This window comes from Nostoc sp. PA-18-2419 (assembly GCF_005869855.1).
In the GTDB taxonomy this organism is placed as follows: domain Bacteria; phylum Cyanobacteriota; class Cyanobacteriia; order Cyanobacteriales; family Nostocaceae; genus Nostoc.
The window spans coordinates 1-57671 of record NZ_SZNH01000010.1 but is presented as its reverse complement, the minus strand read 5'-3'; the positions used below and the strand labels follow the sequence as shown (position 1 = coordinate 57671).

Sequence of the window (57671 nt, the reverse complement as noted above, 5' to 3'; positions counted from 1 at the left end):
AAACAACAAGTATCTGCTGTCGTTTAGTTAATTTTTTGTAGTAATAAATCGCCCACGCTTGTGACTCAGGTGTGGGCGATCGCTTTATCAAATTTAGGAAAACTTATGAAACTCTTTACAATTGGTGACAGTATTTCTCAAGGCTTTATGTCTTTGGCAGCAGCCCGGACAGACCTTTGTTTTTCAACTTTGATTGCCAAGTCAATGGGGCTACAAGTTGGTGGTGAATATTTCTATCCCGAATGGTTGATGGGTGGACTACCAACTAATCTGGAAAAGATTTTACGGCGTTTGGAGAAAAAATATGGCTCAGATATCAACGGTCTAGATTGGCTGACCATATTGCCAACTCTTGAGAAAATACTTGATGAAGCTGAAGATTACTATGAACGGCAAGGAGGTAGCGCCCAACAGCCTTATCCAGGAGGAGTTGAATTTTTCCACAATGTAGCTATTCAAGGCTTTGATGTTGCTGATTCTTGGATGATTACACCCAAAATTTGTAAATATCAAATTGAACTTAGTAATCAGAAAGGAGACGGTAAACCTAATTTTTTAGGTTTGCCTAATGCAGCCTTCTACCGGATAGCACTTAAAGTTCTCAACCCATCATTAAATCCTATCTTTGACAACTATAGCCAACTTGATTGGCTGCGACATCACGCAAGCAAAACTGAAGGAGTTGAAAATTTAATTCTCTGGTTAGGATCGAACAATGCGCTGGGAACTGTCATCGGTTTAGAAATTTATCAAACTCCTAATGACCTTAATGCGACTCTCAAAAACCCAAGTCAAAAGCCTGAATCATTCCATGAGGTAAGAGAACAATGGAACCTATGGCATCCCAAAGATTTTGAGGCTGAATATCAAGAATTGCTTGATCGCGTTGATACAATCATGCAGGGCAACAAAAATCCTAATTGGAATGTCTTCATTGGCACAGTACCGCTGGTAACTATTGTGCCATTAGCAAAAGGCGTAGGTTCAACTACTGAAATTGATGTGCCTGGAGATAATAAACCTTCAATTTACTACAAATACTATACTTATTTCCCCTTTGAAGAGGATACGGTTAAAAATACTGGCACCTTATACCTAACATTACAAGATGCCCTCTACATTGATGACTGTATTCGCACATACAATAAAGTAATTAGAGAACTGGTCAAGAGTAAGAACAGTCAACATCGGCAACCACGATATCACATTGTTGAACTTGCCGATGCCTTGCAAGAAATTGCCTTCAAGCGAAATGCTGGACAAGTGAAGTACGATTTTCCAGAATACTTCAACTTTGTCTATCCGCAAGTCAACACCAAATACTACCACGCAGACACTGCTGGGCGACTACGACAAGGTGGACTATTTAGTTTAGACGGTATTCATCCTTCTGCCATTGGTCAAGGGCTGATTGCTTATGAATTTCTCAAAAAAATGGCAGAGGTTGGAGTTGTAAATAGCGTCGAACTAGATTGGAAATCAATCTTTTCCAACGATGAACTTTATTCTCAACCTATTACCTTGATGCATGAATTTTATGATAATAAAGAATTTGTTGAAACCATCATCAAGCTGTTCGGTAGAAATCCACTTGCGAGAAATACAAGTATAACTAGAAGAATCGGGTAACAATAAAATTTTTGTAGGGTGTGTTAGGCGTTTACAACAGTGCGATCGCTGAAGCCTTGTTAGATGCAGATATTCTCGTTCCTGTCAAGCGGTTTGGTGTGCCAGATGTATTAGTAGACCATGCTGAACCGAATGAATCGAAAACAGAATTAGGTTTGACTAGTCATCAAATAGCAGAAAGAGTTTTGCAAGCTTTCTTTAAACAACAAGTATCTGCTGTCGTTTAGTTAATTTTTTTGTCGAAATGAATCGCCCACGCTTGTGACTCAAGTGTGGGCGATTGCTTATGAAAACAATAAGTTTAATATCTGTAATATTATGTTTAATTAAACTTTAGTTAATTACCGAAAATCATCAGGTATTAAATAATTGCTTAAATTAACTTTAATCACTTTATTCTCTACATATTTAATCTAATCAATTTTTAAGATTCTTATATTATCTATTCAAAACCAATATCAATTTAGCAACAGGCGATCGCTTTATATTTTCATGGGTTTTACTAGTGAAGTTAAACCTTATATTTTGTTGTAGCTTTTTTCAAAATTTTAATTCAAATATTGAGTTAATAAAAAATATATAAGAAATATTACATAATGTGTCAAACTATATCTGCACTATCTTAAACCCAAAAAAAAAGGACAATAAGACTATCCTGTTACTAATACTGCGGGACAGGCTTTAACCTACAAATTTAGCAAAAGCAGCTTCCAGCCAAGCTTCGCAATCAAAATTTTAAATTTGATAAAGTTTTGCTAAAATTAGAGCATGTTCAGAAATTCAAATCAAGCTGTAATTGTTCCAAAGAAAAACTGCTTTGATTTCAATCTGTGAAAGTTTATTATTCCAATAAAGTTAAAAAATATTACCTTTTTTTATGACAGGTTATACAAACCAGATTTATCCAGTCATTTGGCACAACGACTCAGTGTCACTAATTGACCAAACTCGCCTACCCAACGAATATACATTCGTGGAAATTCACCGCAGTGAAGAGATGGCGCGGGCGATTAAAACGATGATTGTTCGGGGTGCGCCTGCAATTGGTGTGGCTGCGGGATATGGAATGTATCTCGGCGCAAGGGAAATTCAAACGAGCGATCGCCAGGAATTTTTGCAACACTTAGATAAGATTGCCGAGATGTTGCGTTCTACTCGTCCCACAGCAGTAAATTTATTTTGGGCAATTAGCCGGATGCTGAAAACTGCCTACGAAACACTGGGAACAGTAGAAGAAATCAAGCAAATTCTCTTGCAAACTGCCCAAGCAATCAACACTGAAGATTTGCAAACCTGTCAAGCGATCGGCGACAATGGTTTAGCAGTATTGCCCAAAACTCCAAAAAAACTGACATTGCTTACTCACTGTAACGCTGGAGCATTAGCTACTGCTGGTTATGGTACAGCTTTAGGTGTTGTGCGTTCTGCGTGGAGAGAAGGACGTTTAGAGCGTTTGTTTGCCGACGAAACCCGTCCCCGCTTGCAAGGCGCAAAACTCACCACTTGGGAATGTGTGCAAGAAGGTATTCCGGTGACATTAATTACTGATAACATGGCAGCCCATTGCATGAAACAAGGTTTGATTCATGCAGTAGTTGTAGGTGCCGATCGCATTGCGGCTAACGGCGACACTGCGAATAAAATTGGTACATATAGCGTAGCGATCGCTGCCATTGCACATAATATACCTTTTTTTGTCGCTGCACCCCTTTCCACCATTGATTTTGAATTAGCCGATGGCAGCAAAATTCCGATTGAAGAACGCGAACCCACAGAAATCTATCAAGTCGGCGATACAATTCTCACGCCTAGGGGTGTAGATTTTTACAACCCAGCATTTGATGTCACCCCGGCTGAATTGATTACAGCTATCATTACAGAGAATGGGGCGATCGCACCAAGCGAATTAGTAAAATCACAGGTAAAGCAGGTAGTGTAAATTATATTTTCGCCAGAAACAACACTTATTGAAAGGATACATCTATGACTCAGGAGCAATGGACTGCGGTTGACCGTTACCTGACGGAGCTGTTTGTACCTCCTGACTCCGTATTGGATGCAGCACTCGAAGCCAGCGCTGCGGCTGGTCTGCCACCGCACAACGTTTCGCCCAATCAGGGTAAGCTACTGCTATTGTTAGCCCAACTCCAAAAGGCACGCACTATCCTAGAGATTGGTACTCTGGGTGGCTACAGCACAATTTGGTTGGCGCGGGCGCTACCCAAGGACGGTTACTTAATTACGCTGGAGGCTAATCCTAAATACGCCGAAGTTGCTTTGAGCAACATTGCACGCGCTGGTTTGAGCGATATAGTTGAGTTGCGACTTGGACAAGCACTCTCTACACTGGTGCAACTAGCAGCTGAAGGTCGCAGTGCATTTGACCTGATTTTCATCGACGCCGACAAGTCAAACAATCCTGATTACCTAGCTTGGGCGCTGAAACTTTCCCGTCGTGGCAGCCTGATTATTGCTGATAATGTCGTCCGCAACGGAGCAGTAATCGATACTGCCAGTAGTGATGCCAGCGTCCAAGGAGTGCGTCGTTTCAACGAACTACTGGCATCTGAGCCGCGTGTGAGTGCCACAGCCCTCCAGACAGTGGGTAGCAAAGGATACGACGGTTTGGCGATCGCCCTGGTTGTAGCTGACTAGTAAGGCAGAGGCTAGGGAGTGTGAGGAGATTATCAAAAAGCAACAACCCTGACTACCTCTGCCAGACTTGCTGTTTGTCCCATGCCCCCGTAGTTTTTATCGCTATTTTGCCAGAATGGCAACACAGAATAGCACAGCGATCGCTACATTAAAAGATATATATATAAATATATAAATAAAAATCATTGTTGATTTCTATTCATCCGCAGTTCACAGAAAAACATGAGTGCAAGTACCATTCTTTTTGACAACCCTTTACTCCAAGGCACTGGTCTACCTTCCTTTGCAGAAATTAAACCAGAACGAGTAGTACCAGCTTTTAACCAATTGCTGGCAGAACTTGACCAGCAGCTTGCTGCTTTGGAGGCTAATGTAGAGCCTACTTGGGAAGGTTTAGTAGAACCTTTAGAAAAGCTGACTGAACGGCTGATCTGGAGTTGGGGAGCTGTAAATCATTTGATGGGTGTTAAAAATAGCCCTGAACTGCGGGAAGCTCATGAAACTATCCAGCCACAGGTAGTACAGTTTATCAACAAGCTCGGTCAAAGCCAACCCATCTATAGTGCTTTTAAAGAACTGCGTGCTAGCGATGGTTGGGCAAGTTTAGAACCAGCCCAGCAGCGGATTGTAGAAGCTGCCATCCGAGATGCAGAACTTTCTGGTGTTGGCTTAGAAGGAGAAGCAAGAGAGCGTTTCAACCTCATTCAGATGGAATTAGCAGAACTTTCTACGAAATTCTCTAATCATGTACTGGATGCAACTAAAGCTTTTAGCTTAACCCTGACAACAAAAGCTGAAATTGACGGTTTACCCCCAAGCTTAGTCAGTTTAGCAGCACAAGTGGCTCGTGAGGCTGCTCATAGCGACGCCACACCAGAAAATGGTCCTTGGCGTATTACTCTGGACTTTCCCAGTTATGGCCCTTTCATGCAGCACAGCACTCGCCGAGATTTACGCCAAAAGCTTTACAAAGCTTATATTACGCGTGCTTCTATTGGTGATTTAGATAACAATCCCTTAATTACGCGGATTTTAGAGTTACGTCAAGAACTCGCAGATTTACTTGGCTTTGGAAGTTATGCTGAGTTGAGCCTTGCTAGTAAAATGGCTCCTAATGTTGAAGCAGCCGAAGCACTGTTAGAAGAACTACGCCAAGCCAGTTATGATGCTGCTGTCAAAGACTTAAAAGAACTCGAAGCTTTTGCCGCATCACATGGAGAAGAAAATCAGGATTTAAAACACTGGGATATCAGCTTTTGGGCAGAACGCCAACGCGAAGCAAAATTTGCTTTTACAGCTGAAGAATTACGTCCTTACTTTCCCCTTCCCCAAGTACTAGATGGCTTATTTGGACTTGTCAAGCGGTTGTTTGGCGTTACTGTCACCCCTGCCGATGGTCAAGCCCCAGTATGGCATGAGGATGTCCGTTATTTCCAAATTGCGGATGAAAGTGGTTCTCCTATAGCTTACTTCTACTTAGACCCCTATAGCCGTCCATCTGAAAAACGGGGTGGCGCTTGGATGGATGTGTGCATCAATCGTGCCAAAATAAAAGAAAATGGTGTGACTGCCATCCGCTTACCTGTAAGTTATTTGATATGTAACCAAACTCCCCCAGTCGATGGCAAACCTAGTTTAATGACTTTTTATGAAGTAGAGACTTTGTTTCACGAGTTTGGTCATGGATTGCACCACATGCTTACTAAGGTTGATTATGCTGGAGCCGCAGGCATCAACAATGTGGAGTGGGATGCAGTAGAACTACCTAGTCAGTTTATGGAAAACTGGTGCTATGAGCGACTGACTTTATTTGGCATGGCTAAGCATTATCAAACTGGGGAAGCTCTACCAGAGCATTATTATCAAAAACTGTTAGCGGCGCGTAATTATATGAGTGGTACTGCGATGTTACGGCAGCTTCACTTTAGCAGCGTTGATTTAGAATTACACTACCGCTATCGTCCTGATAGTAATGAAACTCCGGCAGATGTGCGTCAACGTATAGCTAAGACTACTACGGTTTTACCACCACTTCCAGAAGATTCAATGCTATGTGCTTTTGGACACATCTTTGAAGGAGGCTACGCAGCAGGATATTACAGTTATAAGTGGGCTGAAGTCCTGAGCGCTGATGCTTTTGCAGCTTTTGAAGAAGCTGGTTTTGAAAATGAAGAAGCTATAAAAGCTACAGGACAGCTTTATCGAAATACCGTACTGGCACTTGGTGGTGGTAAGCATCCAATGGAAGTGTTTAAGACTTTTCGAGGTCGCGAACCGAGTACGATCGCTTTACTCAGGCACAATGGTCTAGTCGGAGCTAAGTAAGGGGGTGGGGAGTGGAAAGATGAGGGAGATGGGGAACTCGGGGCCCCCACGTTAGCAAAGCGGGGCAAAGCCCAGTGGGGATCAGGGGCAATGGGGAGTATGGGGGAAAGAAAATTTATTACTTCTGGCTTTTGGCCTCTTCCCACGCCTCCTTTTGCTCCCACACTCCCTGTTTGCCTCATCCCCAATCCCCAGTCCCTAGCTTTAGAAGTCTAGGGGTTATCCAACACAAGCGGTTCTTTGGCAACATCAGCTAAGTTGATATTGGTTAGTAAATTTTGCCACTGGGCTTGAAGTGTGCTATCTTTGGGATTTTTCTCGCGCAGTTGAGCCAGTGTAGCTAGTGCCTCGTACCATATCCCATTTTGGGCATAGATTGCATAGCGCTTAAGAGGTTCTGCGGTTTCTAATTCTTTAGCTATTGATTGATTCAGGTTAACTCGTTGGATTACCCCTTCAACATAAGTCCAAGGAGCATTTTGTTCTTGGTCGCAATTAATACTGAAAAACCAACGGTATTCTTTGTTTAACGCCAAGGCGGGAGCATTGCTAGGTAGGGAAATGCGTATTACTCCTGGCTTATCTCGTATAACGATCGATTTTCCGTCGTAAATCTCCTTAGAGTCTTTGGAGTCTGAATTTTCTCGCACCACAAATTGCACCGCTTTAACCACATCCTTGGTATATGGTACATAGAAAAACCAACTTGGACGTTCTAACGTTGTTTGTGCCCAGACATTAGTCACCCCATCTTTCTCCGTAAACGGCACTAAAGCTGTAAGGTCAGGTGTAGCAGCTGTACATCCTTCTCCTCGGCTAGCCCCGCCCCGGACACGTCCTCCAGGAGTACCACCAGCTGGAACTGGGGGTTGCTCAAAGCGTGGGGTTTGAGCAACAATCATTTTAGAATTAGGGCGATCGCCAAGTCCACGACCAACAGTATAAGTCTGGCTAATTAATAAACTGGTGCAGCTTAAAGCTAGTAGTAAAAATAATTTTATTAATTGCAAATTAGATTTCATAAAAAGCTCACTTCATCAGATTTTAGATATTAAATTGGGCTTGGGGCAAACAAGGAGTGTGGTCAGGGTTGTTGCTTTTCTATAATTTCGCCACACTCTCCCCTCCCTTTACACTTACCGTTACCTAAGTATTTCAACTGAGAAATTAGTTTTTTTTAGAATTATAAATTGACATCAAGCCAATAGTGGCTAGTAAAGATAAAGCCGACGGCACAAAAGGTACCCAAGCACCCGAAATTAACAGACCTAAACAAACTAGATACAGAATGCTAGAACTAACACCGACTATTAATGTTAACCAGGGAAATGAAAGTTTTCGCCAAGCCAAGATTCCCCCCACTAAAGACCAGCCCCAAATCCAGACTATTTCGTACCATAGTGACCAAACCCGTAACAATGGCCGCCCATCTTCCACAGCACTGAGAATTTGGCTGACCATATGCGCTTGTACCAACACTCCTGGCATTTGCTCGTCCAAAGGAACTCCGTAAGGTGTCGGCCAGGTATCTGGAGAATCTCCTCTTGACACCACACCAATCAAAACAATTCGGTTATTGACAGCATTAGGATTAACAGGATCGGATAAAAATTGGTTTAGCTTCACCTGTTGGGCTATTTGTTTTGTGGAACGGTAGTTGAGTAAGATTTGACCGCCATTAGCATCAATATTTTGATATCCACCACTACGAGAATTGAGATTTGGAAAAACAGTCTTACCCAACTGCAAATTTCCTTGGGGGGTAAACTTGACATTAATTCCTGAACGTCGCAGATAGAGGGAAGCCAGTTGTAGACTGAATGAGTAGGAGGCAGAACACAATGATGTCGGCTCTTGGTTCATAAATAGAAGATGACGACGGATGACTCCATCACGGTCGTGCATAAAGTCACTGAATCCCAAATTTGTTGTTGGAATTTCAGGTGGCGGTTGAATACCTCCGATATTGGCTGTACCATCGCTCCCCTTACATACGCCAATTAAGTTAGGAGTTTTTTGGAGACGATTAATTAAATTTGAGTCTTTAGCTYGAAAATCACGGTAGATATCTAAGCCGATCGCTCTAGGTTGGTACTGATTGAGTTTTTGTAGAAGTTTGTTGAGAGATTTTTCGGAAATTGAAGCTCCGATCAAGGATTCACCATTTTTTCTTTGAGTTGCCAAATCATCATCGTCAATGGTGATCACCAGCAGTCGAGGATCGATTACCTCCTCTGGACGCGATCGCATCATTTGGTCAAAGGCTTGAATTTCTTGATTTTCCAGCATTCCCAGTAACCTCACCCCACAAACCAAGGTTGTGACTGCCACGCTTAATGACAAAGCGATGCTAAATCTGCGTCTGATAGAGACAGGTAAATTTGGTGTCTGTTCACTCTCTTTAGACCTTAATTCATCCCAAGTGGGGGGCATCTGGGCTGGATTTTGGCAAATCATTGGTAGCCAAGTTGCACAGGGAAATCGATCCTCAAGTCCTTCCAACCGTTCCCGTGCTTGCCGTACAGATTGATATAAAGACTCTCCCCTAGCAAAACCTTGGAGAAAATACTTTAAAAACTCTTGAGCAACCTGGTCTGGAACCGGTTCGCGCATGACAATTATCTGAGGAATTTGCAAATCAGCCAATTCTCGCGCTAATCCCAATCCATCGCAGGAATTAAATATAGCTAGTTGCAAACCATTTTCAATGGCTTTCCTCAGAGCATACTTTAACTCGCCAATGGTGAGACTATCAGTTTTATTCAGATAAATTCGTCCGCATTCTCTATTTCCTTGACTAGAACTATGTCCGGCAAAGAAGAGAATATCCCACTTTTTTCCCCACAGATGCTCAGTTAATTCCTGGCGCTGTGGTTCAACGAGAAAACTGACTTCGGCGTTGCTACATTGTTGTAATAAAGCTCGATCTGCTTGGGTATTAATTCCTTGACTATTACCAACAATTGCCAAGATATTGACTAAAGGATTGGGAGTGCGTGAGTTGTGAATGCGATCGTAAGTGGGTGAAGAAAGGGCGATTTCAGCCTTGGGGTAGCGTTCTAACAAGTCCCACGAATGCCAGGGTAATAACTGTAATTGGCTATTTTCTGTTTGTAAAATTACCCGCACTTCATCGGTGGACGACAATCTTTCTAACCATTTTTCTCTTATAGAGCGAAACTCCTCTGCTCGCAGCCAGGTATTAAAACGTGCCCGCAAAATACGGGAAGTGTTTTCGCAGTCTTGGAGCATCGATACATTTGTCACCTGTACTTGCTCAGCATAAAGACGATAGCGATTGCCTATGTGCAGATAACTAGACTGCCAATGGCTATAGTAGAGCGGCATTTCGGGAAATGGAGGTAACTTCCCCGTGACTTCTGTTGTGGCACGCTCCCGTTCTTCACCAATTTGCAGGGTGACAGCAAACCCTTGCTCAAAACTACCCTCTGCGAATTTTAGAAATACTAACTTACCCATGACCGTCGCTATCCCTCTCCCTGTGCAAAATCACAAACCTCTAATGTCTGATCACAAGTGTCACAAGCGTGTACATAATTTTTTTGAAAATCCCGAAAAGCCGATTTTAATTTTTAATTAATCAATTTACCACTTATAAATTACCGACAAAGAGGGAAGATAGCTAGATGTTTTAAATCCGGAAATGTTCAGTAATACTAATACCATTCAATGCTACCCTAACGCTAAAGTCTTCTCTGGGTTCTCCACGAAACTGTAACTGAATGTAATTGTCTGATTTTCTAGATTGAGCATCCAAAAAGACTGCTCCGGAACTATCTAGAACGGTGAGATGAACTCCTGGTGGTAAGTAAATTTGACTGCCAGTTGCGTGCAACTGGAGGAGGATACTAGTTTGGCTATCCTTTTGGGGGCTGATTTCCACAATCAACATCACAGGGTGATTAAGAATTTGGATGCCCAAATCAATCAGTTTTGCACGTTTAGTAAATGATTCTGGTCGGTTAAGAGTATTTGGTTCCACAGTTTCAATACTGCGAAAAGCATAAGCTGGTCTGAGTTCTGGCAAATTCCACAAAGATTCAACAGTTTGCCAACCCGTCTCAAATATACCAGCAAACCACTGACTCAAATTCACTAGTGAAGCGAGTGGAGATTCCCGCAACTGAGCCAGATAATCAATAAATGCTTCCAATGGTTGCAATTCTCTCAAAGATAGTGTTTCAGTTGCGGCACTAGCTACAAAACCTAATATTTTTGCTTCTTGGAGCGATTCATCAAACTCAACTACTAAATAACCCACCCGTTCTTCCCAGGTTTCTGGAGGAATGGAACATATCTGCTGGTGTTTTTGAATAGGGCGACACTCAAGACGACCAACTGAGGACACCTGTAGGTCAGCTATATCCCCACACAGACGCATGATGGGGTTCCAACTGTCACTAACTTCCTTGTCGGTTGGAATATCCATCATCTGTAAATAGTCATTCACCACCCATACAGCTAAAGTATTCAGCCGAACTTGCTCTGCTTTTTGAGAATTGGACTGCTCATTAGCAAATTGCTCGGCAGTTAGGCGAGCTGTTTGGGAAATTGGCAATGTTAAGGTGAAATCGTCTAGCTGATAGGTGGAGTTATTCATAGGTTAGTCCCTAGCGATGAATGCTGCTATGTACATATCGCCTGCATCCACTAAATTTATGCCATAAAATAAAGAATCATTTTTGAAAAATATTAAAGTTGGGCATGAAGTGTAGACAAAACAAAGAGTGCTGTTAGCTTTCTGAGGCGCGTTTAGGACGTGCTAAGTTAAAAGTTAATAGTTATGATTTTCCCCTGTCCATCTACTCGCCACTTCTAACTTTCCACTCACTGTAAACTCGCTATTTTTTAGTTGGAGCATTTTACTGTAGAATTCATCGTAACAAGTATCGGCGATCGCTGATCCTAAAATTGCAAATAATACATCTTTATCAAATTCCCGCAAGTTGTGTTCGCTTTTAGCGTTGGCGCAGTATCTAGTAGAGAACAGAAGCCATCGCTGGTTTGTGACGCTCATGACTTCTGGTTGTTAATTTATGGGAATTATCTTTTTACTTTTTTAGATAATTTGAGATTCAATACGCGCTAGCCGTAGGACGCACGATAATCTCATTCACATCCACATCGTCTGGTTGCTCAATGCAAAAGGCGATCGCTTTGGCAATGGCTTCGGCCGGAAGTGCAATCCTACGAAATTCCTCCATACCTTTGCCAGCTTCGGCATCAGTGATCCTATCGGCCAGTTCGGACTCGGTTACACCCGGCGAGATTACTGTCACACGAATGTCAGTATTTTCCTGCCGCAGCCCCTCACTAATCGCTAGTACAGCAAACTTGGTGGCTGAGTAAACGGCGCAGGTTGGCCATACAGTGTGTCCACCAATGGAGGACAGATTGACGAACTGACCGAACCCCTGGCGTTTCATCAGTGGTAGTCCGGCAGCAATACCGTTGAGTACGCCACGAATGTTCACGTCGATGGTCAAGTCCCATTCATCCACCTTCAGCGCCTCTAGTTTCGAGAGCGGCATCACACCAGCATTGTTGACGATGACATCAACGCGCCCGAATTTACTGATGGCAAATTCTACAAAGGCTTGGAAGTCAGCGCGATTAGTGACATCGAGGGTCTGGTATTCTGCTGAGCCTCCCTCAGAGCGAATCGCAGCTACAAGGCTTTCTAGCCGCTGTGTGCGCCGTGCACCCAGCACGACATGGATACCCTTACGAGCAAGTAAACGTGCTGTTGCCTCACCAATACCGCTGCTCGCGCMTGTAATCAGTACGACTTTCTGTTGGTTAGTAGTCATCAAAAAATATCTCCAAGTTGTTGTACGTTTATCAATCAGTCGAGGTTTTTAATAGTTCGATATTGCGTGGAACCTTTGATTGATGAGATGTCCAGCACACTCTTAATTTAAAAGAGTCAAAGCCTGCTGCGATCCTCTGAACCTGCGAAATTCTTGCCTAATCCTGCATTCTTTTTATTGCTTACGCTCAATAGATAGACTAAAAAAAGTGGCTGAATATATTGCAACTGCTGTAAGTGTTAGTCTCAGAAAAGATTTGAAAGGAGATTATGGAACAAACAGTTACAAAGCAGCACTGTGAGCTTGCCGCTTTAATTGCACAGAACAGTGGCACAGATGGAGTTCATGCAACGGCGTTCGAGCGATTGTTCCTAATTTACTCCTCACAACCAACCGCGCCTCTCCATGCCCTGCATCAGCCTGCTCTGTGCATCGTCGCTCAGGGCAAGAAGCAGGTAATGTTGGCGGACTATGTGTATGTTTATGGTCAAGATCAATGTTTAGTGGTGTCCATCGATCTACCTCTGGTTGGTCAAGTGATTGAAGCAACGCCAACCGTACCGTATCTATGCCTGCGGCTAGATTTAGATCCAGGAGAACTCAGTACACTAATAATGGAAGCAAAATTAGAGGCTCCTGCTAACCAACAACCAGAACCAGGCTTGTTTTTAAGTTCTGTTAGTCCCCAACTGCTAGATGCAGCGATCCGACTTCTACGGTTGTTGGAAACCCCCCAAGATATTGCCATCCTTGCGCCTTTGATTGTACGAGAAATTCTCTACCGTTTGTTATCAGACAAACAAAGTGCGCGATTGCGACAGATTGCCCTAGTTGATAAGCGTCTCCAGGGGATCGCCAAGGCGATCGACTGGCTCAAATGGAACTACGAAAAGCCATTACGGATCGATGCGATCGCTCGTGAAGCCTGCATGAGTCCGTCGTCTTTTCATCATCACTTTAAATCTGTCACTACTATGAGTCCTTTACAATATCAAAAGCAACTTAGGCTTCAACAAGCCCGTCGCTTGATGTTAGGACAGGGTATGGATGCCGCAACAGCTAGTCATTACGTGGGTTACGAAAGCCCCTCACAGTTCAGCCGTGAATACAGCCGCTTGTTCGGCGCACCACCTTTGCGTGATATAGCTCGGCTAAAAACTGGTCAACAAATGTAAAAGCCAGTGGGGAGTAGGGAAAAGAAATTGATAAATAAAAAATAAATCAAAAATTACGCCCTATCAGCTCTCGACTTTCTGAAATAAACATTGTAAAAAAAATTAAACAGTACAGGATGTAAGTTGCATGGGTCGAAAAATTAGCAAAGTTTTTAAACAGTCTGGAGTTATTCCTTATAGAGTTAACAATGGTAAAGTCGAAATTTTGTTGATTACAACTCGTAACCATCAGCACTGGGTAATTCCCAAAGGAGATATTCCCTCTGGAATGAGTCCACCCGATTCAGCAGCCAAAGAAGCTTGGGAAGAAGCAGGGGTGATTGGGCAAGTGGACGCGAATCAACTAGGCACTTATAAGTACCGCAAACAAGGCAAAGCTTACCGGGTCAAGATGTATTTATTACCAGTTGATATTCTGAGTGAAGATTATCCAGAAGCAACAAAAAGAAAACGTCAGTGGGTAGAAGTCAATCAAGCTATCAGGCGGGTTAAGTTTAGTTCACTCAAACGAGTCATGAAAGGTTTTTTTCACGTCAAATCTTCCTCTTCTATATTTCGATGTTAGCCAGATAAGTAGGTGGAGGCAGGAGGAAAGAGAGTTTTAGTCTAGTACAGCAAGGCGCAAGGCGTAATTCGTAATACTCGCCTCCGGTGAGAAGCAAGCTACGTAATGACCCTCGTTGCGCTAAAGCGTCTCCCCTTGGGAGAGGACACGGCTTAGCTGCGAAGACGGTAATTAGCTGTAGGGTTTCAGACATTTAAAATGGTTGGTTTATTTTCGCTGTGCTGTACTAGTTAATCTTTTTTTACATAGTTTGGTTTTATTGTGCACACTTACTTATAGAAATGCAGACTATTAAAAAGCCCTCCGAGCAATGCGGGGGCTTTTGTAGAAGCGGCTATTCTTAAAATCCAAGTTAGCATCAAAAAAAAGCTAGGTTTTATCTACAGAGACTACGAAAATTTTAGGAATCGCTCTTACTGAGTAGAATTATCATGGTTTAAATCCAGAGTAAAGTTACCCAAGTTTTTATACCGACAATTCCATCAGCTTGTAATCCTTTAGATTTTTGAAAACTAACAATTGCATCTTTAACTAAATCAGTGAAATGCCCATCAATAGCATCAGTATATAATCCAATATCTTTTAACTGCTGTTGTAATTGTTTTACTCTTAGTCCAGAATCTCCGAGTTGCAAGTCATTAAATCTATTCAAATCGGCTCGACCACTAACACCAGCTACACCAGATACATCACCTTCAAATTGGTGGATAAGGTATTGCCCCTGCCAAGCACTAGGAATACTTGGATTCTGAACTCCATAGTGGGCAATCCATAACGGATAATTAGCAAAATCAGATGGATTCCCAAGTTGTTGCCAAAAACTGGGGAAGGTATAAATGATTGGTTTGATTGGTTTTTGTGTTTGTTGTAAAAGGGCTTTTTCCACTTCTGCTAACCACTGCTTCGCTGCATTAATTACAGCTTGACTACTGACTTTGTCAGTTATCTCTACATCAAGAACAGGTGGCAGGTCTCCCGGTTCTAATTTACCTAGAGTTTTTAAGAATTCCTTGGCTTGGTCAACCGGGTTAGATGTATGTGGATGAAAGAAATGATAAGCACCCCGAATAATACCAACAGCTTTCATCGTCTGCCAGTGATGAGCAAAAGCGGAATCTTTAATACTAGCTCCCTCTGTGGCTTTGACAAAGGCAAAGGTTTTACCAGAGTTTTTGACTGCTGTCCAATCTACTCTGCCGTCTTGATCAAAAACATCAATTCCTTGCATACAATTTTTCACCTTTTGGAACAGTACAATACTGAACTTATCAGAGACTCTAATCAAATTTATGCGATTTCCGAATATTTAAGTGAAGTACAGAAGTTTACTAGGGTTGAGTACCAACAGCTCGTACTGGAGTTACTCTGACTTTGCCTGTACAAGGCATGATTTCTTCTGTCAAGGTAAAGTGCTGGTAAGCATTAGGAGGCGTGATTTGAATTTTAGTAGATGTTGGGCAGCGTTCCTCTGAGGAGCTAACGTGGTTGTACGCTATCTGAAATGAGGCTTGTGCCCCAGGAGCTAAAGTTAGTTGTTCTCGAGGTTGTTTACTCGAAAAGTAAGTGTCCTGGGAGCGGAGAACTTTAACTCCCTCCAAAGGCCGATCTTTGGCATCCAATAATGCTAATCCCGGATAACCGTGCAAGGTGCAAGGGGATGAGGCGTTATTAGTAAAGGCGTAGGTGAGTCCAACGTTGCCAACGCCAGCATCTTCGGAGATTCGCCGGACTGATAATTGGCTAGTTTCACAGCGCGTCGGATTTGTGGCAACAGTGGCTTGAGGGGTAGAAAGCTCTGTAGTTTTTTCATTCGCTGTAGGTGTTGAGGTCAATACAGTTTGCTTCGTCACCTGCTGGGTACTTGCTGGCAAGGCTTGCGGCTGTTTTGTCACAGAGGAAGAATCAGCACAACCAGTAGTCATAGCAGTTAAGAGCAACAACATACTGCCTTCCAGAATTAGAATTCTCATATCTTCTTTTTTGTAGTCAACTACCTACAATGATGCTTAATATACAGTGTAAGTTTCCAAAATCAACCTAATTCAAAATTATCTGTTACTTCAATCAAAGCACTAATAATTCCTGGTTCACTCATTGAATGCCCTGGATCATCAACCACAATAAATTAGACTTCTGGAAAAGCAAAAACAAAAATCTCTCAATAATCTTCACTAATTTTTAATTAAGATATATAAATAACATTTTTATAATTTGACATTTTATATTTACTTTACAATTGGTTATTTGATATCAAATGAATGCTTAAATAAACTCTGCTGAATACCTTTAATGAATTCTATTATTGTAGACTTTGTCTGATGATATCGCTTTCCTTAACTTTAGTAGATTTAATTTTAAAACACTCAGATATCAAGCTTAATTTATGGAATATTTTGACAACAATATTGAATTCATCTCATTGAATTTTGCCCTCATGCTAAGTAGCTTCTGATAACAGCACCTATGCTTATTTTGTTTGATTTGTCAAGTTAAAATAATTTTAAATTTAAATGATTTTATCTTGGATTTAGTGATCGCTTGCTTTTTACCCATCTGACAAGATCGCATTGAGCCAGCTAAATTTTACCTCTTGTCAAAATTATGATTTGTAATTACTGCAAGTATGCTGTACTCTAAATTGAGTGTGCTTTGGTTATGATATTTTGAAACTATCATACCCATTATCCCTGACCTCCGGAATGTATGCGGTTTCAAGTGATTTCTTGCTATTTTTTGTCAGAAATTTAATTTTTGTACACGTTTATTCGAGAAGCCTCATATATGTTTGAAACAAACTTTTCCGATTTCGATGATTCGGCTTTGTCTGCTGGTTTTTCCTCAAGTCAAGGTCTAGGATCAAACTTCATTCCTAACTTCTTGTCAACTCAGGCACAGTTAGTAAATCCTCAGTCAATTGCCTTCGTTGATTTAAATATTCCTGACGCACAAAAAATTCTTCAAAATTTAACTGCTGACGTTATTATTCCGCTTTCGCCTGAACAAGATAGTATTACGCAAATCACTCAGACGCTCTCTCATTATGATAATCTTTTAGGGGTTCATGTTATTTCCCACGGCAGCTCTGGGCAACTGAACCTTGGGGATTCTCTAGTCAATCTTCAGACACTCGACAGCCGAAGTCAAGATTTGCAAAGCTGGGGAGATGCCTTGGCGCCTGATGCCGATATCTTGCTCTACGGTTGTGATGTTGCCGCAGGTACAGTGGGGAATACCTTTGTTTCCAGATTTGGGCAATTGACTGGGGCTGATGTAGCTGCATCCACAGATCTAACTGGAAATATATCTCAAGGTGGCAATTGGGTACTGGAGTACGCAACTGGTGCAATTGAATCTCCTCTAGCCATTAAGCCTTCGCTTTTAAATACCTATAATGGGCTATTAGCTAGCTTTGATTACACAAATTTTGCCAGCACGAGTGGACTCAAACTTAACGGTAGTTCGGCCCAGTTTGATACTGCACTGCGTTTGACTCCAGCCTCTACATCTCAGGCGGGTAGTGTTTTCTACACCACTCCAATTGCCTTGAATGCTAACACCTCCTTTCAAACGCAGTTCCAATTTCAATTGAGAGGTGGAACTCTTGGGTCGGATGGATTTACCTTTGTGCTGCAAAATAGTGCAGCAAAAGCCAATGCTAAGGGTAGTATTGGTGGCAATTTAGGCTATGGCGGGACTTTGAGCCCTATTACTGAAAGTTTAGCGATCAAGTTTGACACTTATAAGAATGGAACAGATCCTAACAACAACAACATTGCTGTGCTGCGAGATGGTAATGTAAATGCTGCGCTTGCAACCACTAGTACTATCACCGATTCAAACTTAGGTACAGCAATCGATCTCAATTCTGGTACCCCAATCAATGCTTGGATTGAATACAATGGCAATACCGACAAACTGGATGTTTTCCTTTCCGAAAGTTCGACTAAACTTGCAACCGCCGAAGCAGCACTTTCCTACAAGATTGATTTAACTTCTGTTCTCGGTTCCCAAGCCTTTGTTGGCTTTACTGCTGGGACAGGATCTCGATTTAATGCTCAAGATATTAACAGTTGGAAATTTACATCCAATAATGGTGGCTCAACTGATGGTGGCTCAACTGATGGTGGCTCAACTGATGGTGGCTCAAGTGGATTAATAGGCTATTGGAAATTTGAAGAAGCAGCAGGTAGTACTGTTTTAGACAGTTCTGGCAAAAATAATAACGGATCGTTGATTAATTCTAGTAGAACGGCTGGGTTATATGGCCAAGCTCTTCAAGTGGCTGGAAAGAATAGCTCCCATGCCAGTATACCTGCTTCAGCTAGTCTTAACTCTATGACAAATCAACTCACGGTCTCAGCTTGGGTACGTCCAAATGGTAAACCAGTGGGTTTTCATGCTGTTGTAAATAGACAGATTGGCACCCTTCTTCATCCCGATCAATTCTTTTTAGGGTTTGGTTCGCGGAATAATGTAACTACCTATAAATGGGAATTGGGTACCACTGATGGTGAAGGTGATGTTTACAAAGGTACACCAGTTAGCGATCGCTGGGTACATATGGTAGGGACATACAATGGCAGTACGATCAATCTTTATGTTGACGGTGTGCAAATCGGTAGTAGCCCGCTTACTGGCAACATATTAGTAGATAACAATCCAGTAACTATTGGTGCAGCAGAAAACTATGCTGATGGGGCACCATTGGGCGATCGTTTCAATGGATTAATTGATGAAGTCCGCATCTATAATCGTGCTTTGAGTGCAACTGAAGTTAAGAACTTGCGGTGAAATAGTTTACTAATCAAAGAAAACTAAGGCACGGGGAAGTTTAGTTAGGGGATAATATTCTCTAACTAAAAATCTCCTGAGAGTATCGGTAAGAGGGTAAGGGAATTAGATTGTTATGAGTATTATTACAGCCTAATACAAGACAAAAATAACCAGTAAAATCTATATCAGCTGATTAAGTTGGCAAAGTTATCTGTTGCTTCGATTAAGGCACTGCAAATTCCTGGTTCACTCATTGAATGTCCGGCATCAGGAACCACTATGAATTCGGCTTCCGGCCAAGCGCGATGCAATTCCCAAGCTGATATCATCGGGCAGACTACATCGTAACGTCCCTGAACGATTACAGCGGGGATATGGCGGATGCGGCCAATATTTAAAAGTAATTGTTCTTCAGTTTCCAAAAATCCTTTATTCATAAAGTAATGGCATTCAATCCGAGCAAAAGCTGAGGCAAATTCATTTTCACCAAACTTTTGCATCAGTTCTGAATCGAAAAAAAGTCTACTTGTACTAGCTTCCCAAATTGACCAAGCACGAGCTGCTGTCAGTTGAATATCTAAATCTGGACTGGTCAAGCGTTTATAATATGCTGCAATCATATCTTCACGCTCATCTATCGGAATTGGTTTTAAATATTCTTCCCAAGCATCAGGAAAAATATAGCTAGTACCTTCTTGGTAGAACCAGCGCAACTCTTTTTGTCTGAGCATGAAGATACCACGCAGGATTAATCCCGTGCATTGAGAAGGATGGGTTTGACTGTAGGCTAATGATAAAGTGCTACCCCAACTACCACCAAAAACCGTCCATTTTTCTATACCTAAATGTTGGCGCAGTTTTTCGATATCGCTAACTAAATCCCAAGTGGTGTTTTCTCGTAATTCAGCATGGGGTTTACTTTGACCGCAACCACGCTGGTCAAACATCACCAGGCGCCATTTTTCTGGATGGAAATATTGGCGATAAAAAGGTGGACATCCGCCACCAGGGCCACCATGTAGCAAAACAATGGGTTGACCTTGAGGATTACCTGACTCTTCAAAATGGATAGTATGTAGGTCACAAACCTGCAAATTTCCTTCTCGGTAAGGCTTGATCGCTGGGTAAAGTTCTCGCATTGTTGATTGTTGACTGTTTACAGCCTGGATGTAAGATTTCACTTTCTCATTTAGGACTGCTATCTGGCGATCGCTTGGATCTGAGAAACAATTTCAGTAATTTATGTCAGTACGCTTGAATATTATTTATATAAAGGCTACCGTAGTCTTCCTGTCAAGGAATTTTAATAAATGTGTCCAGTTGGTGTTCGTACTAGTCACTCAACTCATGTCTTAGAAACTGGTTTAGCTAAGCTTTGGCTGATATTGGTAGGAGTAAACCAATATCAGGATGAGCAAATACCTAGTTTGCGTTACTCAGCAGTAGATTGCCAAGGTTTAGCAGAAGCATTAAATGCTGCAACTGGGGGATTTCCGCAAAAGGATGTCAGGATTTACCATGATTTTGCTCACCAGCAACCGCGATTAGAAAATATCCGTACCAGCCTCAAACAAGTAGCTGCTGCGGCTAAATCCATTGACACCGTTCTGTTTTATTTTTCCGGACATGGGATGCTAGAGCCATCGACTCAGCAGGTGGTATTGTGTCTCCAAGATACTCAAAAAGACAAATTAATAGACACCGGTTTAAAGTTGCAGGAATTATTGCAATTATTAGAAAGTTGTCCTGCCCAACAGCAAATTTTATGGCTAGATGCTTGTCATAGCGGTAGCATGACATTGTTTGGCGCTAGGGGAGAAATACCAATAGATCCCCAACTCAACCCCACACAAGAGTTAGTAGAAATTCTGCGACAACGCGCAGCTAAGAGAAAAGGATTTTATGCTCTATTATCTTGCGATCGCTCTCAACAATCTTGGGAATTTCCCCAACTAAAACACGGAGTATTCACTTATTTTTTAATTCGCGGATTGCGGGGAGAAGCTGCTGATTCCCAAGGTGTGATTGAAGCAGATGGACTTTATCGCTACGTCTATCACCAAACTCTGGCATATATAGATAAAGCAAATCAGCAATTGCGGGTAATTAATCAGCTCAAAAAAAGCCGAGGTGAAGACCAAATTCATCCAGAATATCCATCACAAACCCCTAAGCGAATTGTAGAAGGAATTGGAGAGGTAATTTTAGGAATTAAACCAGATAAAACAGTATCTACAAGACATCCCCGACAAGCATTAGTTATAGAGGGATTTCCTAAGAGCAAGAGTGCTTTGGCTTTGAGTAAAATACTGAATACAGCTGGTGGCTTTGAGGTAAATTATTGGAATGTCAGCGAAAAAACCTCAGTTTCAGATGTTCGCAAAACAATTCAAAAATGTTTGCTGTCTGAATCTTTTTGTGAATCACCTACCAGTGCCAATCTTTTAGAAGAAATTCCAACTGTATTTTTATATCTCCGAGGACAGATTCAAGAAACAGAACAAGGAGAAGCTGTATTTATACTTTCTGATCATGTTGTAATTAATCGCCCTTGGTTGAGAAAACAACTGCGCCGCTGTCGTTCGCAACAAATTATCATCCTCGATTGTCCTCTGGGCGACAGTTGTGTATCTCTCCGGGATTGGGTGGAAGAACTGCAATTTGGACTAGACGCCCAACAATGTTTAATTGCTGCTGCTGCACCTTCTTGGGAAAGTCAACGCTTTGTTTCTTCCTTAGTAGACACTCTCAATAGGGTAGCACAGCCTTCCGCGCCTACGATTCAACAATCTGGACTAACCGCAGCAGCTTGGATTACACAATTACAACTTGAATTATCAGGTATTAATATTCAATTATATTTTTGGTTATTTGGATCTCAAGGTGTGATTGAAGTTTTCCCCGGAAAAACTTTGTTTTCTAGTAATAGTTCTGAGCAAAAAGCTGAAGATATAGATGATTTAAGTTCAGCAGTGGGTGTAGATTACACTCAATTGCGAGATTTACTCAAGGCTGGGAGATGGTTGGAAGCAGATCAAGAAACCACAACTTTGATGTTGAAGATAGCTAATAGAGAAGAAAAACGCTATCTTGATATAGCAAATTTGGAAAATTTTTATTGCGATGACTTGTGCACTATCGATAAACTTTGGGTTAAATATAGTCATGCACGCTTTGGTTTCAGCGTTCAGAAACAGATTTGGGAGAGTATTAGAGATACTTCTGGCGGCGATCCTGTGCTAGCTTTGATGATTGGTAATGATAATGTTGCTGCTTCTCAAACTTGTATTGATTTTGCCAATCGCGTCGGTTGGCGTTTAAAAGATTCCTGGATAGATTATACTCACTTAAATGTAAATGACGATGCTCCTAGTGGGCAGTTTCCTTACTTTAGTTTTTTTGAGCAAGTTTGGCGGCTAAAGGTATTAGGTGTTTGGGAATGGCATAGTGCGATCGCTACAGCTTCATGGTGGCGATTATGTGTTGCTTTATTCTCTCGCATTCAAACTTGTCAAAAATAGAAAGTAGAACAGTTTTTATTTAATTAAACCACCATCTTGTAGCGGTAGAGTAATACTTTTTCTATAGCAATTGRTTTATTTAGTTTTTAGACAAATTTTTTAATATATGGAGTAACTCAAATATGGTTAAACTACCGATATACCAATCACCTGGGAATATAGAGCGATGCATAGGAATACGAAAAGATTTGCTGCTATTTTTATGTTGGTGTTTTCTCTAATTGTTTCTGTCAACTTTGCTGTTATTGCTCAAGATACTTCAGATCTTCCTTCGGTGAATATTGCACCATCCCAGACTTGTTCAGTTCCGGTGAATCTCACAACTAAACAAGTGATTGCTGACAACGGTGATAGCCGAGTTAAAATGGGCGATCGCATTAAAGTCAAAGTTGACGGATTATCAGCAGCCACAAATTCAACGACTAAGGGCAATTCATTCGATCCTCGACAATTAGTTTTGTACTTGAATGGCTATGAACTAGAGAATATACACGCAGAACCAACCATCGTTATGGTTCCGGATCCACAAAAAAGACTAGTTGTTGATCGTGATTGGTTAGCTTTTCAACTCGAACGCAACAATCCATCAGAACATGTATGGAATGCGCTGATTGGTAAAGCCAATCAATACAGTATTAATGCGATCGTGGGAGTAGGCTGTCCCAATAAAATTGCGATTCCAGTCAGTAACCCTCTGTCACCTCCTCAAATCAAAATAATTCTGTTATCATGGCGCTTTTGGCTATGTCTGCTTCTACTTTTGGCTGTGGGATTATTATTCACTAGGTATTGCCGAAACGCTCTTCGTAGTCCTGGAATAGAAGGAGTTTACTCAAAAAAAGAAGTAATTGCTGGTCAGGAAAGATTGATTCCAAAAGAAGTTAGCATTGAACCTGAACAGCGAAAAACACGAATTGCTCAATTTTTTCTGGGTAGTAAAAAATTGTATAAAAATCCCTTCAGCTTATCGATATCTCAACTTGCTTTCTGGACATTTATCATTTTTGGTTCTTATATTATTATTTACGGAATAACGGGAAATTATCGCAATGTTTTAAATCAACAATCACTAATATTATTAGGAATTAATTCTGTAACAGCGTTTGGTAGTTCCTTGATTGATGGACAAGGTGATGAGAAGAATAGAAAAGGTAGTCAAGGCATTTCTGAAGGTTTTTTTATAGATATATTATCTGATATTAATGGAGTAAATTTTCATCGGTTTCAAATATTTATCTGGACAGTAGCCATTGGACTATTCTTTATTTGGGAAGTTGCTAAAAATCTAGCAATGCCAGAATTCGATCAAACACTTCTAACACTACAAGGAATTAGTGCAGCTACATATCTGGGACTGAGAGGACAAGAAGAGCATGGAATGACAACAAACCTAGAATCTACATTCCGAAAAGATAACTCATTAGAACAACAGCCTATACCAAAAGTAGACAATCCACCAGAAAGCGCAGTACAAGACAATCCACCAGAGAGTGATTCTTTGAGTACTTCTGGTTAAATGACCGAGAGTATTTTCGTGTATTAAACTTTTAATTTGGAGTTGCGATCGCTCTTACTCAAATCTCTCGTTAGCTTTAGAACCCCCACTTATTTAAGAAGTGGGGGATTTCTTTTTTCAGTAATGATTAATAATTTTAGATACTCTTTTAAATATACAGTCAGATTTGTAATCATACCTTGTATGGTAATTCTGCACCCCGTTTCCAATTTCATAAACTGTGATTTTGCACTCAGCGAATCCCCTAGTTATTACTATCAAGGGTATTGTCCGCAAAGCAGCGAACGCTTAACATTACCTCGCACCGCAATGTCCGAAGCGATCGCCCACGGACTCATGCAACATCTTGCTAAAGATGACTCTTATTCTCGTGAAGGCAAAATGTATGGGATATTATTAGTTGAATTGCCTAATGGCGAACAACAGGTACTTAAAGCTTTCTCTGGTCTTTTGCATGGTTGCAGTCTGGTTGAGGGTTGGGTGCCACCAATACCAGGAAGAGACGAAGTTGCTTTGGAGGAAGCTCACACTTTGGCACAGTTAGACGCCATCAAGCGAGAAATTCTCACTTTGAAGCAACTCAAAGAACGCCAGCAGTACGAAACCTTGTATGGTGAGTTTGAGCAGCAACTACAAGCAATGAGCGATCGCCATCACTATTGCAAACATCAACGACAACAAAAACGTCACCAAATCTGCAATACACTGACTGGAGAAGCGTTGGCTATTGCTCTTGAACAACTCGACGGCGAAAGTCGTCAACAGAAAATCGAACGACGACAACTTAAACGTCAGCAAAATGCAGTATTGCAGCCCCTCCAGCAGTTGATTGCAACCGCAGATATACGGATTCTAGAACTCAAACAACAGCGTAAAGAACTATCAAGACAATTACAAGCTCAGATGCACGCTAGCTACAGCCTGACTAATTTTGCTGGGCGATCGCGATCSYTGCAACAATTGATGCCACAAGGYTCACCCACAGGCACAGGAGACTGTTGTGCCCCAAAGCTACTTCATTATGCCGCAACACATCATCTTAAACCCTTGGCAATGGCAGAATTTTGGTGGGGAGCGTCTTCAGTAAATCAAGATAAAATCCAGGGAGAATTTTATGGAGCATGTGCGGAACGATGTCAGCCATTGATGGGGTTTTTGCTATCTGGCTTGAAACCTAATCTCCCAGCGCCCTTATCACCTCTCTCTAACCCTCTGCTAAAAGGAGAGAGAAGCCGAAAACTTTTGTTGCTGGAAGCKGGAGTAAGAAGCCCCTTCCCTAATAGCGGAGGGGTTGGGGGAGAGGTAAGTTTATCGATTATTTATGAAGACGAGTGGCTGATTGCTGTGGACAAACCGGCTGGATTACTTTCTGTACCTGGGCGTTATCGCGATCGCCAGGATAGTGTTTGGAGTCGCTTGTTTCATCTGTTACCTGATGGCATGACACTTACATCTGTGCATAGATTAGACCAAGAAACATCTGGTATTTTGTTGTTGGCACGCGATCGCCAAACTCATCGACAACTCAGCCAGCAGTTTCAGCAGCGACAAGTTCACAAGGTTTATGAGGCTTTAGTTGCAGGTTTTGTAAAAGTTGAGCAAGGTACAATTGAATTGCCATTGTGGGGAGATCCGGAAAATCGTCCTTATCAGCAAGTTGATTGGCAGCGCGGTAAACCGAGTTTGACACAATTCCAGGTGATGGCGAGGGAAGGAGATTACACCCGTGTAGAGTTTACGCCCCTAACAGGACGTACCCATCAATTGAGAGTTCACGCGGCAGATGTGCAAGGATTGGGGGTAACTATTTTAGGCGATCGCCTTTATGGATGCAGTGCAAACGCTAATCGGTTATATTTACATGCAAGAGAAATTCGTTTTCAGCATCCACAGTCAGGAGAAACCCTTCATCTACAAGTAAAAACACCGTTTTAAATTTATCATCATGTATGCCACAAATAAACAATTTGTAGAGACGCGATTCATCGCGTCTTCACCCAAGGATATGTCACAATCATTAATTGAATTGTATAAGAATAAAAATAGTATTTTGACACATTACCACTAGAGAAAATCTTCTCAATCTTCTATTGAATAATTGCTGTTTTAATCTTCTTACAGATGTTCACCCAAGCTTGATTTTCTTGTGCAGAGTTCAAGCTGTCTAAAGGTTGATTGGGAGTGTGCGCTGATTGATACTTTTCAATTTCTGTTTCCTCATAGTTACTATAAGTCAAAGGTATCCAAATAATTGTCAGTCCTTCGGCTTCAGCCGCATCTAATAATGGGGGTAATTCATTCTCGGCAATAAAATCTGATGCTAAAAAATCAGGGCTAACCAACAATACTGCCACTTTTGCTGCTGCTAAAGCTTTTTCAATTTCTTCACGCCACTTTGCACCAGGTTGAATTTTAGTATCGTCCCACACAAGTAGATTTTGGTTACGAATCATTGGTTTAAGTTGCTTCTGAAGTTTGGTAAGCCACTGCTGATCTTGATGACTATAGCTGATGAAAACTTGATTTCTGGTTAGAGGTTCAGGCATAGGGATTTGTAGATTTTGTGAAGCCGATAAAACATCATCAATCAGTCTTTTGACATCTACCATATGAAAGCTGTTTTGGCACTGGATTTGGTAATTACGGGCTTCCAAGGATTTATACAACACGTCTCGGCTATAAAAATGAGGCGTTTGACTATAATTACAACTTTCACAATTGCAGGGAACAAGTGTTTGATATTGCAGACGTTCGTAAGATTTATGAATTTTTTCTAGTTCATGAGTAATAACTGCTAGCCGTTCTTTCTTGTTTTTTCCTGCTACACGGACTCTAATTTCTCGTTGATTATAGTGTTCAATCACTTCAGCACGGGTTTGGTCTTTAGCAAGAACAACGCCTGTTTTCCAAACTAAGGTTTGTAAGGTTTGTTGTTCAATATCGGAGTGCATTTCGACTATAAAGCGGGTGAGAATACCTTTTGGCATGAAGTCATATTTATAACGCAGGATTAGGTTATTGGATTCATCCCAATTGAAATCAGGTTGGTTGACAGAGAGTAATTGAGGTGCGATATAAGTGCCAGGACGACTAGGTATTTCGTAACACAGTTTAAATTTCATCATTAGCCGCAACAGTTCTGGTCGCATATTGGCATATTTGTTTTCGAGCCAAATATTTTTTAAATCATTGCGATCAAATTTACCCAGGTTTTGAATTACTTGGGGATTATCTAACACTTTGTAAACGGCATCTGTACCCCAAGTAGGTTTGAGGATCACGGTTTTTGTTAACAAGTCATCATCTTGAAAGTGAAGACATACACCTAAATCATGTAGATAGCCACTAAGTTGGAGTTTATCTTCCTGTTTAGTAAAACCATATTCTTGACAAATGTTCAGATATTCTTCCAAGCTAATATATTCGCGGGAATCTCGTTCTAAAGCTTGCCGTACTTTAACCCAGGTTTTGGGTAGTTCTGTTCCTACATGGGGTAGGTTACTAATATAATGCTTAATTTTATTTAAGATTTCTGGTAGACCGCGATCAGTAGCAAGGTTTGTAGTAAGTGTTTCTTTAAAACTGGTAAATTCGCGTCGCAACTCTCGCTCGTTTATTTCCCGTTTGCGCTCTTGTTTTTCATTTTTGACAATTAGTAAAGGACTATTATCGCTCAGCAATTCAACCACATTTAACCAGTAGTAAAAATCTGTGTCTTCTTTGCGAGTATCAGCAACTACAGCATAAAGAGAGCGTTTAGTAAGAAAAAATTGGTGAGTAGCATGGTAAATCTCTTGACCACCAAAGTCCCAAATGTTGACCTGAAATTCTCTATCATTGTCAAGCAAGAACTTCCATTGAATAATATCAATACCTTCTGTGGTATTTTCATCTTGTTGTAATCTATATTTCTGGTCTTGAATTTTTTTGGCTAGCGTAGTTTTACCTGCACCACCTTCTCCCACAATGAGTAATTTAGCTTCATAGAGGCGATCGGTTTGTTGTTCTAACTGTTGCCTAAAGAAGTTCAGAATTCTTTCCAATCCTTTCCTTAGAATTTCTGGTGGAGGAGATTCTAGGGGATTTTTGCTAAGTTCAAGCTTGCTGAGGTTAGTGAGTTGTCCTATTTCCACTGGCAAACTGCTGAGTTGATTGTTGCTGAGATTGAGGGATTGCAGGTTGGTGAGTTGTCCAATTTCCCCTAGCAGACTGCTGAGTTGATTACTGCCCAGGTGGAGGGTTTGCAGGTTGATGAGTTTTTCAAATTCCGCTGGCAGACTGCTGAGTTGATTACTGCCCAGGTAGAGGGATTGCAGGTTGGTGAGTTGTCCAATTTCCCCTGGCAGACTGCTGAGTTGATTGTTGTAGAGGTCGAGGGATTGGAGGTTGGTGAGTTGTCCAATTTCCCCTGGCAGACTGCTGAGTTGATTGTTCTCGAGGTAGAGGGTTTGCAGGTTGGTGAGTTGTCCAATTTCCCCTGGCAGACTGCTGAGTTGATTGTTGTAGAGGTAGAGGGTTTGGAGGTTGGTGAGTTGTCTAATTTCCCCTGGCAGACTGCTGAGTTGATTGTTGTAGAGGTAGAGGGTTTGGAGGTTGGTGAGTTGTCCAATTTCCCCTGGCAGACTGCTGAGTTGATTGAAGCCCAGGTCGAGGGTTTGCAGGTTGGTGAGTTGTCTAATTTCCCCTGGCAGACTGCTGAGTTGATTGCCGCGGAGGTCGAGCGATCGCAGTTTGGTAAGTCGTCCAATTTCCGCTGGCAATGTTGTTAAGCCTTTGCCAGAAAGGTCTAATTCTGTCACCTTGCCTTTGGCAGCTTGTTCAATAATTTGCAGCAGTTCTTCGTTAGTCATTTGGGGTTTTATAAAGGTGATGTCTGACGAGGAGTTTCTGCTTGGACGCGCAGTAGAGAAATTGAGCTAATTAATAATGTAGCCTGTATCAAGGATTGCATTAGCGGGTAGGCGTAGCTCGTGGTAGATATAGCCCCCTCCTGTGCCGTCTACGTTCCACCTCAAAGCCTCATCATTCCACCTCTGAACTCGAAGTTTGCACCTTTTAACTCGAACTGTCGAGCAACAAGAGCGAATGCTCGACTTCTGAACTCGGAAGTTGCACCTTTTAACTCGAACTGTCGAGCAAAAAGAGTCAACGTTCCACCTCTGAACTCGGAAGTTGCACCTTTAACTCTCGAAGTTGCACCTTTAACCCTCGAAATTGCGTCTTTAGCCTTAGAAGTTGCGCCTTTAACCTCCGAAGTTGCACGTTGAAACACAAACTGTCAAGTGAAAAAAGCGTTGGTACAGCCTGCCGTAGACATCACTCTCCTTCAAACCCTCACCATTCCACCTCAAAACAAGAATGGCCGAGTTCCAAACATGAATGGCTGAGTTCCGAACACGAAACTTGCACCTTATACCAATTTTGTATGAAGATATACATAATCAAGACCCCCCTGTAGTCCTGCCTTGGCAAGGGGGGACGGCGTAGCCGGGGTAATATATGCAGCTTCATAAAGAAACGGTATTAAAACTCATGCATGAAAAAGGAATATCCCCCACACCCCACACCCTACACCCTTTTTCAAGTCAGGGAGGGACTTTTTAAAAGTGGTAGTTTGACTGTAAATGTCGTGCCTTGTTGTTCGCCAAGGCTATCTGCACAAACGGTACCGCCATGTAATTCTACTATATGACGCACGATCGCTAATCCTAGTCCTAATCCCCCATAGGTTCTGGTGCTAGAACTATCAGCTTGACGAAAACGTTCAAAAACATAAGGCAGAAAATCAGCACTGATGCCAATCCCTGTGTCAATTACTTGAATTTGGGCATATTTGTCGGTTGTCTGTTGTTTTTCTTGACCATTGACTACTGACAATTGCACCTCAACCCGTCCTCCTGGAGGTGTGAATTTGATGGCATTGGATAGTAAATTCCAGATAATCTGCTGCAAGCGATCAAAATCACCGGAAACTGAAAATTTTGAATCTTCGCTTTTGAAACTGCCTTTTGAGTGTTGAGTACTTGGGGATTGTGCTTGGAGATTTTCGGTTTCTGGTGAGAGAATCACGGAAAATCTCAAATCGATTTCTTTAGATTGGGCGGCTAAGCTAACAGTTTCTAGGCTCGACTCAATCAGTGGCACTAAATTACAAGTACGGACATTAAGGTGTAATTTGCCTCTGTTCATCCGCGATATATCTAGCAAATCTTCAATTAGCTGAGTTTGCGCCTTAGCGTTGCGCTCAATTGTCTCCATACCTTTAGCGATTTGGGTTTCGCTGAGCTTGCTGCGTTGCAACAGTTGTGCCCAACCAAGGATAGCATTCAGGGGCGATCGCAATTCGTGGGACAATATGCCCAGAAACTCATCTTTCATCCGGTTAGCTTGTTGCAACTGCTCTGTTTGCTGCTGCAAAGATCCAATTAAACTAGCTCTCTCCATAGCGATCGCAATTTGGTCGCATACTGCTTGCATCATCCCCTTTTGATTCTCAGTGAAACTTAGCCGAGTCCGGCTGCCAAACGAAAGAGTACCTAACAGCCGTCCCTGTGCGATTAATGGGTAACAATAATAAGCACTAATGCCTAAAGAACAAATCAATTCTGTTTTCGAGTCAGTTGATTGCTGCACATTCTCTACAGCTATTGGGTGGCATTGCTGGGCTACAGTACCGCAAACTGCTTGACCAAATGCCAACCACTGAATTTTATCTGCCAGTTCTGGGGAAATGCCACCGTAAGACTTTAACTGCATTACCTCAGAGTTATTCTCAATCAAGTAGTTGAAGTAAACATCTAAACCAATTTGCTCCGAGAGTTTTCGGAAGACACTATCGATTAGTTCTACTGGTTGCTGGCTCGATAGCAGCTCGTTAGCTGTCTCAAAAAGTATTTTTAGCCTCTGGTAACCCAAGGAAAGCGCTTTTTCTGCCTGCTTGAGGTTGCTAATATCTTGGAACATCAAAATACAAATAGCTGCATGGCCGTGCATCGCAGGCAAGGTATCGGCAAATATCAACACAGAGCGCACGCCACAGCTAGTATGCCAGTCTACCTCTAACCCATCCAAACGTTCGCCAAGAGCTACCCGCACTCCTGGCATTTGCTCATTGGGAATGCGATTCCCCACAGCATCGGTATAGTGATAAGCTGTATGATATTCTGCTGCTGGTACACCTTTAGGAAACTCACCCCCTGCTAATTCCTCAGCAGAGCGATTGGCAAAAGTTACCCGTGCTGTTCCTGGTTCGATAAACAACAGCGGTCTGGGCATCAGATTTAACACATCTTCCAGCCATTTTTGCTGATTCCTGAGTACTTCTTCTGCTTGCTTGCGTTCTGTAATATCCAAAAATGCCCCAACGCATCCTCTAGTCTTCCCTTCCTCGTCAAACAAAGGTGCAACGTACTCCAACAGCTTGACTATTTTTCCGTTTTCATGGATGACATCAAGTTCAACATCCAGAACTTCAACACCATGAGCGGCAGAGTACTGCATGGGAAGTTCTTCTGTTAACAGTTCCTTTCCTTGGGAGTAAATTCTAAAGTTTGTGGGTTTTTCATCAAAGGCAGCGCTCAGGGAAGCATTTGTATCTGACGATATGCCTAACTGCTTAGCAAAAGCAGGGTTAACCTTGATATTTTGGCATTTTGGATCTTCGGCAATGCCGATACCAATGGGAATTACCTCTAACAAAGTTTGTAATTCAGTAATCCGACGCTGTAAATCCTTGTTTAGTTGTAAAATTTGTTCTTTGGCCTGTTTTTGCTCGCTGATGTTGCGAGTCACAGTCGCCAGAGCAATTGCTTGACCTGTGTTGTTGTCTGTAACAGTAAAGATATTGTAATCTACTGGTATCGCTTGGCCTGTTTGCAGATGTCGGAAGCGGAATTCTCCTTGCCAGCGCCCTTGTGATAATACAGTCGGCAGTATGTACTGTTGAAAATAGTCTTTGTCTTCGGGCATGACATAATCTAATACTGCTTTTTGCTTTACCTCTTCAAGGCTTGCAAGCCCTACTAACTTTTGACCTGCATCATTTATATAAAGTATTTGTCCTTCAAGGGTGGCGATACCAATAAAATCAGAGCTATTTTCTACTAAAGATACTAATTTTTGTTGCTCTGCTTGTGCTTGCTTGCGTTCGCTCAAATCCAAAATAAACGCTACTGACTCTTCGCGTTTTTCTCCTAACAGCACATAACCAATTAAAATCGGGATTCGGCTACCATCTTTGCGAATGTATTCTTTCTGGTACGGTGTACAAGTACCTTTGGAGTTTCCCTTTGCTTCGATGATACCTTGTTGGTCTAAATATCGATGCTCTGGAAGTGTGATCTCTCTCCAACTTAATCCGCCTGCTAACAAATCTTCTTGCGTGTAACCAATTATCCGGAGATATTCGTCATTTGCCCGATGGATACCGCCGTACACGTCGGCAAACGCAATGCCGATAACGTTAGCATCTACGAAACTTGCCAGTTTATCTTCGTAGGCTCTAAGTGCTTGTAGTGCGTGTAAGTGTAGCCCATCGGAGATATCGCGCTGAGCGCTCAAGTGTTCAATAACTCTCGCACTTTGCCAAATCAAAACAGTAAAAATTACAATTAGGACAATGGCAAATACTGATACTGCAAAAGCTAGATCGTATTGTCCAGCGCGGTGACCTTCAACAATTACCCACCCCACTAAAAAAGGTACTGCGATCGCCGCAATCAACAAACGTCGCGCAAGTAAACCGCCGTAGCTATCATTTGTAACTACTTTCATTAAACCCTGTTGGGCCTGCGCCCACAAAATGCCTATACTTAGTAAATTGAACAACAGCGCTGTCTCTAACCCCATTGATGTTGTATGAGGAGCAATGCCATAAAGAACTTTGACTTTGTAGGCATAACCTATAAGCACCTGAAAGGAAATAAAAGTAGTTATTAAAGCGATAATTTGGGCATACCAATAACTGCGGTGATTTTGCTCGTTGAGAAACTGTAAAGCTACGCTAACCAGTATAAAGTTGAGTACCGTGTTCACTCCCATTCGCCCCGGATGTGATATCGCTAAACTCCTACGGGAGTCAAGAAATAGCAACTCATCAATCCCAAAATTCCAGTCGAACAGATATTCACACAGAGTGAGTGCAGCAATTGTGGTAACTGCTATTGCACAAACCCTAGAAAGCACAAGAATACGGGAGTAGCGGGAATTTTTAATTGTTCTTTGTTGCCCTACTTGTTTTCCTCCATCTTCCTTTTTGCTTGTTCTCCCTCCTGTTAAGAAAAGCCATAGCGACATACCAGACAGCACAAAGCACAGCGCTGTGTTGAATTTCATTGTGCCCAGACTACCAGGGAAACCGCGCTTGAGAACTTCAATTTCAAGCCACCAGCCAGTTAGAACCAAGCTGCCAACCAAAACAGGGATTGCACTTGCAATTTTTGCCACAAGTGAATTTGGAGGAATTTTAAATATCTCTTGCACTCGCAAGCGGTTAACTTTTAACATTGAGTAATCTCTAACCGCATCTATCTAGCGTAATAAAGTACCGTATTTCTTACGGGTTAATCATTTCTATTCATTGTATTTTATGCTACCCCTTTAGTAGCCTTTCATCTACCCCTATGCATATTTTTCATTGCACAATTTACATTAATAAATAAATGGTGCTTCAAAAATTGACCTTTGTGAGGATTTCCCAATTGCAAAGGATGTCATTAATTATGGTATTAGAAGCACTGCTCCTCAACACTACAAACTTTATAATCATTTCAGATAGTGGGGGTGTCGAGAGTTAAGGACTAACGCAATCTATAAATTAACGATAATCTGTGTTACCAGCTTAGTCCTTTTGGCGCTTTTTATACTCTGATTTATTCGCTTGCTTTGCTTAGATGTATCCCATAGTAGTCTAAAGTCAAGCTCGTGCTACTTCGGTGCGTTGCGTCAGAATCTTCTGGAGTCTGTTGCGGCGGTTGTAGATCCGAAGGTGGAAGACAGAGGTATCTGTTAGCGCAGCTAGCTATGTTCGACCCAGCGCAAATTCATCAGCCTTACTCCGAAGGAGAAGCAAGCTATAAGAATTAGAATTTTAACTTTACAGAATAATATTGCTAAACTATAAACTATAATTCACTTTATGAAAAAGCTCAATATATATATAAGATTATCCGCTAAAATATTATATATTTTATTATTTATCAGTAATAGTTTTATTTTAATTATTACTTATCTAGACTTATTTATAAAAAATCAATTAGGATTGAGACTTACAAAAATATCTAAACGACTCTGGTAAAGCAATAATACGACTAATTATATTTAGATGAGAACCGCAAAAGTTTCATAAGAATCCGCGCTTACAGAAAATATTTATGCAGATGTGTGCGTTGTTGGTGGTGTGATAGCGGGGATGTGAAGTGTTTATATTTTACTTTAATCCGCCAAGGTAGTCTGTAGTCGTGCTGGATGATAGTTTGATTGGTGGGGATCAAACAGCACAGACAACAGCATACTTGTCTAATGTACTAACTTTTTGTTACTAATAATTAGAGTAAATACACGGTGAGAGGTCAAAAGTTGTTGACCAAAGTCATACAACAGCAATCAAGTTAATACTATAGAGGCGATCGCTACCTAAGATAATATTAACTGCGATTTTGAGCTACTTGATGGCTATCTGTTTCCCTAAGAGTTTAAATCACTTGATGAAATTCAGCACGAGTTAGATAGAAGCTGCACGCAGGTATACTCTTAATTAACTTGATTTTGAAGCAAAAAATACCTGGGCACAGATTTATGACTGATTACATGTGACAATTGGACGAGTAGGTAATTTTAGATCAAAGAAGTTCAACCTTGCTACCCAGTATTTAAATGACTGACCCTAACAGATGTTGATTCTGTGGAAAAATTCGCTCCTAGTACGGGTGCAGTTATGCGGTGTGGTTAGACAAAATTCGCAGCTTTCTGAGACGAAAACGCCACACTCCAGGAATATTCGGCAATCTGTACTCACCTCAACTCTATCGTCGCCTGAAATTCCTCACAAAGTCGAGTGGGCTACTTGCCTGGTTTTTATTATTAACCAAGTGGATACACAGGAACTTCTTGTTCTAGGTTATAGTCACTAATGACTCTTCCCAATCAGCGATCGCTGCGTTATGTTTCCAAAACTCACTTACTTTTATTTTTGGCAAGCTGTTCTTCACATCTACAGATGTATACAGTTAGTGTTACCCCTTCTCAGTTTTTACTCAATTGTCTCTATAGATACAAAAATTCTAGCCAATTAGTCGTATTAACGCATATTTAGAGCAATTTTAAATTCCGATAATGAATCTACGTTATTGGAGAAATTTGGCTAATACAAATCAAATATTAACATAATTGAGAATATTTGCCTGAAAAACTTATTCAAGCTAGATAGCAGTACACTTCACGCTTTTTTGCATCCGAAAACCTATATACTAGACTAGACTTTGATGAATTTGAGGCTTTGTTAATTGCAATACCAAAAACTATTAATTTTTAGATGAAATAGTAGCGTATCTTATAGTCTATAGTTTTTAAGGTTTAGTCAAAACTATATCCAGTATTATCAAAAAATTGCAAACTTCATGTGGTGTAATAATCAAGCGGGGAGTGAAAATATGAATTTACGTACAGATGCATTGCAAATCCTCAAAGAAACTAGCCGAACTTTTTATATTCCAATTAGCCTTTTGCCACCAGGATTACAAGAAGCAGTAGCATCAGCGTATTTGTGTATGCGCGCCATTGATGAAATTGAAGATCATCCACAATTAGATAACGTTACTAAAACGAAGCTGTTACGCACAATTAGCCTGACACTACAGGCAGGAGTTGATGGCTTCCCTGTAGATGCTTTCTTTGCAGGATTTAGTGGGTATGAAAATTCTTTAGAAGAAGTTACTCTTAGGATTAGAGAATGGTCACTACTAGCACCGGAAACTATTGCACCTCGAATTTGGGATGCAACTGCTGCAATGGCAGACCGAATGGGTTACTGGGCAGAAAGAAACTGGAAAATTTATACAGAATCTGATTTAGATCGTTATACGTTTGGGGTTGCAGGTGCAGTAGGATTGTTGCTTTCTGATTTGTGGACTTGGTACGATGGAACACAAACTAACCGTACTCAAGCAATTGGCTTCGGTCGTGGCTTACAAGCCGTGAACATCCTGCGTAACCATACTGAAGATTTGAGGCGTGGAGTAGACTTTTTTCCACAAGGTTGGAGTGCAGCAAATATGCAAGAGTATGCACGGCGCAATTTGATGCTGGCAGAAAGTTATACCAAAGGTCTGCCTAACGGCCCAGCTTTAGACTTTTGCCAAATTCCGTTAACCTTGGCTAATGGCACTCTTGACGCCCTTGCTAATGGTAAAGAAAAACTTAGTCGCAGTGATGTATTTGCACTTCTCGAACAACTAATTGGTGTGAACGATTCACGATAAATTAAAGTTTTTGAGGTTTTGTCAAGAGTCAGTACAAAGGAATTCACTTATGCTAGCAAACTGGTTACAGTATGTCTTCTATCTCAAAGCAATACCGACCAAAAAAATTGAGAAATCTTGACCATAATTGACCGGAATATTCGGTCAACAAGAATTTTTTTGGGGAAAGTTACTAAAATTTCTTAATAATTCAGAGTCCACAGTTTTCTAAGCAAAGCCGGAGATTCCGAAGCTTCAGTCATAATTAAGAATGCTTTGATACCCAAAGTGAATTTTTAAGAAAATTAAGAAGTTATAGCACGCTTGATTTTCCAAATATTTTGGATTATGGCGACTGACACCTTTATTTTGACAAAATTTCGCCAATGGGTTTTGTTGCTTTCCAATACAGTTATTTAAATACGTGTTTCATGAGTTGCTGCCACAGATATTGTGAAGACGATACAAAAAAAGCCTTAAATCTTTGAATTGCTCGCCTTTTTTCTTTCCCTTGACAAATCCTACTTTACTCTAGGTTTTTTATGAGTTTCGAAGTACGACTGGTGACTTTGCCCTGCGTCGAACAGAACTGCACTAACGCTCTTTTTTGCCGCCCTTCGGGTTGTAGGTACCCAAACAAAACGGTCGCAAGAGAAGCTAGCAGATTCCGAGGCAAGGCGCTGAGGTAGCAGCTACACAAACAAACTAATAAATAAAAAATCCTACTGTTCATAGTCAACAGCCAAGGGAATAATTTATTTCTTAGAGTTCCCTAAACACCTAGCAACTAGCTCAACTTTTTCCCAAATCCAAAATAGAATTACCTGGTGCATCGTTTTGGTTACTCTATAGATAAGGTGGCTTTAATAATGTCATTTTTGCTGATAGTGATATCTGCGTCAATCCCAATTACCTTAATACCCTCACAGAACCTCTTTGCAAGTCGTCCGTAAGTGTCATAACTTGTAGTTATCTAGACTACACTCCCAAAGTCTTCAGAGCAGCCTTAGGGTCTTTGGGACGAAGTATAGACTTCATTTCCAGTGTATTGGCGATCGTAATCTGCGATTTGCGATCGGTCCAACTATTGCCACCCGTAAATCTGTGCTAGCAGACATCGGTGGAGCTCAAAATTCAAATAATATTAACCTTGGGGTCATACAAGTGTGTAAAATACCTATGCAAATGAAGCACAAATAAAAATTCTTAACGCTCCTCTGGTGCAAAGTTCAGGCAGTCTGTTGGCTCTTTTCTCCGCTTAAAGGAACGCCGTTGAGCTACTGCTCGACTTTTTGCTACGATGGGCTACGCCTACGCACCCCTAAAATATGGAAGCAACTTTAAGTTCCACAAGCAAACTGGTAACAACGTCTCCTGCGACAAAAGCCTACGCAGGCTTTGTTTCTTAGCCATTGGGTATTAATCAGGAATATTACATAGAATTAGTTAATTATAAAAGTATAATCAATCATGTTGTTATAAACATGCTTTTACGTAATATCATGTAAACTTTAAAAACTCTTCAAAGGATTTCCAGCAAAAATTACCTGGTAAGAGTTAATTAAGATCTAAATAATTGAAAGAGAGTATTAAACTCCCTATGATTCTTCGTGCAGCGAGTTGACAGTGCATGAGCTACTGCTTAAATCCTACCTGTCGCAATCCAGAAAATTTGGTAAATAGCCAAAGGTGTCAGTCTTGTGGCTCGCCACTACTGTTGCGCGATCGCTATCAGGTAGTCAAGCCATTAGGCCAGGGTGGCTTTGGAGCAACCTTCTTAGCCCAGGATCAAGTCTTACCAGGAGAACCAAGTTGCGTAATCAAGCAACTACGTCCCTCTGGAAATACGCCACATGTTTTACAGATGGCTAGAGAACTTTTTGAACGAGAAGCCAAAACTTTAGGTAAGATTGGCAATCATCCCCAAGTACCACGATTGCTAGACTATTTTGAAGAGCATGAACAATTCTACTTAGTTCAAGAATACATCAGTGGTGATACTTTGCAGGAGGAGGTCAAACTTAACGGCGTTTTAAGCGAGACTGGAGTCAAGCAATTCTTGAGCGAGATTTTGCCATTACTGCAATACATTCACGAGCAAAAGGTAATTCACCGAGATATTAAGCCAGCTAATTTAATTCGCCGTACTCAAGATGCCAGAATGGTACTCATCGATTTTGGCGCTGTCAAAAATCAAGTTACCCAAGGTGCAGCAAGTCAATCGGGACAGACAGTATTAACTGCATATGCTATAGGTACTCCTGGTTTTGCACCTCCAGAACAAATGGCCATGCGTCCAGTCTACGCCAGTGATATCTACGCATTAGGGGTGACATGTATTTATTTGCTAACTAGCAAAACTCCTAAAGATTTAGATTACAACCCGACAACTGGTGAGATGATGTGGGAGCAGCTTGTGCAAGTGAGTGACCACTTGACCAATGTATTGCGGAAAATGTTAGAAGTATCAGTACGTAATCGCTATCAGTCAGCTGCAGAAGTTCTTAGAGGCTTAGAAATAGAACCGTACTTAGAAAGCTTAGCACAGGGATTGCTGGTTAAATCTCCTGATTCTGAAGTTAAAGCACGAACACGCAACCATATAGAAGATTCTGCTGCTTTATGCAGCAACCCTTCTGCGGCACTTACGAGTGCAGGAGTGGCACAGGTAGCAGCAGCAATTCGCGCCAGACGAGCCAAGGCTGCTGAAGCTGCCGGATTGCACCACGCTTCTGGAATGGGCAAATCAACAACTTTAGTAAACAGCAACAGTAATAATTCTCAAATTCAAAATTCTAAAGTTGAGCGCAAGTTAGATACCCAAAGTTTACTAACAGCCTATATGAAAGGGAGACGGGATTTTGCTCTACACAATTTAAGTTTGCTCAACCTGCAAGGTGCTGACTTATCACAAACAAATTTCCATTCTGCTCAATTACAAAAAACTAATCTCCAGGGAGCTAATTTGCACGACAGTGACTTTGGCAGAGCTAGCCTCACTCGAGCAAATCTTAAAGATGCTAATTTGAGCAAAGCATACTTTAACCATACCGATCTCGAAGGGGCAGATCTGCGAGGCGCAGACCTCAGCTATGCTCATCTTACCAATGCCAATCTCCGGGGAGCTAATTTGTGTGGTGCTAATCTCACCAATGCTAAAATTTCTGATGAACAACTAGCATTAGCAAAAACAAATTGGATGACTGTGCGCCCGAATGGGAAACGAGGCTTATTGTAATTTGATAGTTCGCGTTTGTACAGAAGTTAAAGACTTCTAAATAAAAATTAATTTGTTTGAGACTAGATAATTTGCAGAAGTAATGGTTTGACGAGAAACCTTGCTATGCAACCTCTCTCGTTAATAAAGGGAACAAGGGGTTTTCTCTTCTTTGATAAAATTAAATTTCGACAAACAATTTTTAAGCTAACGGTATTTTCTGATTAGTGGTAAAACTCTTATCAGAAAGTTTCTCAGTTTTACTTAAAAATGAGATTTTTTGTGCTATTGATAATAGGAGTTTTTAAAACTAGTATTACTTAGTAAAAATACGCAGATAAATTACAAAAATTATTAAATATTTACAATTATATTTATTACAAATAACAAATGATTATTTACAATAAAAAATAAACTATTACACAATTTATTATAAAGGTTGTCATAATTATTATGGCTATAAACAACAGGGAATTTCATACCTAAAATTTGTCAAATTGAACCCTCCTAGCAAGCTAGTCAACTTCTTAGATGGCGGGGAAACCGAAAAAGCAATTATCCCTGATTGTAGGCTGAAGCAGAATATTCAAAACCGAAATCAGGTAGTATAAGGTTTATATATAATGGCTGACTTTGCACAAACAGAAATAGAACGGAAATTAACTTTATATCAGGTTTTCATCAAGTTGTATGAACACAATAGCAGCCTTCTAGATGAGATTCTTCAACTAGAAAACCTATATTATCCCTCGTTAAAGACGCTGAAAGCATCTTATGTGCATGGGGTAGTGGATACTACTGCTGTTTATTTAATGACTAACTTATGCGATAATCAGACGCAAAGTTTACAACAATCACAGCGGATCTGGACGATAGGTCGCAATCGCAGTAGTGGTATTTGCATTGCTGATAGTTATATGTCTCGTCGGCACGCTGCAATTCAACATATTGACGAGCAAGGCTTCTACTTGATTGATTTTAATAGTACTAATGGTTCGTTTGTGAATGACCAACGAACTCTTGAACCGATCAAACTCAAAGATGGCGATCGCATTCGTTTAGGTAGTCTGACTTTTAATTTTTTTGTAGAGCATAAGTCCCGCATTCTGCCAACTGTAGCAATGGAGTTGCTAATGCAGCTGATGCATCGCAAGAGTGATAGTAAAGCAGAAATACTTACTTATCCTGGTGACAAACCAAATAATAATTTAGAAATTTCAAGAAATTTTGGATTAGCTGATCAAATTGACCATTGCTATGACGACTTTAGCTCAGAACACAAATCAGAAATTTTAGACCGTTTTTTTAGCAGACAAAACCCGTACAATCCCAGCTAAAAAATTGAAAATCAAATAGTAAAAAAGGTGCGTTAACTGTCTTGATAACGCACCTTACCATTAAAATTCCTTATTCTTCTAATTCAACATCCTCTTCTTCTTCATCCTCATTGGACTTTGATACAGAGTTAGCAGAAACAACAGCACCTTTATCTAGCTTTTCCCGTACCAGTTGCTTAATTTGGTCAGCAAATTCTGGCTTTTCTTCTAGATACTTAATGGCATTGTCTCGTCCTTGTGAGATGTTATCGCCGTTGTAGCTGTACCAAGCTCCTTTACGGATAATGATGCCAGTTTCTTCTGCTAGATCCACCAGACAACCCAAGATAGAAACACCTTTACCAAAAATAATGTCAAATTCCGCGATTCTGAAAGGCGGTGCTACTTTATTTTTGGCAACTTTTACTTTGACGCGGTTACCAAATTCATCTGTACCTTTTTTCAAAGTTTGAATCCGGCGAATATCCAAGCGCACGGAAGCGTAAAACTTCAATGCATTACCTCCAGTTGTGGTTTCTGGACTTCCGTAAGTAACACCGATTTTTTGCCGCAACTGGTTAATGAAAATAACTGTGCAGCCTGATTTACCAATATTACCAGTGATTTTACGTAAGGCTTGGCTCATCAACCTCGCTTGAAGACCAACGTGAGCATCACCCATATCGCCTTCAATTTCAGCGCGGGGAACTAATGCTGCTACCGAGTCAATAACTACAATATCAACCGCAGCAGAACGAACCAGCTGATCGACAATTTCCAAAGCGGCTTCTCCTGTATCAGGTTGAGAAACCAGCAAATTTTCAATATCTACACCCAATGCCGCAGCGTAGGTTGGGTCAAGGGCATGTTCAGCATCAACAAATGCAGCAATGCCACCTTCTTTTTGCACTTCCGCGAGCGCATGTAACGCTACTGTGGTTTTACCGGAACTTTCCGGACCATAAATCTCAATTACCCGTCCTTTGGGTAAACCGCCTCCCAATGCCAAATCCAAGGTCAACGCTCCACTGGAAATTGTTTCCACCCGCATCCGGGTAGCATCCCCCAAGCGCATGATTGCTCCTTTTCCAAAGCTGCGCTCAATCTGGTTGAGTACTATATTTAACGCTTTTTGCTTGCCAGAAGTATCGGTGTTGATAGCCATTAGAGCCTCTAAGTATATGGATTTTTAGGAGTCTGGGTTTAGAGTTTGAGTAGAACAGATATACTATTTTAAACCAGAAAATTCTGGAATAGGACTTCTCAAATTAAAAAAGGTGTGACAAGATCGTAACTTGATCGCTACCTGATTAAGGTAGTCCTGCACAATAATACCAACTTGCATTCAGAGATTGCTTCCTTTGGGTGAGTGAGTCAGGGATTTTCAAAGAAATTATTTTAAACAACTAAATGGCTTTATCGACTGTATATAGCTTAGGCTGCTTTGTCTTGAAGAGAAAAGCCTAGTTACTATTAAGGCGCGACCGTTCGTCAAATCACCATCACCCCGGACATTGATAAGTTTAGTAAAGTTAGCATTATAGTTAAATCCAGCCTGTTGGCATTAAAATTGCGTACTGATAAACTGGTAAGATAATTTACATAGTCTATATTGAGAAACGTGAATAAGTCACAAAGTATTAAGCTGCTTGAAAGTGAGGGATGGACAAAAGCAGATGCTATACGTGCATTAGAAGTAATTGACTTTAGTACCAATCCTGATGAGATTACCATTCGCAGGGCTATTTCGCCTTTTGCTGGTTCTGAGTTAATTAAGCGTCAGCGTCTTCAAGCTGCTCATAAAGGTTTAGTAACAAAGAAAAGCAATGAAATAGAGAGAAATAATCAGGAATATACTGCCAAAGTCGAGCAACTGAAGAAATATCAAAAACAACAAAATGAAAAATATGAAACTGATATTAAAAGTTTAACTGACACAAACAGAGTGTTAGAAATGAAAATGAATAAGATAACTGCTCAAAATAAGGAGCTAATACAAGTAAACGAGCAATTAAAAAAAGACAATAAAGTATTAAAAAACTTAATAGACGAAATTAGACTAAAATTAGCTATTAATACTAAAAAACTTCTTCAGTATGAAGATAGTGAAATTCGTCAAGCTTTAATTATTATGTTTAAATCAACACTAGGCTAAATAACTGGATTTATGACTAACAAAAAAAGAAATTTTCAAGGAATGAGTTATCGTGATGTTCAACGTGCTAACTCCAATAAGCGAACTCAGCTTGATAAAGAAGACCAAATTTGGCTAAAAGAAAATTATTACAAAAATATTGGCTGGAATCATATTATTAGTCTTTATGAAAAACTAGAAGAGTTTTTATTAACTAAATATTTGTATAGAGAATTAACACTTGAGGAATTATTTTTAGAGGCAGATAGAATTGGAAATAAATATCTCACACCTCAAGAAATACAAAACTTTAATCAAACCTTATCTATAGAAGTCAATGATATTGCAGAAGAAATCGATAATCAATTTTCCGATGCAGAAATAGAATTTATTGATTTTACTAAAAAAACTAGTAAAAGATATTGGAATAAAATCTAAAAATTTTAACTTTCGGAAAAATATGGTGAATTTCCAAGATAAAGAACTGAAAGAATTGTTTGCTCTGGCAAATCAAATCGGTAATAAGCGATATCACAGACTAACTTCAGAAGATTTTGAAAATTATAGAAAATTCGATTACTGGCGCTATATCAATGGTGATTATGAATGTGGAACAACTCAAGAAAGTAAAGATTGGGTCAAAAAAAATTCAAACTGGTATTGTCCAATTTGTGGGCATCACTACTCTGATAAAGGTGGTAAGACGATAGATCACAAACTACCTCGGTCACAATATCCCTGGTTATCAATAGAATTCAATAATTTATGGGTCATTTGCCAGATTTGTAACCGAGAAAAGAGTGAGATGCATTGGTACGAGTATGAACACTATATATTTGTTCGCTATCCTAATCTTTATCTTTCTGTAAAAACTGCACGTCCTAGCTCGTTGCTCCAGAGTTTAAAAGATTAAAAAAAGTAATGTAATCGCCTACTTTTTTGCACTCTTTACGAAATATAACGGCGATCGCATTCAATCTCTTTTAGCAATCAATCTAAAAAATCAGATATATTAAGTTGATAGCAAACCAAGGTAAGTCCTAACAATGATATTCACAATATCCCAGTATTTATCAGATGAATTAGCTAAACAAGGCTGGCAAACTGAAATTGTCATTCACCTGACTGGTAGTATTGATTACGTTCAAATTCGTTAATACATACCTGTCAATTAACGTTGTTTGCTAAGATTTGATTAAGCTTTTGCTGCCAGGCATCTTTGATGACTTTTGACCTTCCCGACTCTCTGATTCTCGATACGGCACTTTCCGTATCTGGATTAACTGACTATATCCGCTTGTTATTAGAGCAAGATGAACAATTGCGGCAAGTTTGGGTAACTGGAGAAGTTTCCAGTGCTAACCACCATCGCAGTGGGTTATTTTTCACGCTGCAAGATACAGATGGCACCGCTGGAATTAAGTGTGTGGTATGGAATAGCCAATTGCCAAAACTCGCTCAGATACCCGTTCCTGGCGAGCAGATAATTATTTTGGGCAGTATTCGCGTGTATCCGCAACGGGGAGAGTATCAGTTATCGGTTTGGCAGACTTTACCTGCTGGTGTTGGTTTACAAGCGCTACGCTATCAACAACTAAAAAATCGCTTGCTGGCTGAGGGATTATTCGATCCACAAAGAAAGCGATCGCTCCCCATTCACCCCCAAACGATCGCTGTTGTCACTTCACCAACTGCGGCGGCTTGGGGTGATATTAAAAAAACTCTCAAGCAAAGGTATCCAGGTTTACACGTTTTATTTTCTCCAGCTACAGTACAAGGGGAGCAAGCACCAGAATCCATTGTCAAAGCAATTGAGCGAGTTGATTGGGATGGTCGCGCCGAAGTGCTAATTTTATCACGTGGTGGTGGTGCGGTTGAGGAATTGGCTTGCTTTAATGATGAACGAGTAGTACGAGCTGTTGTTAGTTGTTCGATTCCTGTAATTACTGGCATTGGTCATCAACGAGATGAATCTTTGGTAGATTTAGTTGCAGATGTATGTGTGCATACGCCAACGGCAGCGGCGGAAACAGTTGTACCCGCAATTGCAGAGTTGTATGCTGAGCATCGGCAGCGAGTTATAGCTTTGCATGAAGTCATGCATGATTCCTGGGAAGCTGCTGAAAATAAATTGCAAGCATTGCGAAACCGTTTGCAACGTTTGCGGTTAGAAAGGCTCGTGCAGCAAGAGGTGCGTAATCTTAGCTGGAAGCATCAGCAATTGGTGCAAGTCACGCTGGGGCGATCGCAGCAAGCAAAGCAGCATTTAGAATTGTTGCGGCAAAAGTTGGCAACTCTTGACCCGAAAGCTGTGTTGCAGCGTGGTTATGCGGTGGTGAGACAGGATAATGGTGCGATCGCTCGTGCTGCGGCTGAGTTAGAAGTGGGGCAAGATTTATCGATTCAATTGGGACAGGGTGAGGTTAAAGTGAAAGTTACAGAAGTAAAAAAGTAGTTTAGACATATAGCGACTTACAACAGATTACTGTCAAGATATTAAATAGTTAAACGTAAGAGTGCTTCTAGTTCTGATTTAATCGATTGGAATTATGAGGCAAAAGTTATTGAAATAGAAAAAATCATTGCTGCATCGAGGCGGGTGAGTTGGAATTGCTAGAAGTCTTCGACCAATTTGCCAAGGCTATAGAGTATTTGCGTCAGTGCGAAAGTTTTTTGCAGCAGCGACAGCAGCAAGTAGATTTATTGATTGAAACTTTGAGTGATGAGTAGAAATATTCAAATTTATTAGGTAGCGTGACTGTCCCCTAATATACCGTCAGGGATGCGAGCGCTTAATTTTGTAAACAATGCCAAAAATTGCTCGCAGGTATAATCACAGAGATAGCTAAAAACCAGATTTAGATATATGCGCTCGCCACATTTTAAGGCACATTGGCGTAGCCCGCCGCAGGCATCGCCAAAAAGCGAAGATGTAGCATTTTTTCCTAAATACCTGATGCGATCGCTAATTTAACCAATCTGAGGGAGCTTGACCTCAGTTACAACCAAATAAGCGAGATTCCAGAGGCGATCGCTAATTTAACCAATCTGAGGGAGCTTGTCCTCAGTTACAACCAAATAAGCGAGATTCCAGAGGCGATCGCTTGCAAAGATATCTGGAAGTGAGCGACGAGCAGGTGTTGGGGGCGGCGGTGGCGTTGTTGATGCTGTCTCCTGTTGGGGGAGATGTCGGGAAATATGGTAATCTTGTAAATCTATTTTTTTATTTTAAGAGGATGTTCAAATGCCAGAAACACAAGTTGGAGATATTAGCATTTATTACGAGGTGAAAGGCAGTGGATATCCACTACTCATGATTATGGGTTTAAGCTTCAGCCTTTTGGACTGGGGGGATGTGTTTCTTGATGAACTGGCGAAACATTACCAAGTCATTGTGTTTGATAACCGCGATTCTGGACGTACAAAAAGTCAGTCAACAGACAACTACACCACTGTTGATATGGCAAATGATGCAGCAGGATTGCTTAATGCTTTAGGAATAGCACAAGCTCATGTTCTTGGACTCAGCATGGGTGGTATGATTGCTCAACTGTTTGCCTTGAGACATACTAGCAAGCTTAATAAATTGATATTATCCTGCACAATGGCAGGTGGAGATTGTAGCGATTTCAATCCAAATAATCAAGGAGATTTATTGGATCTTCTTTTTCCAGAATCATACTTAGCTATCTCTAATAACCGGGAAAAAGCAGAAGATTTTTTCAAAAAAACCTCACTTTATCACAGTCAACCAGATGGTTTGAGCAGACTAATACAAGCGCACAATACTCACGATACCTGTAATTTATTGCAAGGCATTAAAGCACCTACTTTAATCATTACTGGAGATAGCGATTCCGTAATTCCTCCTGTAAATAGTAATATTTTGAATAACAAAATTTCTGGTTCAGAACTCAAAATTATTAAACAAGCCGGACATGGGTTTCTTTATAGTCATACTGCTGAATTTGCAAAAATTTTGATTGATTTTTTATCGTAATTCAAACTGACTTTTCACGGCATCTGGAAAAGGTTATTTTGATGGTTTCCCAAGCCCTAATTTCTCCGGTAGCTATTTGAAATAATTCCCACCTTTCATTTGATTAAAATTGAGCTAGCGCTCGCCAAAACAACAAATGGGTTCGCCAAAACAATAAATGCGTTTGCCGAAATCACAAATGCGTTTGCCGAAATCACAAATGCATTCGCCAAAATAACAAATGTGATCGCCGAAATCACAAATGGGTTCGCCGAAATAACAAATGAGGTCACTAAAATAACAAATGCTGGATCGCTATGCTTCAGTATCCTAGTTTTTATCTCACGCAAAGGCGCAAAGGAAGAAAGCAAGGAATAAGATTGTGGTCTAAATATAGCCGTAGTCACACCCTTTAGGACATTTTGAAAAGATGAATGCTAGGAATAGTAATAGTTCTACCTTCTGCCTCCTGCTATACATGAAAACTGCTGTAATATCAGCTATTGTTCAACTGCTGAACAAACGCTTGATGTTCATCTGAACTTAGCCCTTTTTGCAATACCGCTAATACCTGTTGCATATTTCCCGCAACTAATGCTGAGACATCCAGCCACAATCCTGGAAACACTTGACTTTCAATTATCCCTGACATATTTGGTATCAACGCCACATATTCACCATCCTGCAAGCTGAACCAACTCACAGTACTTTCAAAAACCTGCCAAACAATATATTCCTGAATGCCATTGCGACGATAAGCATGTTTTTTATCATGCAAATCTTTGCTAGCACTGCTAGCAGCAACTTCTGCAACTAATTCTGGCGCACTTTCGACGTAACCATCATTACCTATATGAGACAATCCACCACAGGCTGCATCGATTAACAAAATGGCATCTGGCTGGGGTTCATTATCTAAATCTAGTCGCAGGTTAAATTGATTGTATCGTAGTGTATTTCGAGGATAAAGAAGATAATGGCGATCGTGTGCGGCTGTAGTCCGACAAGATTTGTTGAATCAATTGGGGCAGGATGGAGTTAAAGTGAAGGTTATGAAAATAAATGTAGACTCAAAGCGGCTTGCTGTAGGCTAGCGCACGAGGAAATAGAGGACATAGAGAAATTAATGGTTAGACGAAAGAATTCTTCTAATTCTGAATCAATAGAAGGTTGGAATTATGAGGCGAAGGTTATTGAAATAGAGGGAATTATTGCTCGCATTGAGGCGGGTGAGTTGGAATTAGAAGAGGTTTTTGACCAATTTGGCAAAGCTGTTGAGTATTTGCGTCAGTGCGAAAGTTTTTTGCAACAGCGACAGCAACAAGTAGATTTATTGATTGAAACTTTAAGTGATGATTAGTAGCAACAATCTGCGTAAAACCTAATAGTATAAATTTTACTCAATATGAATAATCTACTGTAGTCGTAAATTCTATATCCATGTAGTAGAGTTTCTTCAACAAGTAGCAAAGTGTGTGAAGTGGTTTTATTATAAATATCCTAAATCTGATAAAAAATTAATAGTTCTTTGTTAGTTACAAAAAATTTCAAAGTTGCATCTATTCAGATTTTAACAAAGTATAAATTACTGGGTCTTTATTAACTAGCTCGGTAAAAAATCCAGTTATTTTTGACTTTTAAAAAAATTATTACATTGGTAAGAATACACAAAAGCCAAAATTTGGTAAATTAACTCGCAACGCGTAATTAAAAATCCTTTGACGAGTCTTATCATCTGACCAATCGTCAGAACTTTACCTATTTTGGCAACTACTAACTTGTAACTTGGTACATCAAAACTATGAAACCATTTCTTTTTGTAACCGACCTGGATGACACCTTGGTATATCGCACTGTGGGAAATGACGATATTTTACCAAAGTTGAACCAATTGTTGAATCAACATCGTCAAGAATATGGCACAAAAATTGTTTATTCTACCGGGCGATCGCCTCACCTTTACCAAGAACTTCAACTTCAAAAAAATCTTTTACAACCTGACGCTTTAGTGCTTGCTGTGGGCACAGAAATTTACCTTGATGGTGGTAAAACTCTAGATTCGAGTTGGTCAGAAATCCTCTCTCCTGGTTGGGATCGCGAACTTATCTTATCTATAACCAAAAATTTCCCTGAATTAAAGCCGCAACCAGAATCAGAACAGCTTGCTTTTAAAGTGAGTTTTTTTGTTCCTCAAGAAATAGCGGTTAATATCTTACCCCAACTTAAGGCAGAGTTGGATAAATATAAATTAAATGTAAAGTTAATCTACAGTAGTGAAATAGACCTTGACATTGTACCCCTTACCAGCGATAAAGGTCAAGCAATGCAATTTTTACGTCAAAAGTGGAAATTTGCAACAGAACAAACAGTTGTCTGTGGTGATTCGGGTAATGATATTGCTTTATTTGCTGTAGGCAACGAAAGGGGAATCATAGTCGGTAATGCTCGAAAAGAGTTACTCCAGTGGCACAACGAGTATCCGACTGACCATCATTACCTGGCACAAGATTTTTGTGCGGGTGGGATTCTAGAAGGATTAAAATATTTTGGTTATTTAGAATGATTAGCTATCTCAAAGGAATCGTTGCTGGTATTCAAACAATTGGTAATCGGGTTGTTCTGACTCTGGAAGTAAATGGCTTGGGGTATGATTTACAAGTCCCACAACGCCTAGTACAGCAGTTACCAGATTCAGGAGGAGTGGCGCAAATCTTTACCCATTTGCAAATTCGAGAAGAAATCCCATTCCTATATGGCTTTGCTTCTCCAGCCGAACGCGATTTATTTCGCCAGTTGCTAACAGTTAGCGGTATTGGTGCAGCCTCAGCGATCGCTTTATTAGACACTTTGGAACTACCAGATTTAGTCCAAGCAATTATCGCTGCCAACACCCAAGTTTTAATTCAAGCCCCAGGTGTCGGCAAGAAAACCGCAGAACGCATCTGTTTGGAATTGAAAAGCAAGTTAATCGAGTGGCGCAAATCAGCAGGATTCTTCGTCGCTACGGGCGGCCCCGCAGCCGGAATTCTCGAAGAAGTGCAAATGACTCTCTTTGCTTTGGGATATACTGCCCATGAAGTCAGTCACGCTTTGCACGTAGTAAGCGAAGACATTGGACTACCAAAAGACGCCTATGTAGAAGATTGGATTAAACAAGCGATCGCTCATCTCAGTAGTAGCGAACAAGTTGGTTATTAGTTATTTGTCATTAGTCATTAGTCATTATTTTTTCTTTGCGTCCCCGCGTTTTTCTATCTCCCCATTACCCCTTATCCCCAGAGGGGGCCCCACCTTACCTATTCCCCTCTATGCCCCACGACCCTTATGCTTGGATAGAAACATCTCTAGCAACAATTCATCGGGCGAACTGGTATCGTTCAGTACAAACTATCGAGGGTCGCCCTGGTGCAACGGTGGTTTTAGCTGGGCAAGAGGTAATTAATTTTGCCAGTAATGATTATTTGGGATTGGCTGGGGATGAGCGTTTGATGGCAGCAGCGATCGCTGCCATTGAGGAATTTGGTACTGGTAGTACTGGTTCTAGATTACTCAGTGGACATCGAGAATTACATAAAGAGTTAGAAAAGGCGATCGCATTTATTAAACAAACTGAAGATGCCTTAGTGTTTAGTTCTGGGTATCTAGCTAATTTAGGTGTAATTACTGCTTTAGTTGGTAAGCGCGATTTAATTTTATCCGATCAATACAATCATTCTAGTTTGAAAAATGGGGCGATTCTCAGTGGTGCAGCAGTTATAGAATATCTACACTGTAATGTTACAGCACTCAAAATTCAGTTGAGTCAGCAACGGCAAAATTACCGACGCTGTTTAATTCTGACTGATAGCGTCTTCAGCATGGATGGCGATTTATGTCCAATGCCAGCACTGTTGGATCTCGCAGATGAATTTGACTGTATGCTGCTAGTTGATGAAGCTCACGCGACTGGGGTACTCGGAAAAACTGGTGCTGGGTGTGTTGAGCATTTTGGATGTACCGGAAAGCCGTTAATTCAAATTGGTACTTTGAGTAAAGCTTTGGGTAGTTTAGGTGGATATGTAGCAGGAAGTAGTGCCCTAATTGACTTTTTACAAAACCGCGCACCCAGTTGGATTTACACCACTGCGCTTTCACCTGCTGACACAGCAGCAGCCTTAGCAGCAATCAAGATACTACAACAAGAACCGCGACGCCGTGCCCAATTGTGGGAGAATATGCGTTACTTGAAAACTTTGCTCGAACAACTACCTAATCTAAAATTACTGCCTTCAGAATCACCTATATTATGTTTTCAATTGCCTAATACAATAGACGCACTTCAAACTGGAAAGCACCTCAAAGATGCTGGTATTTTTGCCCCGGCTATTCGTCCCCCAACAGTGCCCACAAGTCGCATCAGAATATCTGTGATGGCAACTCATAAAGTAGCACATATTGAAAAATTAGTAGCAGTGCTGAAGCAGGGCAATGGCGAGTGGGGAGTAGGGGAGGTTTGAACTGGATAAATCGACCTCACAGACTCGAATGGCACGCTTGTTATCGGCTGCACTACTCATGTTAGCAGAAAATAATTGAGCCATCTCATACACAATTGTTACATCTATATTTATCTGAACAAATTTTATTGGCGTTGTTACACGAATAAGAATTTCAGCCAAAAAGTTAGCAGTTTCAACGCTTTGGCTATCCATAATTGCTTCACTGAGAGATGCTTCTCGGTTTTGACTTACCCTTACCCACAAAACGTAACAGTTCCTTAATTTCAACCAATGTTCAATTAATATGCGATTGTTGGAAGTAATGATAGACAGTTTTCCAGTTGGAAAAATAACTTACGAGCATTCGTTTAGTAACATCCTTGCTTTGAGCAATCAACTCAGATTTTGGATTAACTTAAATTACTACATTTTTATAAATTGAATATTTCTTATTAGTAAATTAATTTTATGGCTAGAAGAAGATTAATTATAAATTCTGGTTTTAAATACTATATCACTTGATAATTAACTTCTAGCAAAAGAAGTTTTGAAAAGTAAACAAAATCTATCTAGAGATAAATTACTAAAATTCGCAAACTAGCTTAGGGTGTGTAAAGCCTGTGCAATAAGTATTGGTTAGTCCGAAACATTTTGATGCTCCATATTCCTTATTCTCAATTACTGCGTTATGGCATTGCTGTATTAAATGTAGCACTTGCATTAGTTTTAATGCTGATGCTACATTCTTGGCTAAGCATAAGTGGAACTCATTTTTTGCTGTTTTTTAGCGCTGTAATGGTGAGTGCCTGGTATAGTGATCTGAAATCAGGACTATTGGCAACCTTGTTGTCTGCGCTACTGAGCAATTACTTCTTCCTATCACCGCTTTATCAACTGAGTTTTGATTTATCTAATTCTCTAGAAACCGGGTTGTTTGGATTACAGGGATTCCTCTTTAGTATTATCTGTCAGGCATTTAAAACTGTTAAAGGAGAGGCTGATGTAAATTTACAACAGCTCAAAGTCTCCCAAGAGCGATTTGGCTTAGCCTTGAGCAGTTCAGATATTATGGTATTTCAGCACGATCGCAATTTGCGATATCAGTGGATTCATCATCCTCAAGTTGGTGACACGGCACAAGAAATCCTTGGTAAGTCTGATGCTGAAATATTTCCTGCCTCAGTAGCAGAGCAATTGATGGCGATTAAGCGCAGAGTATTAGAAACTGGTGTTGCAGCCCGTGAAGAAGTTTATCTGCCGATAAATGGAGAAAACCGTTACTACGATTTGCTCGTTGAACCGCTTAAGGATGCAGATAATAGCATTCATGGGATTACTTGTGTGGCTGTGAATATTACGCAGCGCCATCAAGCGGAATTAGAAAACACTAGATTGCACAGGGAACTTCAGCAAGCTGTTCAGCAAAAAGATGAATCTTTGGCGTTGCTGAATGCTTGGCTGACCACTTCACCAGTAGCGCTGGCTTTCCTTGATACTGAACTTCGCTACGTTTACGCTAATGAAGCTTTAGCAGCTACTAATGCTGTGCCACTAAACCAACATATTGGTCGCACCTTTCAAGAAGTCCTACCGCAATGGGCAGAGCAAATTGAGCCTGTATTGAAGCAAGTGATGGCAACCAGGCAGCCCTTACTGAACCAGGAAATAACCCGTGAAACTTATCCACTCGGGATGTCTCGTTACGATATTGTCAACTATTATCCGGTGTGTTTACCAGATGGGCAGTTGCTAGGAGTGGGTATTACATCTATTGATGTCACTCAACAGAAACAATCTGAGCAAACATTACGGGAAAGCGAAGCCAAGTTTCGCAGTGTAGTTGAGTCAAATATGATTGGCATTGGGTTTTGGCAAATAGACGGCAAAATCGCAGATGCCAATGATGCCTTGTTGGAAATGTTGGGTTATTCTCGTGCAGAATTAGTTTCCGGCAAACTTAACTGGCAAAACCTGACTCCACCAGAGTACCAGCCACTCGATGAGCAAGGACTGATTCAACTGCAAAACAGTCGCTTTTGCACACCCTATGAAAAAGAATATATCTGTAAAGACGGCTCACGCTTGCCAGTTTTGATAGGTGCTAGCCACTTTGAGGAGACTTTTGAGCGAGGAGCTTTCTTTGTTCTAGATATCACACAACGCAAGCAGGCTGAGCAAAGACTCCGCTATATTGCCGAAGTTACTAATTTACTTTCTACTTCCCTTGATTACGAGCAAACCTTAGAACAAATTGCAAATATTTCAGTTCCCCAGGTAGCTGATTGGTGTAGCGTCGATATTCTCAATGAAGATGGTTCCATTCGTCCCTTATGTATTGCCCATGCAGATCCATCCAAAGTTGAATTGGCACGTAAACTTCAGCAGTATGGGCAGAATTACAAGGGTACAAATGCCATTAATAGAGTATTGCAAACTGGGCAAAGCGAATTAATCTCAGAGGTATCTGACTCGCTATTAGTGACAAATACTCAGAACGAAGAACACTTAGAAATTGTTCGGCAATTGGGGATGAAGTCTGTGATGATTGTGCCGTTAGTCGCAGGAGGGCGAGTACTCGGTAGCATTACGTTTATTAGTGCTGAATCAAACCGTCATTACGATCGCTCTGACTTGACTTTAGCAACAGATGTCGCCTCTCGTGCTGCCTTAGCAGTGGAAAATGCCCAACTTTATCGAGATATCCACCAAGCTTTAGTTCATTATGCTGAATCTTTATCTCTTCTAGATGCGCTGCTAGGAGCCGCTCCCGTTGCTGTATGCTTTTTGGATCGCCATCTGCGATATATCAGGATTAACCAGGTGTTTGCTGACATTAACGGTTTAACTATAGAACAACACTTAGGACGCAAATTTCGAGAAGTACTACCAAAAATGGCGGCTGAGTTGGAAGTCCAGTTACAGCAGGTGTTAGATACTGGAGAACCACTGCTGAATGTAGAAATTAACACCCAAACACCAGGGCAACCCGAAAGTTATCGATACTGGCTGGGCAATTATTACCCAGTCAATAATCGAATGGGCGAAACAGAAGGAATTGGAATAATTATGGCAGATGTAACAGCAGCAAAACAAACAGAAGTTGCTTTGCGAGAAAGCGAAGAAAGATTCCGGGCAATGTTTAATCAAGCTGCTGTGGGTATTGCTTTGGTAGCCTTAGATGGACGATTTCTTCAGGTTAATCCGGCGCTGTGCCAGATTACTGGCTACAGCCATGAAGAGTTAATTGAGATGAACTTCGAGGAAATTACTCATCCTGACGACTTAAAAGCTGATAGAGAAAATGCTCTGCGAGTTTTGGCACAAGAAGAAATTAGTGGTTATTCCTTAGAAAAGCGCTACATCCGCAAAGATGGTTCTATTGTTTGGGTAAACCTAACTTCATCAGCAGTTTGGAATTCTCAAGGAGAACTCAAGTATGCATCAGGCATTATCGAAGATATCAGCGATCGCAAACGAGTTGAAGCCACGCAACAATTTTTAGTTGAAGCCAGCACTCTACTTGCTGCCTCATTGGATTATGAAATCACCCTAGCCAATGTGGCTAATTTAGCAGTTCCTACCCTAGCTGACTGGTGTATTGTAGATGTTTTCCAGGAAGATTGGTCAAGTAAACAAATTGCGATCGCAATTGCTCAGCCAACAAAACAAAATATCTTAAACGAAATCCAACGACGTTATCCACCTAAAACCGGGGCACAACAGCTTGTGCAGCAGCTACGGTTGGGAATACCTGTTTTTTATCCCGAATTATCTCACTCTCATCTTTTACAGATGGCTCAAAACGAGGAACATCTGCAATTACTCCAAAGTTTAGCTATTTGTTCTCTAATGGTGGTTCCAGTCCGTTCTCGTGGGCAATTATTTGGCGCAATCTCTTTTTTTACAGCCGAATCGGGTCGGCACTATCAACACGTAGACTTAGCCTTAGCAGAGGATATTGCTCGCCGTGCTGCTACAGCCATTGACAATGCCAGACTCTACCAAGAAACTCAGCAAGCAAAACAAGCAGCAGAGCTATCTGTTAATCGGACTGCACTTTTACAAAGTATCACTGCCGCCCTCTCCGAAGCCCTAACTTCTCAACAAGTAGCTGATGTGGTGATGAACCAAGGAATTGCTGCCTTGGGAGCCTCTGCTGGTTGCGTTGTCTTACTTGAAGCAAGCACTACCTTGGAAGTTGTCCAAGCAACTGGCTATCCACAATCAGTTATAGATATCTGGAAAAGTTTTCCTATCACTGCTGATAACCAAATTGCCCAAACAGTCAAAACTAAAAAGCCAATTTTTATAGAAAATGTAGAAGCCTTGATGGCAAACTATCCCAACTTAGCTGATACTGTGGCTGTGACTGGGAATAATGCCTGGGTTTCCATACCATTAATAGCAGAGGGTAAAGCCATTGGCGCACTGGGATTTAGCTTTGCTAGTGCCCAAGGTTTTAACGAACAAGAGCGGCGATTTATGTTGACATTGGGACAGCAATGTGGCCAAGCCATCGCCCGCGCTCAACTTTACGAAGCAGAAAAGACTGCACGCGCCCAAGCTGAGACTGCCAACCGGATTAAGGATGAATTCCTCGCTGTCCTTTCTCACGAATTGAGAACTCCCCTCAACCCGATTTTAGGCTGGTCAAAGTTACTCAGAACCCGGAAGTTTGACGAAGCGACTAAAGTCCGTGCTTTAGAAATAATTGAACGCAACGCCAGGTTACAAACCCAACTCATTGAAGACTTGCTCGATGTGTCGCGGATTTTACAAGGTAAGCTGAGTCTAAATCTCCATGCAGTGGATTTAAAAGTTCCGATCACCGCAGCTCAAGAAACGGTACGTTTAGCAGCAGAAGCCAAGTCAATTGAAATTCAAACACATCTGAACAATGATGTCGGCAAAGTTTTAGGCGATAGCGATCGTTTGCAACAAATTATGTGGAATTTACTTTCCAATGCCGTTAAATTTACATCTGCTGGAGGACGAGTAGAAGTACGTTTAGAACAGGTGAGGGAAGAGGACGCAGGCAATTTATCGCAAACACTTTTTGCCTCCTCTTCTGTTGGCTATGCTCAAATCCAGGTGATTGATACAGGTAAGGGAATCAACCCAGAGTTTTTGCCTCACGTTTTTGACTACTTCCGCCAAGCAGATTCCAAGACAACCAGGATATTTGGCGGACTGGGATTAGGATTAGCAATTGTGCGTCATTTAGTAGAACTTCACGGTGGTACAGTTGAGGCAGAAAGTCCAGGAGTTGGACAGGGAGCAACCTTTACAGTTAAGCTACCTTTACTCAAAAGTACAGAGTCACGAGTTCCCAGTCCTCAATCTTCTAACTTAGAACTGAGTGCTGAAGACTCATTACTTTTGGGAGTAAAAATTTTGCTTGTAGACGACCAAGAAGATGTACGTGACTTTTTTAGCTTTGCCTTAGAACAGTATGGAGCAACTGTAACCGCAGTTGCATCTGCACCCGAAGCATTAAAAGCAATAGCCCAGTCGAAGCCAGATATCCTGTTAAGCGATATTGGAATGCCCTTGATGGATGGCTACATGCTGCTACGCCAAGTAAGAAAATTGTCGCCAGAAAAAGGCGGACAAATTCCAGCCATCGCTTTGACTGCTTATGCTGGAGAAATTAACCATAATCGAGCATTAGCAGCCGGGTTTCAAAAACATTTATCCAAACCCGTCGAACCATTCGATTTGGCTAGTGCGATCGTAAATCTAATTCGTAATTCGTAATTCGTAGTTTGTAATACTTTGGCTTCGCCTTTCTCTACGAGAGGCTTGTCTGGGAGACGCTACGCGAGTGCGAACGGCTACGCTTAGGACAGGTTCGGTACAAGTTCGTAAGTTTCTAGTTCAGAAGCTCAACTTTCACCTTCAGAAGCTCAACTTTCACCCTCAAAAACTCAACTTTCACCCTCAAAGACTCAACTTTCGAGTAGAAAGATTACAGCAGATTGCAAGTAAGTGAGGTACAAAATCCAGGACTGATTCATGAGAGATAAAGAGTTTCTACCTCCTACTTCCTGCCCCCTCCCCTGCCTCCTACTTCCTACCCCCTCCCCTGCCTCCTACTTCCTG

The 57671-nt window shown here is 41.0% G+C and carries 40 protein-coding genes and 3 pseudogenes (1 of these 43 running past the window's edge); 30 read left to right on the top strand and 13 right to left on the bottom strand.

Going from position 1 to position 57671, the window contains the following annotated elements; genetic code table 11:
• The 7 genes and pseudogenes from dxs to FCR06_RS12580 all read left to right on the top strand — a co-directional run.
• Positions 1 to 27, top strand: the 3' end of a protein-coding gene (gene dxs / locus FCR06_RS12605) for a 1-deoxy-D-xylulose-5-phosphate synthase (RefSeq protein ID WP_138500094.1). It extends 1881 nt beyond the left edge of the window; the window shows 27 of its 1908 coding nt (coding positions 1882–1908); the start codon falls outside the window, past its left edge; its stop codon occupies positions 25 to 27.
• Positions 28 to 105: 78 nt separating this feature from the next.
• Positions 106 to 1629 carry a hypothetical protein gene (locus FCR06_RS12600; protein WP_138500092.1) on the top strand — a complete coding sequence of 508 codons (1524 nt, stop codon included), beginning with the start codon at positions 106 to 108 and terminating at the stop codon, positions 1627 to 1629.
• Between the two features lie 32 nt (positions 1630 to 1661).
• Positions 1662 to 1856, top strand: a pseudogene (locus FCR06_RS12595) (1-deoxy-D-xylulose-5-phosphate synthase); the annotation flags it as partial.
• A 650-nt stretch (positions 1857 to 2506) separates the two neighbouring features.
• Positions 2507 to 3568 carry an S-methyl-5-thioribose-1-phosphate isomerase gene (mtnA, locus tag FCR06_RS12590; protein ID WP_138500090.1) on the top strand — a complete coding sequence of 354 codons (1062 nt, stop codon included), beginning with the start codon at positions 2507 to 2509 and terminating at the stop codon, positions 3566 to 3568.
• 44 nt (positions 3569 to 3612) lie between these two features.
• Positions 3613 to 4284, top strand: a complete 672-nt coding sequence (locus tag FCR06_RS12585; RefSeq protein ID WP_138500088.1) for an O-methyltransferase — start codon at positions 3613 to 3615, stop codon at positions 4282 to 4284.
• Between the two features lie 20 nt (positions 4285 to 4304).
• Positions 4305 to 4436: a hypothetical protein gene (locus tag FCR06_RS34245; protein WP_262984666.1), complete on the top strand. Its 132-nt coding sequence runs from the start codon at positions 4305 to 4307 to the stop codon at positions 4434 to 4436.
• A gap of 70 nt (positions 4437 to 4506) precedes the next feature.
• Positions 4507 to 6609: a M3 family metallopeptidase gene (locus FCR06_RS12580; RefSeq protein ID WP_138500086.1), complete on the top strand. Its 2103-nt coding sequence runs from the start codon at positions 4507 to 4509 to the stop codon at positions 6607 to 6609.
• A 212-nt stretch (positions 6610 to 6821) separates the two neighbouring features.
• Here the strand turns inward: FCR06_RS12580 and FCR06_RS12575 are convergent, their stop codons facing one another.
• The 5 genes from FCR06_RS12575 to FCR06_RS12555 form a co-directional block, all read right to left on the bottom strand.
• Complete coding sequence (locus tag FCR06_RS12575) at positions 6822 to 7631, bottom strand: DUF928 domain-containing protein (RefSeq protein WP_138500084.1); 810 nt, start codon at positions 7629 to 7631, stop codon at positions 6822 to 6824.
• A 145-nt stretch (positions 7632 to 7776) separates the two neighbouring features.
• A complete protein-coding gene (locus FCR06_RS12570; protein WP_138500082.1) occupies positions 7777 to 10089 on the bottom strand; it encodes a CHASE2 domain-containing protein in 2313 nt (770 codons plus the stop codon).
• Between the two features lie 172 nt (positions 10090 to 10261).
• Positions 10262 to 11230, bottom strand: coding sequence for a DUF1822 family protein (locus FCR06_RS12565; protein ID WP_138500080.1), 969 nt, complete (start codon positions 11228 to 11230; stop codon positions 10262 to 10264).
• Between the two features lie 174 nt (positions 11231 to 11404).
• Positions 11405 to 11647 (bottom strand): hypothetical protein, encoded by a 243-nt coding sequence (locus tag FCR06_RS12560; protein WP_138500078.1) that lies wholly within the window; start codon positions 11645 to 11647, stop codon positions 11405 to 11407.
• A gap of 58 nt (positions 11648 to 11705) precedes the next feature.
• Positions 11706 to 12440: an SDR family oxidoreductase gene (locus FCR06_RS12555; protein WP_138500076.1), complete on the bottom strand. Its 735-nt coding sequence runs from the start codon at positions 12438 to 12440 to the stop codon at positions 11706 to 11708.
• 269 nt (positions 12441 to 12709) lie between these two features.
• On the opposite strand from FCR06_RS12555, the gene FCR06_RS12550 reads away from it, so the two are divergent.
• Both FCR06_RS12550 and FCR06_RS12545 read left to right on the top strand, forming a co-directional pair.
• Complete coding sequence (locus FCR06_RS12550) at positions 12710 to 13615, top strand: AraC family transcriptional regulator (protein ID WP_138500074.1); 906 nt, start codon at positions 12710 to 12712, stop codon at positions 13613 to 13615.
• A gap of 127 nt (positions 13616 to 13742) precedes the next feature.
• The gene (locus FCR06_RS12545; RefSeq protein ID WP_138500072.1) at positions 13743 to 14180 is read left to right on the top strand and encodes an NUDIX hydrolase; all 438 of its coding nucleotides are present in this window, start codon (positions 13743 to 13745) and stop codon (positions 14178 to 14180) included.
• A 436-nt stretch (positions 14181 to 14616) separates the two neighbouring features.
• Here FCR06_RS12545 and FCR06_RS12540 read toward each other — a convergent pair whose 3' ends face one another.
• Complete coding sequence (locus FCR06_RS12540; RefSeq protein ID WP_138500070.1) at positions 14617 to 15408, bottom strand: GH25 family lysozyme; 792 nt, start codon at positions 15406 to 15408, stop codon at positions 14617 to 14619.
• A 100-nt stretch (positions 15409 to 15508) separates the two neighbouring features.
• Positions 15509 to 16150 carry a DUF4232 domain-containing protein gene (locus tag FCR06_RS12535; protein WP_138500068.1) on the bottom strand — a complete coding sequence of 214 codons (642 nt, stop codon included), beginning with the start codon at positions 16148 to 16150 and terminating at the stop codon, positions 15509 to 15511.
• An 811-nt stretch (positions 16151 to 16961) separates the two neighbouring features.
• Between FCR06_RS12535 and FCR06_RS12525 the strand changes: the two genes are divergently transcribed.
• On the top strand, positions 16962 to 18971 hold the full coding sequence (locus FCR06_RS12525) for a DUF4347 domain-containing protein (protein WP_138500066.1): 2010 nt from the start codon (positions 16962 to 16964) through the stop codon (positions 18969 to 18971).
• A 167-nt stretch (positions 18972 to 19138) separates the two neighbouring features.
• Here the strand turns inward: FCR06_RS12525 and pip are convergent, their stop codons facing one another.
• A complete protein-coding gene (gene pip, locus FCR06_RS12520) occupies positions 19139 to 20092 on the bottom strand; it encodes a prolyl aminopeptidase (protein WP_138500374.1) in 954 nt (317 codons plus the stop codon).
• Positions 20093 to 20263: 171 nt separating this feature from the next.
• Here pip and FCR06_RS12515 point away from each other — a divergent pair, with 171 nt between their 5' ends.
• The 3 genes from FCR06_RS12515 (at position 20264) to FCR06_RS12505 (ending at position 25925) form a co-directional block, all read left to right on the top strand.
• A complete protein-coding gene (locus tag FCR06_RS12515) occupies positions 20264 to 22474 on the top strand; it encodes a GUN4 domain-containing protein (protein ID WP_223280120.1) in 2211 nt (736 codons plus the stop codon).
• A 166-nt stretch (positions 22475 to 22640) separates the two neighbouring features.
• On the top strand, positions 22641 to 23990 hold the full coding sequence (locus FCR06_RS12510) for a hypothetical protein (protein ID WP_138500064.1): 1350 nt from the start codon (positions 22641 to 22643) through the stop codon (positions 23988 to 23990).
• A gap of 183 nt (positions 23991 to 24173) precedes the next feature.
• Complete coding sequence (locus tag FCR06_RS12505) at positions 24174 to 25925, top strand: RluA family pseudouridine synthase (RefSeq protein ID WP_138500062.1); 1752 nt, start codon at positions 24174 to 24176, stop codon at positions 25923 to 25925.
• 152 nt (positions 25926 to 26077) lie between these two features.
• Here FCR06_RS12505 and FCR06_RS12500 read toward each other — a convergent pair whose 3' ends face one another.
• Complete coding sequence (locus tag FCR06_RS12500; protein WP_138500060.1) at positions 26078 to 28840, bottom strand: COR domain-containing protein; 2763 nt, start codon at positions 28838 to 28840, stop codon at positions 26078 to 26080.
• Between the two features lie 120 nt (positions 28841 to 28960).
• On the opposite strand from FCR06_RS12500, the gene FCR06_RS12495 reads away from it, so the two are divergent.
• Positions 28961 to 29257 (top strand): hypothetical protein, encoded by a 297-nt coding sequence (locus tag FCR06_RS12495; RefSeq protein WP_138500058.1) that lies wholly within the window; start codon positions 28961 to 28963, stop codon positions 29255 to 29257.
• A gap of 313 nt (positions 29258 to 29570) precedes the next feature.
• Here the strand turns inward: FCR06_RS12495 and FCR06_RS12490 are convergent, their stop codons facing one another.
• Positions 29571 to 33494 carry a PAS domain S-box protein gene (locus FCR06_RS12490; protein WP_223280119.1) on the bottom strand — a complete coding sequence of 1308 codons (3924 nt, stop codon included), beginning with the start codon at positions 33492 to 33494 and terminating at the stop codon, positions 29571 to 29573.
• A gap of 2144 nt (positions 33495 to 35638) precedes the next feature.
• On the opposite strand from FCR06_RS12490, the gene FCR06_RS12485 reads away from it, so the two are divergent.
• The 4 genes from FCR06_RS12485 (at position 35639) to FCR06_RS12470 (ending at position 40999) form a co-directional block, all read left to right on the top strand.
• Positions 35639 to 36466: a squalene/phytoene synthase family protein gene (locus FCR06_RS12485; protein ID WP_138500056.1), complete on the top strand. Its 828-nt coding sequence runs from the start codon at positions 35639 to 35641 to the stop codon at positions 36464 to 36466.
• An 853-nt stretch (positions 36467 to 37319) separates the two neighbouring features.
• Positions 37320 to 37556: a glycosyltransferase gene (locus FCR06_RS34770; protein WP_138500371.1), complete on the top strand. Its 237-nt coding sequence runs from the start codon at positions 37320 to 37322 to the stop codon at positions 37554 to 37556.
• Between the two features lie 519 nt (positions 37557 to 38075).
• Positions 38076 to 39683, top strand: a complete 1608-nt coding sequence (locus FCR06_RS12475; protein WP_138500054.1) for a serine/threonine-protein kinase — start codon at positions 38076 to 38078, stop codon at positions 39681 to 39683.
• A gap of 602 nt (positions 39684 to 40285) precedes the next feature.
• Entirely contained in the window at positions 40286 to 40999 is a 714-nt protein-coding gene (locus tag FCR06_RS12470) for an FHA domain-containing protein (RefSeq protein ID WP_138500052.1), read from the top strand.
• A gap of 70 nt (positions 41000 to 41069) precedes the next feature.
• Here the strand turns inward: FCR06_RS12470 and recA are convergent, their stop codons facing one another.
• Positions 41070 to 42143 (bottom strand): recombinase RecA, encoded by a 1074-nt coding sequence (gene recA / locus FCR06_RS12465; RefSeq protein WP_138500050.1) that lies wholly within the window; start codon positions 42141 to 42143, stop codon positions 41070 to 41072.
• A gap of 456 nt (positions 42144 to 42599) precedes the next feature.
• Between recA and FCR06_RS12460 the strand changes: the two genes are divergently transcribed.
• From FCR06_RS12460 to FCR06_RS12425, 7 genes and pseudogenes are all read left to right on the top strand, one after another.
• Complete coding sequence (locus FCR06_RS12460) at positions 42600 to 43133, top strand: hypothetical protein (RefSeq protein WP_138500048.1); 534 nt, start codon at positions 42600 to 42602, stop codon at positions 43131 to 43133.
• Between the two features lie 12 nt (positions 43134 to 43145).
• Positions 43146 to 43550, top strand: a complete 405-nt coding sequence (locus tag FCR06_RS32575) for a hypothetical protein (protein ID WP_189523402.1) — start codon at positions 43146 to 43148, stop codon at positions 43548 to 43550.
• 22 nt (positions 43551 to 43572) lie between these two features.
• Entirely contained in the window at positions 43573 to 44025 is a 453-nt protein-coding gene (locus FCR06_RS12450; protein ID WP_138500046.1) for an HNH endonuclease, read from the top strand.
• Between the two features lie 309 nt (positions 44026 to 44334).
• Positions 44335 to 45567 carry an exodeoxyribonuclease VII large subunit gene (gene xseA, locus FCR06_RS12445; protein ID WP_138500044.1) on the top strand — a complete coding sequence of 411 codons (1233 nt, stop codon included), beginning with the start codon at positions 44335 to 44337 and terminating at the stop codon, positions 45565 to 45567.
• Positions 45568 to 45612: 45 nt separating this feature from the next.
• Positions 45613 to 45842, top strand: a pseudogene (xseB, locus tag FCR06_RS12440) (exodeoxyribonuclease VII small subunit).
• A 219-nt stretch (positions 45843 to 46061) separates the two neighbouring features.
• Entirely contained in the window at positions 46062 to 46238 is a 177-nt protein-coding gene (locus FCR06_RS12435) for a leucine-rich repeat domain-containing protein (protein ID WP_138500367.1), read from the top strand.
• 118 nt (positions 46239 to 46356) lie between these two features.
• Positions 46357 to 47112: an alpha/beta fold hydrolase gene (locus FCR06_RS12425; protein ID WP_138500042.1), complete on the top strand. Its 756-nt coding sequence runs from the start codon at positions 46357 to 46359 to the stop codon at positions 47110 to 47112.
• A gap of 95 nt (positions 47113 to 47207) precedes the next feature.
• Here FCR06_RS12425 and FCR06_RS12420 read toward each other — a convergent pair whose 3' ends face one another.
• Both FCR06_RS12420 and FCR06_RS12415 read right to left on the bottom strand, forming a co-directional pair.
• Positions 47208 to 47498, bottom strand: a complete 291-nt coding sequence (locus FCR06_RS12420; protein WP_138500040.1) for a hypothetical protein — start codon at positions 47496 to 47498, stop codon at positions 47208 to 47210.
• 89 nt (positions 47499 to 47587) lie between these two features.
• Positions 47588 to 48022 (bottom strand): annotated as a pseudogene (locus FCR06_RS12415) (Uma2 family endonuclease); the annotation flags it as partial.
• A gap of 195 nt (positions 48023 to 48217) precedes the next feature.
• Here FCR06_RS12415 and xseB (FCR06_RS12410) point away from each other — a divergent pair.
• From xseB (FCR06_RS12410) to FCR06_RS12390, 5 genes are all read left to right on the top strand, one after another.
• A complete protein-coding gene (xseB, locus tag FCR06_RS12410; RefSeq protein ID WP_138500038.1) occupies positions 48218 to 48451 on the top strand; it encodes an exodeoxyribonuclease VII small subunit in 234 nt (77 codons plus the stop codon).
• A gap of 441 nt (positions 48452 to 48892) precedes the next feature.
• On the top strand, positions 48893 to 49654 hold the full coding sequence (locus FCR06_RS12405) for a sucrose-phosphate phosphatase (protein ID WP_138500037.1): 762 nt from the start codon (positions 48893 to 48895) through the stop codon (positions 49652 to 49654).
• On the top strand, positions 49651 to 50289 hold the full coding sequence (gene ruvA, locus FCR06_RS12400; RefSeq protein WP_138500035.1) for a Holliday junction branch migration protein RuvA: 639 nt from the start codon (positions 49651 to 49653) through the stop codon (positions 50287 to 50289). The genes FCR06_RS12405 and ruvA overlap by 4 nt, the downstream gene beginning before the upstream one ends.
• Positions 50290 to 50399: 110 nt before the next feature.
• A complete protein-coding gene (gene bioF / locus FCR06_RS12395; protein ID WP_138500032.1) occupies positions 50400 to 51587 on the top strand; it encodes an 8-amino-7-oxononanoate synthase in 1188 nt (395 codons plus the stop codon).
• Between the two features lie 636 nt (positions 51588 to 52223).
• A complete protein-coding gene (locus tag FCR06_RS12390) occupies positions 52224 to 57326 on the top strand; it encodes a PAS domain S-box protein (RefSeq protein WP_138500030.1) in 5103 nt (1700 codons plus the stop codon).
• The last annotated feature ends 345 nt before the right edge of the window (positions 57327 to 57671 follow it).

Coding starts and splice junctions, on each gene's coding strand:
- FCR06_RS12475 (WP_138500054.1), top strand. CDS start 38,076: ATGAGCTACTGCTTAAATCCTACCTGTCGCAATCCAGAAAATTTGGTA.
- FCR06_RS12405 (WP_138500037.1), top strand. CDS start 48,893: ATGAAACCATTTCTTTTTGTAACCGACCTGGATGACACCTTGGTATAT.
- bioF (WP_138500032.1), top strand. CDS start 50,400: ATGCCCCACGACCCTTATGCTTGGATAGAAACATCTCTAGCAACAATT.
- FCR06_RS12500 (WP_138500060.1), bottom strand. CDS start 28,840: ATGACTAACGAAGAACTGCTGCAAATTATTGAACAAGCTGCCAAAGGC.
- FCR06_RS12560 (WP_138500078.1), bottom strand. CDS start 11,647: ATGAGCGTCACAAACCAGCGATGGCTTCTGTTCTCTACTAGATACTGC.
- FCR06_RS12490 (WP_223280119.1), bottom strand. CDS start 33,494: ATGTTAAAAGTTAACCGCTTGCGAGTGCAAGAGATATTTAAAATTCCT.
- xseA (WP_138500044.1), top strand. CDS start 44,335: ATGACTTTTGACCTTCCCGACTCTCTGATTCTCGATACGGCACTTTCC.
- FCR06_RS12535 (WP_138500068.1), bottom strand. CDS start 16,150: ATGAGAATTCTAATTCTGGAAGGCAGTATGTTGTTGCTCTTAACTGCT.
- FCR06_RS12545 (WP_138500072.1), top strand. CDS start 13,743: ATGGGTCGAAAAATTAGCAAAGTTTTTAAACAGTCTGGAGTTATTCCT.
- FCR06_RS12515 (WP_223280120.1), top strand. CDS start 20,264: ATGTGTCCAGTTGGTGTTCGTACTAGTCACTCAACTCATGTCTTAGAA.
- FCR06_RS12600 (WP_138500092.1), top strand. CDS start 106: ATGAAACTCTTTACAATTGGTGACAGTATTTCTCAAGGCTTTATGTCT.
- FCR06_RS12580 (WP_138500086.1), top strand. CDS start 4,507: ATGAGTGCAAGTACCATTCTTTTTGACAACCCTTTACTCCAAGGCACT.
- FCR06_RS32575 (WP_189523402.1), top strand. CDS start 43,146: ATGACTAACAAAAAAAGAAATTTTCAAGGAATGAGTTATCGTGATGTT.
- FCR06_RS12525 (WP_138500066.1), top strand. CDS start 16,962: ATGTTTGAAACAAACTTTTCCGATTTCGATGATTCGGCTTTGTCTGCT.
- mtnA (WP_138500090.1), top strand. CDS start 2,507: ATGACAGGTTATACAAACCAGATTTATCCAGTCATTTGGCACAACGAC.
- FCR06_RS12550 (WP_138500074.1), top strand. CDS start 12,710: ATGGAACAAACAGTTACAAAGCAGCACTGTGAGCTTGCCGCTTTAATT.
- FCR06_RS12425 (WP_138500042.1), top strand. CDS start 46,357: ATGCCAGAAACACAAGTTGGAGATATTAGCATTTATTACGAGGTGAAA.
- FCR06_RS12470 (WP_138500052.1), top strand. CDS start 40,286: ATGGCTGACTTTGCACAAACAGAAATAGAACGGAAATTAACTTTATAT.
- FCR06_RS12485 (WP_138500056.1), top strand. CDS start 35,639: ATGAATTTACGTACAGATGCATTGCAAATCCTCAAAGAAACTAGCCGA.
- pip (WP_138500374.1), bottom strand. CDS start 20,092: ATGCGAGAACTTTACCCAGCGATCAAGCCTTACCGAGAAGGAAATTTG.
- ruvA (WP_138500035.1), top strand. CDS start 49,651: ATGATTAGCTATCTCAAAGGAATCGTTGCTGGTATTCAAACAATTGGT.
- FCR06_RS12390 (WP_138500030.1), top strand. CDS start 52,224: ATGCTCCATATTCCTTATTCTCAATTACTGCGTTATGGCATTGCTGTA.
- FCR06_RS12565 (WP_138500080.1), bottom strand. CDS start 11,230: ATGAATAACTCCACCTATCAGCTAGACGATTTCACCTTAACATTGCCA.
- FCR06_RS12585 (WP_138500088.1), top strand. CDS start 3,613: ATGACTCAGGAGCAATGGACTGCGGTTGACCGTTACCTGACGGAGCTG.
- FCR06_RS12575 (WP_138500084.1), bottom strand. CDS start 7,631: ATGAAATCTAATTTGCAATTAATAAAATTATTTTTACTACTAGCTTTA.
- FCR06_RS12450 (WP_138500046.1), top strand. CDS start 43,573: ATGGTGAATTTCCAAGATAAAGAACTGAAAGAATTGTTTGCTCTGGCA.
- recA (WP_138500050.1), bottom strand. CDS start 42,143: ATGGCTATCAACACCGATACTTCTGGCAAGCAAAAAGCGTTAAATATA.
- xseB (WP_138500038.1), top strand. CDS start 48,218: ATGGTTAGACGAAAGAATTCTTCTAATTCTGAATCAATAGAAGGTTGG.
- FCR06_RS12540 (WP_138500070.1), bottom strand. CDS start 15,408: ATGCAAGGAATTGATGTTTTTGATCAAGACGGCAGAGTAGATTGGACA.
- FCR06_RS12510 (WP_138500064.1), top strand. CDS start 22,641: ATGCATAGGAATACGAAAAGATTTGCTGCTATTTTTATGTTGGTGTTT.